The sequence below is a fragment of the Actinosynnema sp. NPDC050436 genome, from assembly GCF_040655415.1.
In the GTDB taxonomy this organism is placed as follows: domain Bacteria; phylum Actinomycetota; class Actinomycetes; order Mycobacteriales; family Pseudonocardiaceae; genus Actinosynnema.
The window spans coordinates 1-56872 of the sequence record NZ_JBFAJV010000012.1 but is presented as its reverse complement, the minus strand read 5'-3'; the positions used below and the strand labels follow the sequence as shown (position 1 = coordinate 56872).

The window sequence follows — 56872 nt, the reverse complement described above, 5'->3', positions numbered from 1 at the left end:
GGGGTTTCGGCGCGGCCTCGGCGACCACCCGGCGGATCGCGGCGGTCGACGGGATGCCGTCCGCGAGCACCGCGTCCGCGTCGGTCGCGGCGAACGCGGCGGCGCGGCGGGCCATCTCCGCCTCGTCGGTGGCGTCGGTGCGGGCGACCACGACCAGGTCGGTGCGGGCGTCCAGGACGGCGTCGAGCTTGTCGAGGTAGTCGGGCAGCGGCAGCACCTGCTTGCCCGCGACGTGCCCGCAGCGCCGGGGTCGGCGCTGGTCCTCCAGCACCACGCCGGACGCGCCGACCTGTTCCAGCGCGCGCACCACGTGCCGCGCCACCTCGACGTCGACGTACCCGTCGTCGATGTCGACCAGCAGGTGGTGTTCCGGGAACGCCAGGCGCAGCCGCTGCACGAACGACACCACGTCCGGCCACGCGATGAACCCGATGTCCGGCAGGCCGTAGTGCGACGCGGCGAAGCCGAAGCCCGACACGAACAGCGCGTCGTAGTGCCGGGCCGCGATCGAGGCGGACAGCAGGTCGAACACGCCGACCACCGGGGTGGTGCCGGGGACCGCGATCGCCGCGCGCAGGGCCTTCCCAGGTGCCATGGGCCGAACCTGCCACCGCGCCCGCACCCCGGCCAGATCTCGGAAGGCTGATCCGCCGACCCGGTCGGGTGAGCCGTGACCTCGCTGCGTGGCGCTCGGACGCCGGTTGCCGGAGCGCCACGGGGACGACGGAACCTGAGACGGTGCCGCTCACGCGCGGGGGTCGCGGTGCCCGGCCGTGGAGGGGAAGTCGGGGTCGGTGCCGGTGAGGTCGGCGCTGATCGCCCACAGTTGGGCTGCCGCGTCGAGGTCGGCGAACGGCCCGCGCACGCGCTCCCGGCGGGGTCGGCCGCGCATCCCGGCGACGCGCGGCCCCCACAGCTCGCCGCCCCGCACGTCCGGGTCGAGCACGGCCCGGACCGCGCTCCACGCGCCGGCGTGCTTGCCGTGCAGCAGGAGGCCGGCGGGCAGCACGTGGGGCGAGCGGCCCGCGTGCACGGGCGGTCGGGACGGGGTGAGGCCGTCGAGCGCGCCGCCGGGGTGCACCACGACGCTGCGCACGGCGGACCCTGCGGCGCGCAGCCGGCGGTCCAGTTCGAAGCCCGTCAGCACCTGCGCGAGCTTCGACCGCACGTAGGCGGGCTTGGGGCGGTAGTCCCGCGCGCTCATGAGGTCGGCGAAGTCGAGCCGCGCGGACTTGGCGGTGAAGCTGCCGGTGGTGACGATCCGCGCGTCGGGGGCGAGGGCGGGTGCCAGCAGGGCGGTCAGCGCGAAGTGCCCGAGGTGGTTGGTGGCGAACGTCAGCTCGTGGCCCTGCGGGGTCTCCCGGCGGCGCGGGTCGTCGAGCAGCACGCCCGCGTTCAGCACGACCGCGTCCAGCCCGGCCGGCGCGAGGGCCGCCGAGGCGGCCAGGGACGGCAGGTCGGCCAGGTCGAGCGGCAGGTGCCGCAGCCGCGCGCCGGGGACCTGGGCCCGGATGGCGGTCATCGCGGCGTGGGCCTTGGCCGCGTCCCGGCTGCCGAGCACGACCTCGGCCCCGGTCCCGGCGAGCTGTTCGGCGACGAAGTAGCCGATGCCGGCGTTGCCGCCGGTCACCAGGAAGGTCCGGCCGGTCGAGGCCGGGAGTCGGTGGACGTCCCAGGCGGGTCGGGCGGTGTCGGGTCGGCTCACCCCGGCCAGAGTAATCGGAGTCGTTCCGAGTTTGCTATCACTGTGACTTTGTAGTCATTCCTGTTACGGTGTGCCGCATGGCGAACACTCCGGTCCCGGGCCGGCGCGAGCGCAAGAAGGCGGCGACCCGGCAATCCCTGGCCGACGCGGCGCTGCGGCTGTTCCTGGAACGGGGTTTCGACCAGGTGACCGTCACCGAGATCGCCGACGCGGCGGACACGGCGGTGTCCACGCTGTTCGCGCACTTCCCGGGAGGGAAGGAAGCGCTCGTGCTGGGCGACGGTGGCGAGCGCGCGCAGGCGCTGTGCGCGGCGGTCCGCGAGCGGCCGGCGGGCGGCTCGGTCCTGAACGCGCTGCGCGACTTCCTCGCCACGCGCGGCCCGTTCGCCGCCGACGCGGACGCCGATTACCGGCGGCGCACCCGGCTCGTGGTCGAGACGCCCGCGCTGCGCGCGTACGCCCGCAGGCTGTGGACCGACAACGAGGCCGTGCTCGCCGGGGTGATCGCCGCCGAGACCGGGCGCGACCCCGATGACCTGTCGCTGCGCCTGCTGGCCCGGTACGTGCTGGAGATCCCGGACCTGGCCGGCCCCGCAGCCGACCCCCGGGCCGCCCTGGACACCGCCTTCACCCACCTGCGCCGGGGTTGGCCCGGCCTCTGAGCTTGCCGGAACGGCAAGCGGACTTGCGAGTGTCCCGACCGGACTCGCATGGTGGGTCGCGGAGGTGGTCGAGATGACCGAGTCGCTGGGAGACAGCTACGACGTGGTGGTGGTCGGCGGTGGGGCCGCCGGCCTGAACGGGGCACTGATGCTGGCCCGCTCGCGGCGCGCGGTGGTGGTGGTCGACGCCGGCGAGCCGCGCAACGCCCCGGCCGACGGCGTGCACGGGCTGCTGGGCCGGGAGGGCACCCCGCCCGCCGAGCTGCTGGCACGGGGTCGGGAGGAGGTCCGGTCCTACGGCGGCCGCGTGGTGTCCGGCCGGGTCGACGCGGTGGCGTTCGCCGAGCGCGGTTTCGCGGTGACCCTCGCGGACGGGCGGACCGTCCGGGCACGGCGGCTGCTGGTCGCCGCCGGACTGGCCGACGAGCTGCCCGACGTGCCCGGGCTGCGCGAGCGGTGGGGCCGCGACGTGCTGCACTGCCCCTACTGCCACGGCTACGAGTTCCGCGACCGGGCGGTCGGCGTCCTGGCACGCGGTCCGGTGTCGGTGCACCAGGCGCTGTTGTTCCGGCAGCTCACCGACGACGTCGTGCTCTTCGCCGACGGCGTGCCGCCCGGTGCCGAAGACTCCGAACGGCTCGCCGCGCGCGGTGTCCGCGTCGTCCCCGGGGCGGTGGCCGCCGTGGAGACCGAGGACGACCGGCTGGCCGGCGTGCGCCTGGTCGACGGCACGGTCGTCGCACGGGACGCGCTCGTCGTCGCGCCGCGCGCGGTGGCCCGCGTCGGGTTCCTGGAGGGGATCGGGCTGCGCCCGGTCGAGCACCCGGCCGGCGTCGGCGAGCACCTGCCGGCCGACCCGGCCGGCCGGACCGACGTGCCCGGCGTGTGGGTCGCGGGCAACGCCACCGACCCGGTCGCGCAGGTCGGCGCGTCGGCTGCGGCCGGTGCGGCGGCGGGTGCGCAGATCAACGCCGACCTGGTGGCCGAGGAGACCCGTGAGGCGGTGGAGTCCGGTCGGGACCCGGTCACCGCGCTGGGCGGGATGGCGTCGGTGGGCGGTCGCGGGCACGCGGGGTGAGCCGGGCGGGCGTCCAGGTGTCGGGTTGGGAGGGCCGGGAGGTGAGGTGGGCGCGCAGCGCGGCGAGTGCCGGGTGCGGGTTGTCGGCCCGCCAGAGCACCGAGTGCGGGTAGACCGGCGTCGGGCGGTGCAGGTCGGTGCGGCGCAGGTCGTACTCGGCGGGCCAGAGCAGGCGGGTCTGGTCACCCACGAACGTGACCAGGTCCGTCGAGCGCGCGAGCACGTCCAGCAGGGGTTCGGTGCCGCCGTGGGGGCCGACCGGGTCGAGGGTGAACCCGAACGCGGCGGCGAACTCCTCGTAGAACGCGCCCCACTCGGTGCCCGGCGCGACGCCGGGCATCCAGATCCGGTGCCCCGCGAGGTCCGCCGGCGTCACCGCGCCGGCGTCGGCGAACTCGTGGCGCGGGCCGGTGAGCAGCCTGATCGGCTCGTCCAGCACGCGCGCCGCCGCGATCCCCTCCGGCGGCTTGGTCACCGCGCGGAACGACGCGTCGACCGTGCCGGACAGCAGGGCGTCGACCGCCGCGTCCGCGTCGTGCAGGGTCACCGCGCGCAGCTCGACCTCGGGGTGCGCGCGGTGGAAGTCGCGCAGCAGGTCGGCCGGCGCGAGCCGGCGGCCGATCACGTCGACCCGGAGCGGTCGCCGGCCGGGCCGCACCGCCGCCACCGCCCGACGCGCCGCAGCGAGCAGTTCACGGGCGTGCGGCAGGAACGCCTCACCGTCCGCCGTCGGCCGCGCGCCGCTCGCGGTCCGGGTCAGCAGCCGCACGCCGAGCTCCCGCTCCAGCGCGGCGACGCGCTTGGACACCGCCTGCTGGGACACCGCGAGGTCCTCGGCCGCCCGCTGGAACCGGCCCGCGTCCACGACGGCCACGAAGGTGCGCACGGCATCGAGGTCCACGGCGCAGCACCCTAGCCCGCCGACCGCCCGCGTGGACGGCACGTCCCGGCCGCACAACCACCGGTTGTGGGCGGTGTCCCGGCGGTTGTTTGATCCGCAGGGCCGCCGACCGGTTGGATCCCCCGGATGGGGCGGGGGTTCGGGTGGTTGTGGGCGGCGTACGCGGTCAGCTCGTTCGGCACCTTCCTGGCGTTCGACGCCTTCACGCTCGTCGCGGTCCTCGTCCTGCACGCCGGTCCGGCCGAGGTGTCGGTGCTGGCGGCGGTCGGTCGCGCGGCGGGTGCGGTGGCGGCGGTGCCGCTGGGGCCGTGGGTGGAGTTCCGGCGCAAGCGGCCGGTGATGGTGGCCACCGACCTGGTCCGGTTCGTCGCGGTGGGCAGCGTGCCGGTGGCGTTCGCGCTCGGGTGGCTCGGGCTCGGCCAGCTCGTGGTGGTGTCCGTCGTGGTCGCGGCGGCGGACATCGCCTTCCGGGCGGCGAGCGGGGCCTACCTCAAAGGGCTGCTGCGCGACGACGAGCTGCTGCTCGCGAACGGCCGGTTCGAGTCCACGACGTGGACCACTACCGCGCTCGGCCCACCGCTGGGCGGCCTGCTGACCGGACTGCTCGGCCCGGTGGTCACGGTCGGCGCGAACGCCGTCAGCTACCTGCTGTCGGCGGCCGGCATCAAAGCCTCCGGGGCCAAGGCCGGCGGGGAGGAGTCGCGTCCGGTGCGATCGGGGGCGCGGCTGCGCGTCGGTGACGTGCTCGAAGGGTGGCGCACCATCCTGCGGCACCCGACGCTGCGCCCGCTGTTCGTGAACACCGTGCTGGTCAACGGCCTGATCATGGCGACCGCGCCGCCGGTCGCGCTGCTCATGCTCGGCCCGCTGGGGTTCACGCCCTGGGAGTACGGGCTCGCGTTCGGGCTGCCGTGCGTCGGCGGGCTGGTCGGCGCCCGGCTGGCCCGGCCGCTCGTGGCGCGCTTCGGGGCGGGGCGGGTGCTGCGGGTCGCCGGGACGCTGCGCGCGTGCTGGTCGCTGGGGCTGGTGTTCGTCGGGCCCGGCACCGGCGGCCTGGTGCTCGTCCTGGTGGTGCAGTTCGGGCTCGTCACGTGCATGGGCGCGTTCAACCCGGTCCTGGCCACCCACCGCTTGCAGCACACCGCCACGGACCGCGTCGCCCGCACCCTCGCGGCGTGGTCGGTGACGGGCAACGCGTCCATCGCCCTGCTGACGGCCTCGTGGGGCGTGCTCGCGGGGGTCTTCGGTCTCCGCGCTGCGGTCGCCGCCGCCGGCGTGCTGCTGCTCGCCACGCCCTTCCTGTTGCCGCGCAACGCTTCCACTCCGGCACCCAGCCTGGCCGGGACGCCCTGACGGCCGGGCGGCGACCGCCCGGCCGTCCGGTCGGGACGGTCAGGCGCGCTTGCCGGCGCGGGTGACCAGTGCCGCGCCCACCAGCAGGAGCAGCACGCCCGTCAGCGCGAGCCGGTCGAGGCCGGTTCCGGTCCGGGCCAGGGCGTCCGGTTCGGCACCGGGCGGCGCGGGTGCCCCGCCCGGCGGCGGACCGGTGTCCGGGTCGGCGTCGGGGTCGGGCTGGTCGGGGCCTGCCACGACGAAGACGAGCGTCGGCACCGAGCTGTTGTCGCCGCCCTTCACCACGTAGGTGGCCGGTGCCTTCCACGGCCCGACGACGCCGAAGTCGTACAGGTCGGCGGGCAGGTCGTGGAAGGTGAACACGCCCTGCGGGTCGGTCACCGCGCGGGCGACCACCTGGCCGGTGAGCTGGCTGCGCAGGTACACCTTCACCCCGACCAGCGGGGCGGTCGGCGGCCGGCACGGGCCGCACGGCGTGGCGTGCGACAGGCCCTGCACCAGCCGGCCGGCGGACCGGGTGGCGCGCGCCCCGGGCACCCTGGCCGTGTCGCCTGCCTTGATCTCGCCGTTGCCGACCGGCGGGGCACCGAGCACGCAGTCCACCCGCAGGTGCCCGGACTCCGCTGCGGCAGCGGTGATCCGGTAGCGGACCGGGTAGGACTTCGTCGTCCCGCCGGGCAGGGTGGTGCCGTCCTCCCGGCCCAGCTCGCCGAGGTCCGCCTCCGTGCCGACATCGGCGTAGCACACCGCCTTGAGCGTCCGGATCGCCGCGGTGCCGCTGTTGGTCACGGTCAGGTTCATCACGGCGAGGTCGCCCACGGCGTACGTCGGCGCGGTGAACGCCGCAGTCGCGGTGAGTCGTCCCGCCACCTGGTGCGTTCCCCGGATCAGCACGTCAGGGTCGTCCACGTCGTCCACTTCGACGGAGAGGCCCGGGAACCACCACGTGGGTCCGTCGAACTCCACGACGTACCGGCCGACCGGCAGGGTCGATGCGGAGAAGCGGCCGTTCGCGTCGGTGCGCGCGGTGTAGCGGGCCCACGGGTGGCCGCCTTGCAGCCGCACCTCCAGGCCCGGCAGGGCCTCGCCCGGGTCCATCGCGCCGTTGCCGTCGCCGTCGCCGTAGACGACACCCGAGTAGGCACCGCGCAGCACGCCCAGCGGAACCGCGGCGTCCACCGTGTTGTCGGCGGGTGCGGTGTCGGGTTCGGTGGCGGTCGCGGTGACGGTGAGCCGGACCTCGCCGTCGTTCGGGAAGCCCGCGTAGCCGCTCGCGGTGCCCTCGGCGGACCCGCCGGGGGCCAGGGTGACGCCCGGCCACCCGAAGCCGGTCCAGTGGTGGCTGTCGATGTTTCCGGTCGAGGTGACGGTGACGCCCGTCGCGGTGGCCGTCCCGACGTTGGTCACCGTCGCCCGCGCCCGGACGACCTCGTGCGCGAAGTACGCCGGTTTCTCGTAGACGACCGCGATCCGCAGGTCGACGCCGGGTGCGGCGAGCGCGGGCGCGGGGTCCGGGGGAGCGGGCGTGTTCTGGGCGGGTGGGTTCCCGGTGGGGGCTGGGGGTTCTGCGGGCGGGGTGGTGTCGGTCGGCACGGGTCTGGAGGCATCCGGCGGGTCGGTGCCGTCGGCGGCGGCCGGCCCGGTCGACACGCCCAGCGCCAGCACGGCGGTCAGCAGCAGCGCTCCGGTCGACAGCGGTAATCGGGACATGCGGTCGGCTCCTCTCACCAGGGGAGCGTTCCAGGGTTCTCCTCCCGGACCGGCCGCACAACGCAGGAAGGGCACCGGGCGTGCCGGGCGCTGCCGGAACCGGTCGGTGCGGCTAGCCTGCTCGTGTGCCCACCCCGGTCGGGCACACCGCCCGCGCACGACCCGTAGGGAGCCCGCATGACCGAGCAGCCCACCCGATCCGACGCCGGCACCGGGTCCGCCGACGGGGCCGCGACCATCGCGGTCACCGGGGCGACCGGACGGCTGGGCGGGCGCGTCGCCCGCCGGCTCGCCGACGCCGGCGTGCCGCAGCGGCTCGTGCTGCGCGACCCGGCGCGTGCCCCGCAGTTGGCGGGCGCGACGGCGGTGGCCGGCGACTACGGCGACCGCGCGGCGGTGCGGGCCGCGCTCGACGGCGTCGAGCGGGTGCTGATGGTGTCCGCGCCGGAGGCGGCCGACCGGGTCGACCTGCACCGGGCGTTCGTGGACGCGGCGGCCGAGGCCGGTGTGCGGCACCTGGTCTACATCTCGTTCTTCGGCGCGTCGCCGAACGCGACCTTCACCCTGGCGCGCGACCACTACGCGACCGAGCAGCACATCCGGGCGAGCGGGCTGGCGCACACCTTCCTGCGGGACAACATGTACGCGGACCTGATGCCGTCGATGGCCGGCCAGGACGGCGTGATCCGGGGCCCGGCCGGGGACGGCCGGGTGTCCGTGGTCGCGCTGGACGACATCGCCGACGCCGCCGTCGCCGTGCTGCGCTCCGCACCGGAGCACGCGGGCGCGGTCTACAGCCTGACCGGGCCGGAGGCGCTGACGCTGGACGAGGTGACCGCGATCCTGACCGAGGTCACCGGACGCCGCGCCGTCTACGAGCGGGAGACCGTCGAACAGGCTTACCAGTCGCGTGCGCCGTACAACGCGCCGGACTGGATGGTCGACGCGTGGGTGTCCACCTACACCGCGATCGCGAAGGGCGAGCTGTCCGACGTGACCGACGACGTCGAACGCCTCACCGGCCACCCCGCGACGCCGCTGGCCGACGTGGTGCGCGCCGCCGGGTCCTGATCCAGGCCGGGCCGGGCCTGGACGGGCTCGGCGCGAAGGTGCTCAGCGTGCCGCGCCGTCGAGGTAGGCGGGCACGTGCGCGGACACCGGTTCCGGCAGCCCGTGCCGCCGGCGACGCGCCTCGACGGCCGTGCGCAGGCCCTCGCCGCGGTGGGTCGGCGGGAGCCGCACGTCGACCACCGCCACGTCCGGCAGCCCGTCGCCCTCGACGGTCACGACGCGCACGGCAGCACCACCTCCAGCACGGTCGGACCGCCGGGCGGGCTGCTCAGCGCCATCGCGCCGGAGAACGCCTCCACCCGGCGGCGCATCCCGGTCAACCCCCGGCCGGGCCCGGCCTGCGCGCCGCCCCGGCCATCGTCGGTGACGGTGACCAGCAGGTTGCCGCCGTCGCCCGCGACCCGGACCCGCACCGACCCGGCCCCGCTGTGCTTCGACACGTTCGTCAGCGCCTCGGACACCACGTAGTACGCCGCCGCCTCCACGGCGGCCGGCGCGCGCGGCACGTCCACCAGGTCCAGCTCGCACGGCACCGCCGAGTGCGACGCCAGCGAGGTCAGCGCCCCGGCCAGGCCGCGATCGGCCAGGATCGGCGGGTAGATGCCGCGCACCACCTCGCGCAGCCCTGCCAGCGCGTCGGTCGCCGCGTCCTGCGCGCGCAGCACCAGCGGCAGCGCGCTGTCCGGGTCGCGGCGCAGTGCGTTCTCCACCATCCCCAGGTGCATGGACACCGCCACGATCCGGTTCTGCGTGTCGTCGTGCAGGGCGCCCTCGATCCGGCGCAGCTCCATGCCGTGCGCGTCGAGCGCGGCGGCCCGGCTCACCGACAGCTTCGCCACCTGCTCGACCAGCCGCGCCCGGCCGCCGCGCGCCGGCGACAGCAGCCGCCGGCCCACCCGGGCGTGCGCCCGCGCGAGCGGCGGCGCGACCAGCACCGCCACCACGAGGTACCCGAGGCCCTGGGCGAACGCCCCGAGGGCGGCCGGCCACGACGTGACGGGGTAGACCAGGGAGACCGGCGCTTCCGCCGGCATCAGGTACCACCACAGCGGCACGGTCAGCCCGACGACCGCGCCCGAGGACAGCACCAGGCCGACCATCCCGAGCGGCAGGCCGACCACCACGTTGACCAGCAGCCAGGCGACGTCGCGTCGGGTGGCCGGGTCGGTGAGCACGGTGGCCCACCGGGCCGAGGCGGGACCCTCGTGCGGCCGGTACGGCGGCGGCAGGGCGACGCCCAGGTAGCGGGCGATCCGGCGGCGGTCGAAGCCCACCAGCAGCCGCAGCGCGCCGGCCAGCCAGGGGAGGGCGAACACGCCGACCAGCAGCAGGCCCAGGCCGATCGCCAGGGTGGGCAGCAGCACCAGGGTGAGCATCGACGCCAGGGCGCAGCCGAAGCTGACGACGAGGTAGCCGCAGGAGCGGACCGCGTCCCGCAGGCGGTGCCGGACCCGGCCCTCCTGCGCGTTCTCCTCACCCAAGACCGTGCCCGCTCGTCTCCTCGAAACCCAGTTCGCCCAGGTTAACGAGGGGATCTGCGCGGTGTCCAACGTGAGGGCGCGGGTGTGGTCCGCACTACCCCGAAGGCGGCGGCGCAGCCCGTGGACGCGGCTTCGCCCTGCCGCTGCGGGATCTGCGGCACGCGTCCCACCCTTGTGGACGTTCCCCTGTGGACCTGCGGCCCGCTCCGGGCGCGGCGACCAAGAGGTGGGACGCGGGCCGGCCGTCGGTACACTTCCTGGCGAGTGTCCCGGTTCGTCGTGGAGGGCGTGCAGAACGACCGACCCGGCTCGGGATCGTTCGGCGTCGTCCGGGACGGCTGCGGCACGGGACCCGCCACGAGAGGACGACTCCGCATGACCGAGGAACGGCGCAACCGCAACGAGCAGATCGCGGCCGAGTTCCGCGCCAACAAGGGCGTCGTGGGCGGCCCCTTCGAGGGCCGGAACCTGCTGCTGCTCACCACGGTGGGCGCGAGGTCCGGTGAGGCCCGCCTCACGCCGCTGGTGTACACCCGCGACGGTGACCGGCTGGTGGTCGCGGCCTCGGCCGCCGGTGCCCCGAAGCACCCTGCCTGGTACCACAACCTGCTGGCCGACCCGAAGGTGACCGTGGAGGTGGGGGAGGAGCGGTTCGAGGCCACTGCCACCGTGATCGCGGACCGCGCCGAACGCGACCGCCTGTACGCCGGCCTGGTCGCGCACGCACCGGGCTTCGCGGACTACGAGCTGAAGACCGACCGCCTGATCCCGATCGTCGTCCTCGACCGCTGACACCGGCCCGCCGACACCGGCCCGCTGGGACCCGTCACCGACTTCGGCAGCCCGGTCCGCTCTCCGTCCTGACAGGACAGAGGGTGGGCGGGGAGCCGGAAATCCGGTCGCGGGCCGGTGGCGGGCGTGCCTAGCCTGGCGCCATGGACTGGAACCGGCGGGTCGAGCGGGTCGGGGTGCTCACGGGTGCCGGGATCTCCACCGACTCCGGCATCCCCGACTACCGGGGGCCGGACGGGGTGTGGACCAGTGACCCCGAAGCGGTCGGCGCGTTCACCCTGGACCGGTTCACGTCCTCGGCCGACGCGCGCGCCCGGCTGTGGTCCTCCTACGCCGGCCACCCCGTGTGGCGTGCCGAACCGAACGCCGCCCACCGCGCGCTGGCCCGGCTGAGCCGGTCCGGAGTCGCAACCCGGGTGCTGACCCAGAACGTGGACGGGCTGCACCAGCGGGCCGGGGTGCCGGCCGGAAAGGTGCTCGAACTGCACGGCTCCCTGCGCGGCACCACGTGCACCGGCTGCGGTGCCGCCACGCCGACCGAGGAGGTGCTCGCCCGGGGCGAGGCCGACCCGGCGTGCCCGACGTGCGGCGGCGTGCTCAAGCCGGACGTGGTCCTGTTCGGGCAGCACCTCGACCCGCACGTGCTCGGGCAGGCGCAGGTCATCGCCGGCGCGTCCGAGGTGTTCCTCGCCGTGGGCACGTCGCTGACGGTGGACCCGGCCGCGTCGCTGTGCGCGATCGCGGTCCGGGCCGGTGCCGACCTGGTGGTGGTCAACCGCGACCCGACGCCCTACGACGACCTCGCCGCCGAGGTGGTGCGGGAACCGATCGGCACCGCGCTGGACCGGATCTGCGACGCCCTCGCCGGTCACCAGGCCGCCGCGCCGGCGAAGGACGTCGCGGCCGGGCGGTAGCCCAGGCCCTCCCGCGCCGCCGTGAGGTCCAGGGTGCGCTCGTAGCCGAGGTGGCTGATCGCGTACCGGGTCAGCCGGGGCGGGTCCGCCGCCCCGGCCAGCCGCCACGCCCACTCGGCGACTCCCGCCGCGTGCCACGCGGCCCGCAGCGGGAGGTGGCGCAGCCGCACGTCCAGGCCGCGTTCCCGCAGCAGCTCGCGCAGGGCGTCCCGCAGGACGACGGGCCGGGCGTCGGCCACGTTGTACACGCCCGGTTCCCCGGTGCACGCCGCCAGCGCCGCCGCGACCAGGTTGTCGATCGACGTGAGCGACTGCGAGACCCGCCCGTCCCCGACGATCACCAGGCTGCGGCCCCGGATCGCGCCGAGCACCCGGGGCAGCAGCGTCGGGTCGCCCGGCCCGTACACCGCGTGCGGTCGCAGCACCACGGTGTCCGGGCGGCCGGCCAGGACGCGTTCGGCGTCGGCCTTGGCCGCCGCGTACGCGGTCAGGTACCGGGTCACGGGCGCTGCGGACTCCGGGGCGTGCACGGTCGGCACGAACGGGTCGTACACGCTGGCCGAGGAGATGTGCACCAGCCGCGCGCCGGGGAACGTCCGGGCGACGTGCCGCGTGCCGTCCACGGACACCCGGCGGACCCGCTCGTCGTCGCCCCAGTCGGTGACGGCCGCCGCCGCGTGCACCACCGCGTCGACCTCCGGCGGGTCGGCCAGCGGGCCGAGCGCGATGTCCCAGTCCCGCGACCCGTAGCCGTGCACCTCCCAGCCCAGCGCCCGCGCCGCTCGCGCGACCGCCCCGCCGACGAACCCGGTCGCACCGGTCACCGCCAGCCGCCGCACCACCGGCCGGGTTCCGTCCGCCGGGGTGGTGGAGGGCGTCATCGGGTGAACCGGGCGCGCAGCGCGGCGCGGTCCACCTTGCGCAGGCGCCCGGAGACCGGCAGCTCGTCCACCACGGTGACCTCGTCGGGCAGCGCGCTCGCGTCGATCAGGCCCGGCAGCGCGGCCCGCACCCGGTCGGCCAGGCCGGGCCCGGTACCGGGCAGCGCGGTCAGGACGAGCACGATCCGCTCGTCGCCGATCTCGTCGGGCACCCCGACCAGCACCGCCGACGCCACGCCCGGCAGCCCGGCGACCGCCGGTTCGTGCAGGCCCGGGTAGACGTTGGTGCTGCCCCGGATGATCATGTCCTTCTTGCGGCCGGTGAGCACCAGCCGGCCGTCCTCCAGCCGCACCAGGTCACCGGTCGCGTGCTCGGTCATCGGCGGCTCGCCGAGGTAGCCCCGGCACATGTTCGCGCCCGAGACCAGCAGCTCGCCGTCCTCCGCGACCCGCGCCGACACGCCGGGCAGCGGCCGGCCCAGCAGGTCGCCGCCGTGCCGCACCTTCTCGTCGCCGGTCGCGATCGCCACCGGCAGGATCTCGGTCATCCCGTACACCGCCAGGAACTCCACGCCCGGCAGCGCCCGCTGCGCCCGCCGCACCAGCGGCGGCAGCACCGGGGCCGACCCCAGCAGCACCTGCCGCAGCGAGCCCGGCAGCGCCACCCCGCTGTCCAGGATCACCGCCAGGTCCGCCGGCACCAGGAACGTGTGCGTCGCGCCGTCCAGGCCGGCCGCGAGCGCCGCCGGGTCGGCCGAGGGCGCGAAACCGCAGGGCGGCATCGTCCAGTGCGCGCCGGCCACCAGGGCGGGCAGGCCCAGCATCATCTGGTCGGTGTGCACGCGCGCGTCCGGGCCCAGCGCGCACCGCGTGGCCAGCACCCGCAGGGCCGCGCCGAGCGAACCCCGGGTGTGCACGACGGCCTTGGGCGCGGCGGTCGTGCCGGAGGTGAACACCACGACCGCGTCCTGGTCGGGAGCGGGTTCGGGCAGCGGCGCGTCCGGCACCGGCCGGGACAGCGCCCGGGTCGACACGGCCCGCCACGGCACGCCGGGCAGCCACGGGCCGGACCTGATGTGCCGCACCGGCAGCGCCGCGTAGTCCGGCAGCAGCACGCCGCGCCGGCGGGCGAGCGCGCGCAGCGGTCCGGGCGCGCTCGCGGCGTAGAGCAGCGACTCGGCGGCGGCCCACCCCGGCCCGGCCAGGTCGAGCCGGCGCGCGAACAGCTCCGGGCCCACGCCGGGGTCGACGAACACCACCGTGCCGCCGGCCGCCACCGCGCCCAGCGCCAGCACGATCGCGTCCGGGCCCGGTCGCACCGAGAACAGCATCCGGGTGCCGGGCGCGAACCCCCGCTCGCGCAGGCGGTGCGCGGTGGCCAGCACCTTGCCGGACAGCTCGCGGTAGGTCAGCGTCCGGCCGCCCGCCCCGGTCAGCGCCGGGGCCGGGCCGTGGTCGCGGGCGGCGTGCAGGACGTCGACCAGCAGGTCGTCAGCCACGGCGCAGCACCAGCCTCTCGTAACCGGGGATCAGCACCCGCCGCGCGGCGCGGCGGTCGACCACGACGAGCGGGGCGCTGTCGAGCACGGCGTCCAGCACGGCGCGGATCTCGGCCTCGGCCAAGGGCATCCCCAGGCAGAAGTGGGGGCCCGCGCCGAACCAGAGCTGCCGCACGGCGGGGGAGTGCGGGCGGTCCGGGTCGAACGGGCCGAAGTCCTTGGCCGCCGAGATCGTGGCGATGACCACGCGCTCACCGGCCCGCACCCGGACGCCGCCCACCGCCGTGTCGACGGCGACGCTGCGCAGCATCACCGGAGACGGGACGGTGAACCGCAGGGACTCGGCGATCGCGGCACCCACCCCGGCCCGGTCCTCGGCGAGCCGGTCGAGCCGGCCGGTGTCGTGCAGCAGCGCCACCATCCGGGGCACGTGGGACACCAGCGTCTCGGTGCCGGTGAGCACGAACGCGGCCACCGCGCCCAGCGCCTCCGGCTCGGTCAGCCCCAGCTCGCGCATCCGCCCCGGCACGGTCGCCGGGTCGCCCGCCGCGTACGCCGCCGACGCGGGCCGGGTCAGCCGCTCCAGCGCGGCCCGGCTGTGCCGCACCTGCCCGGGCGTCAACCCGGTGCGGCCCAGGCGGACCATCGCGGTGATCGCCGCGCCGGCCGCGTGCGCCCGGACCGCCTCGGCCGGGTCGAGGCCGACCAGCCCGCAGATCACCGCGCCCACCAGGTCGCGCACCACCGCGACCAGGTCCACCGCCCGCCCGGCCGCCAGGTCGTCGCGCAGCGCCCGCATGGGCTCCTGCGCCACCCGGTCGCACAGCGCGGCCACGCTGCGCGGCGTGAACAGGCCGGACAGCTTGCGCCGCAACGCGGCGTGCGCCTCGCCCTCCATGTTGAGCAGCACGGTCGGGCCGACGACGGGCGTCCACAGGTCCGCCGGCGAGCCCGGCCCGGTCTTGGTGAACCGGACCGGGTCGGTGAGCACCTCCCGGGCCGGTCCCGCGCCGCTGACCACCACGCCGACGCGCGGCACGCGCACCACCGGCCCGAGCCGGGCGATGCCGCGCACCAGCGGGTACGCCAGGGGGTGGGCGGCCAGGTGCACCCTGCGCTCCCAGTTCACCGGATGTCCACCACCGGCGGCCGGTAGCGGTGGTCGGCGTACCAGGCCAGCGTCCGGCGCAGCCCCCACGCCTGCGCGCGCCGCGACGAGCCGCGCACGACCACGTCGCGCCGCGCCCCGTACCGGTCGGTGTGCAGGCGCACGGCGTTGACCAGCGCGCGGTCCTCGTGCAGGTCCTCGATCCTGGACCGGGGGAACCCGCCGGCCAGCGCGTACAGCTCGGCGGTGATGGCCATGTTGCAGCCGGCGGTCATCACGTACGGCCCGTGGTAGCGCGGGTCGCGGTTGCCGGACCGGAACCGGCCGAACGCCGACGCCACCGCCACGGCGGCCACCAGCAGCCACCGGGTCCGGGCCGGCAGGCCCTCGTCCAGGCGCGGCAGCAGCCGCCCGGACACCAGGCGCAGGCCCGAGCCGAAGGCGGCCTTGACCCGCGCGGTCCAGTCCGGTGCGGGCAGGCAGTCGGCGTCGGTGCGCGCCAACCACACCGCGCCGCGCGCGATCGCGTGCCGCATCCCGGTGTCGGCCGCCGCCCCGGTGCCCTTCTCCGGCTCGTGCACCAGCTCCACCCGCACCTCCGGGTGGGCCGCCGCCCACGCGCGGACGACGTCGACCGTGGCGTCGGTCGAGGCGTTGTCCACCACGACGAGCGTGAAATCGGGGTCCTCCTGCGCGGCCAGCGCGTCCAAGGTCGCGCCGATGCCGCGCTCCTCGTCGTACGCGGGCACGACCACCCACAGCGCGGTCACAGCCGGATCACCACCAGGCCGAGGCTGACGCCGCCGGCCAGGCCGACCAGCGCCACCAGGTCGCCCGGCCCGCACCGGCCCAGCTCCCGCGCGGTCACCAGTTGCAGCGGCAGGCTCGCCGAGGCGACGTTGCCGTGCTGCGGGAGCGTGACGACCAGGCGGTCGGCCGGCACGCCGACCTGCCGGGCGAAGACGTCCAGGTAGGGCAGCGAGACCTGGTGCACCGCGATCACCGCGAAGTCGTCCCAGGTCAGCCCGAGCCGGTCCAGCGTGCGGTCCAGGACGCCCCGGCCCAGCCCGAGGAACGCGTCCTTGAGCCGCGCGCCGTCCAGGTCGAAGTACGTCCGGTCGGGGTCGCGGGGGTGCGCCGACCCGCCGCCGGGCAGCGTGCCGACGTCCCACTGCGTGGAGTCGGCGGTGAACCCGCAGCCCAGCACGCCGTCCGCGCCCCGGGTCAGCAGCAGCGCCGCGCCCGCGTCGGACAGCGTGTAGCCGGGGAAGGCGCGCAGGAACTCGCGCAGCCCGCCGACCTGCCACCGCACCGCCCGCGACGGCGCTTCGCCGCAGGCGACCAGCACGGTGCGGTAGCGCCCGGCGGTGATCAGCGCGTCGGCGACCTCGATCGCGTTGAGCACGCTGTTGCAGGCGTTCTTCACGTCCATCACCGGGCAGCGCAGGCCGAGCTTCGCCGCCACGATGTGCGCGGTCGCCGGTTCCACCATGTCCTGGCTGGCCGAGGCGAACAGCAGCAGGTCGACCCCGTCGGCCGCCGTGCCGGTCTCCGCGAGCAGCTTGCGCGCCGCCGCCACCGCCAGGTCGGACGCCTGCTCGTGGTCGGACATCACGTGCCGCCACTCGACCCCCGTCAACCGGTGGATCACCCCGGCGGGCGGGGTGAACGGCGCCAGCCGGCGCTCCACCTCGGCCGTGTCGACCCGCCGCTCCGGCAGGTGAACCGCCACTCCGGCAAGCTGTGTCCCCACTCGGGCCACCTCCCTCGCCGACAGGCTAGATGCGGCGGGAGCGGCGTGCCCTCAGTAGAACTACTCTGATCATGACCGGTGCTCCACTGAGGAGCGTCCGCCAAGTCGATCGTCGTGACCGGACGGTCGCCCTGCGTCAGCGAGAGCACGTGCGGTGAGCCGACGACCACGCGGAGCAGCCGGTGCGGGGCTACCGCCGGCACCACACGTCGTCGTCCGGCCCGGTCAGCCGCGCCACGTCCAGCGCGTGCAGCGGCCGGCTCCGCCTGCCCAGCCGGCTCACCACCGCGCGCTGCCGGTCCGCGAGCGCGGAGACGATCCGCGACGGGCGTGCCGAGGGGTCGCCGCCGGTGCGGTACCAGTTGCCCAGCAGCTCCAGCGCGAAGTCGACCGCCAGGGACGCCCCGACACCCAGCCCCACGTCGCCCGCCGCGCGGAACCGTCCGGAGTGGAACGCCACGTTGCGCACCGCGTACAGGGTGTCGAGGAACAGCGCGGTCCGGCGGCGCGACCCCTCCAGCCACTCCGCGCACCCCCGGGGGTCGGCGAGCCGGGCCGACCACTCGCGCACCTGGTGCGCGGCCAGCGGGGAGATGTGCCGGAGGAGTCCGTCCAGGGCCGCGCGGGCGGCGTCCAGGTCCGCCTCGTCCTCGGGGCGTCCGGGCAGCAGCACGTCCACCCAGGTGTTGAGGTCGCGGAGCCGGGCGAACGCGTCGCACCGCGCGTGCCGCCCCACCACCCGCAGCCCGTCGCCGACCTGCTCGTCCACGAGCTGTTCCCGCCGGCGGGCGTCGGCCAGTTCCTGCCCGGCCCGGTCGGCGCGCGCCACCAGTCCGGGGTGGTCGGGGTGGTCCGGCGGGCACTGCCGCAGGGCGCGGCGCAGCCCGCTGTGCCGGCGGCGGGCGTCGGCGGCCCGCATCCGCGCGTCCGCGAGCACCTCGGCCGCCGCTTGGTGCAGTTGCTGGTGGGCTTCCGCGACCTGCTGGCGCAACGCCTGCAAGGACAGCGCCGACGCGAGGTCCGCGCGGTTCTCCAGACCGCACGCCTCCAACGTCACCCACGCCAGCGCGGTCGCCGGCATCGCCGCCTCGGTGGTGCGGGCGACGTGCGCCATGCGCAGCCCGCCGCGCAGCGCGCTCGGCCACCCCGCCACCAGCGGCTCCGCCCGGTCCACGGCCCGCTCACGCGGTCGCACGACCACCGGCCCGCCGGAGTCGACAGGGGACACGAACGCCTCCGCGCCCAGCGCGAGCGTGACCAGCCGGTGCCCCGCCGCGTACTGGTCCAGCAGTTCCGACAGCGCCCGCCGCGCCGCACGGGCCGCGCTCGGCGCGTCCACCGCCCGCACCTGGCAGGCCACCAGGCACGCCGGCCCCGGCGTCGTCACCTGCCGGGCGAACGCCCGCAACCGCCCGCCCGTCCCGCCGAACCCCAGACCGCCGACGTCCTCGGGCGACGCCACCGCCGCGAGCGGGTCCAACGCCGACAAGCGCGCCAGCGTCGCCGCCCCGCGCACCGCCACCGCCACCCGGTACCGCGTCGGCACGGGCAGCAGGACACGGGTCACCGAACGGGCGTCGAGGCACCCGGCGTCGGCCGCACCCGCCAGGTCCGCCGCCAGGGCGTGCACGTCGCGGTCGGTGGCGGAGACCAGGCACGCCACCTCGTCGGCGGCCAGGTCGAGCGCCGCCGGGTCGTCGTCGGGGGCGTCCCACCCGGCGGCGAACCGCTCCTCGACCAGCCGCCGCAGCCCCGGCCCCAGCCCGTCGAGGTCGGCCGCCGCCGCGAGCGCGAGGTCCTTCCACCGCGCCGGGGTGTGCGCGGGCTGGTCGTCCAGCGCGGTGACGAGCCCGGACACCACGCGGTGCGCCTCCGACAGGACCGGCTCGGCACCCCACTGCGCGACCGCCCGCCCGACCGCTTCGCCCGCGCCCGCGCACAACGACCGCAACAGCGACGCGCGGGGCTGCCCGGTGTCCGCGAAGTTGGCCAGCACCCCCTGCAACCGGGGCAGCTCCGCCACCGCGCCGGACACCGGGGCCACGTGCCGGCTGAACAGCGTGCTGCTGCTGACCGCCCGCAGGATTCGTTGCAGCGCACAGGTCTGCGACCGGGACGCGCCGGCCCGCCGCAACGCGCCCAGCAACCGGTGGTCGAATCCGCTGAAAGCCACCCGCCCAGCAGACCACACCGGCCGGGGCCGTCCGCGCGGGCCGGCGGCCGGTCCGCGCGGACGGTGCGACAGCGGGACCCCGGCCGGGCGCGACGCCCGACCGGGGTCCCGGTGGTCTAGTTGGTGAAGACCACGTCGACCCAGAAGTTCGGGCCGTAGTTGCCGTTCGTGGCGATCGTCGGGAAGCCCGCTCCGTTGCCGTACACGGACCCGACCGCGCCCAGTTGCGGCGTGCTCACCGGGAACAGCCAACGGCTCGACAGCGACGGGTCGTGCGAGTAGTGGCCGTTGGGCGCGTAGTACGACACCACGTACGACGTGCCCGCCGTGACCGACACCGGGGTGGCGAAGGTCAACGTCTGCCAGCCGCTCGCCGACTCGCCGGTGAACGTGCCGGTGGCGAGCTGCGTCCCGGTCGTCGTCCACAGCGAACCGGTGTGCGTGCCGGTGTTGCCGACGCCCTTGTAGAACCGCACGCCGGTCACCTGGCCGTCGACCGCCGGGGTGAACCGCATCCCCAGCTCGTACGGGTTGCCGTCCGCCGTCTCGGAGACCTGCGGCGTCTCCGCGCCGCTGAACACCGAGCACGGGCAGGCCGCGTCACCCGTGGTGAACGACCAGCTCAGCTCCGCCGCCGTGTTCGCGCTCGGGTCCCACGCCTCCACCGCGACCCGGTAGTTGTTGTTGCGGGACAACGGTGCGACCGGCGTCCACACCAGCGTCTTGTCGCCGTTGGACAGCGCCAGGTTGCCGCGTAGCGGGACACCCCACCGGGTCTCGACGCGGAACTTGGTGCCCGTCAGGCTGACCGGCTCGTCGAACGTCGCGGTGACCGAGGTGTCGACACCGACACCGGTGGCCTCGTTCGACGGCGCGTAGCCGGTGTTCACCGGGGCGGTCTGGTCGGTGTACGGCGTGAAGTTCACGTCGACCCAGAAGTTCCCGCTGTAGAAGTCGGTCGGGAACGCGCCGGAGGTCGTCGAGTACCGGCCGTTCGCGTACGCGCCGGACGCCGTGTACAGCGGACCCGACACCACCGGGCTGCGCCGGTCGAAGTAGCCGGGGTCGTAGGAGTACACGCCGTCGGGCGTGGTGTACGAGGCGACGTAGATCGTGTTCGCCTTGATCACCAGCGGCGGGTCGAGGGTGAGCGTCTGCCAGCCGGTCGCGGTCTCGTTGGTGAACGTCCCGGTCGCCAACCTGGTCCCGGAGTCGTTCCAGATCGAGCCGGTGTGCGTGCCGGTGTTGCCCGCGCCCTTGTAGAACTTGATGGCGCTCACCACGCCGTTGTACGGCGAACCGAACCGCACGCCCAGCTCGCGGGCGTTGCGGACGCTACCGGACTGCACCTCGGGGACGATCGCCGTGCTGAACAGCGACGCCGGACCCGAACCCTCGGCCTGCGTGGTGAACGACCACGTCACCGGGGCGGCGATCACGTTGCCGTTGACGTCGGCCACGGTCACCGAGACGTTGTAGTGCGTGCCGGGGGTGAACGCGCCGTTCGCCGTCCACGTCACCGACTTCAGGTCGCCGGACCACACCGCCGTGCCCGCCAGGGACGCGCCGCCGTCGTCGGTGACCCGGATCTGCGCCGCCGCCGTGTCGATCGCCTCGCTGAAGCCCGCCGTCACCGACGCGCCCAGCGCCACGCCCGTGGCGTTCGGCGCGGGGGAGCGGGTGTCGAGGGTCGGGCGCACGTGGTCGCCGTTGGTGCCGTTGCGGTACACCACGTCGACCCAGTAGTTCGACGCGAGGTGCCCGGCGTTCGGGAACCCGCCGCCGTACTTGTAGAGGCCGTTGGGCGCCGACAGGCTGTCGACCGCAGCCTGGATCTGGCCGTACCCGATGGGCGTGGGGGAGCTGAAGAAGCCCTGGTCGGCCGCGTAGTGGCCGTTGGGCGCGTAGTACGACACCACGTAGTCGGTGTTGGCCTGCACGACGACCGGGGTGGCGAAGGTCAACGTCTGCCAGCCGACCGTGCTCTCCCCGGTGAACGTGCCGGTGGCGAGCTGCGTCCCGGTCGCCGACCACAACGTGCCGGTGTGCGTGCCGGTGTTGCCGACGCCCTTGTAGAACCGCACGCCGAGCACCTCGCCGCGACCGGTGAAGCGCACCCTGGTACCCAGTTCGACGGCACCGGAGTCGTTGGCGCTGGACTGGGTGGGCGTGGCGAAGTCGTCCCAGATCGTGCACGGGCAGTCCGCCGGGCGCTGCGCACCCGTGGTGAACGCCCAGGTGTAGGTCGTGGTCTGGTTGCCCGCCACGTCCTTTACCCGCACCGACGCGGTGTAGCTCGTGCCGGCCGCGAGCGCCGCGTCCGGGGTGAGCTTCGCGGTGGTGCCGTTGCCGACCACCGACGTCTGGGCGGCGACCGCGCCGCCGGGGCCGGTGAGGGTGAACTCGACGGCCGTGGGGTCGAGCACCTCGTCGTAGGCGGCGGTGATGGTCGGGCTCAGCCCGACCGAACCGGCACCCGCCAGGGGCGAGGTGGAGAGCTGGTCGGGGGCGTGGGTGTCGGGACCGGCCTCGGTCGCCCACACCACGTCGACCCAGTAGTTGGCGTCGTTGGCGCTGAGGTCCGGGTAGCCCGAGCCGCCCCGGAACACGCCGTTGAGGCCGTCCGTGCCGGACTGGAGCGCGGTCAGCGGCTCCAGGTGGCGCGACGACGAGCCGAAGTAGCCCGAGTTGAGCGCGAAGTGCCCGGTCGGGGACAGGTAGGACGCGACGTAGGTGGTGTTCGCCGACACCGCCACGGGCGAGGAGAAGATCAGCGTCTGCCAGCCGGTCGCGGTCTCGTTGGTGAACGTGCCCGTCGCCAGCCGCTGCCCGGCCGTGCTCCACAGCGAGCCGGTGTGCGTGCCGGTGTTGCCCGCGCCCTTGTAGAACTTGACGCCGCGCACGTAGCCGGCCGTGCCCGCACGCCACTTCACGCCCAGTTCGAGCGCCGAGGAGTCGGCGACGTCGGGGTTGGCGGGGACGTCGGAGGCGTTCCAGATGCTGCACGGGCAGGCGCGCGGCGCGACGGTCGGCCCGGCGGTGGTGATGCTGGTCTGGGTGTGGGTGGCGTCGACCGTGCGCGCGGACAGCTGCGCGGTGCCGGACGCCTTCGGGGTGTAGGTGGCGGTCCACGTGGTCTGGCCGACCGTCCACGTGGCGTTCTGCCAGTGGGCGCCGTTGTCCGACGACACCTCGACCCCGGCGATCCCGGCGTCGTCGGATACCGTGCCGCCGAAGGAGTACGGCGTGCCCACCGTGGCTCCGGCCGGCGTGTCGGTGATGGCGATCGACGGTGCGGCGTGCGCCGCGGGCGTGATGGTCACGACCGGCACGACAGCGGCGAACACCGCCGCCGCCAGCAGCCGCGCCCAGCCGGGTCTGTGTCGGTTTCCGGGCAATGACATGTGTTTCTCCCCTCGGGGGCCTGACGGCCCAGGTTCCACGTCGGGTGTCGGCCCGGCCGGAGCGCCCGTTACCGGGTGACCGGGTGCACCTTCGGTATTCGGGTGAATGGTGGAACGGCCACCCCGACAACGTCCCCCGAAGCGGTGATCAAGACTGCGTGCGAATGCGCGTGACCCGCTCAACCGGCCGGTCCCTCCGTTCGGTTCGGCGGCTGTCTGTGCAGGTGGAGTCAATACGGAGCACGGGTGATCTTGGCGCGGAAAAAGTGCGCGCAAGCGGGCATGTGCCGGATTCCGGTGCTCTGTTCGCGTCTGTGCGAATGGCTCCGCCGGAACCCTCGAATGGTCTGCGAAGTCGACATCACCGGCCGAAACGGTCGGTTCGCCGGCGGTTCACCGCAGATTCCGGTGAACGATTCGTCCGAATGGCTTTCCCGGTCGCGCGGTGCAGACCCGATCTTTGCGGTGGCCGCAGCGCTCGCGCCGGCGGCCCGCCGTCAGAACGCGTAGCGGACGCGCAGGTACGGCGCGTGGCGGGCGATCAGGTCGAGCAGCTCGTCCAGCAGGCCGCGCTTGAGGCCCCGCCGGTAGCGGACGTTCACGCCGCCGCCCTCGCTGCGCTTGGTCTCCTGGAGGTCGGGCCGCCACAGGACGTCCTCGGCGCGCGGGTGCCAGCGCAGGTTCACCTCGTGCAGCGCCTGGTTGTGGGTGAGCATGATGACCTCGCCCGCCAGTTGTGCGCGGGTCTGCGGCGAGGCCGCGTCGCCCAGCGCCTCCAGCAGCTCGCGCCAGTCCTCCAGCCAGCCGTCGTGCACGACGACCGGGCTGAGGTTGACGTGCACCTCGTAGCCGGCGGCGCGGAAGTCGTCCAGGGCGGCGAGGCGCTCGGCGACCGGGCTGGTGCGGATGTCCAGCAGCTTGGCGGTGCGCTCGGGCATCAGCGAGAACCGGACCCGGGTGCGGCCCTGCGGGTCCCAGTCGAGCAGGTCCCGGTTGACGTGCTTGGTGGCGAAGGACGCCTTGGCGGTGGGCAGCTCGCGGAACAGCCGCACCAGGTCGCGCACGTTGTCGCTGACCAGGGCGTCCACCGAGCAGTCCGAGTTCTCGCCGATGTCGTAGACCCACGCGCGGTCGTCGACCTGGCCGGGCTCGGTCATCGGCCCCTGCCGCTTGACGTGCCGGGCCAGGTAGCCGGTGATCTGCTCGATGTTGGCGAACACCGTGACCGGGTTGGAGTAGCCCTTGCGCCGGGGCACGTAGCAGTACGCGCAGGCCATCGCGCACCCGTTGGCCGTGGACGGGGCGATGAAGTGCGCCGAGCGGCCGTTGGGCCGGGCGGCGAGCGACTTCTTCGTGCCGAGGACCAGCGCCTCCTGCTTGATCCGCACCCACCGCCGGGCGTTGGCCTCGTCGCCGTGCAGCTCGGGGATGCGCCAGTGGCTCTCGACCTCGACCCGGTCCGCGTCGGGGAACCGGTCGAGCACCTCCCGCCCGCGCGGCAGCTCGGCGGCGGCGGGCTCGAAGTAGATGCGGGTGGGCGAGATCAGCGGCTGGGCACTCACCCCTCCAGTGTCCGAACGGCACCGACAGAACCGGGCCCCGGGCGGCTCCCTGTGGCTCGATTCACCCGTTCGTGGAGGTGCCGGGCCTGTCCGCAGGGGGTCGGGGTGAAGCCCGTCGCGCACGACCTCGGCCAGCGCGGGGAACCGGCCGGTGGCGAAGACGCGCTCCAGGTAGGGGCCGGAGGCGGCCTGCCGAGCAACCTCGGCGAGGGAGCGCAGCACCTCCCGCCACCCGGTGCCGGTCGGCCGGATCCCGGCGTGGACCGCGTCGGCCATCAGGTCGAGCAGCTCCTCCTTGGTGCCGAGGTAGCCGTACAGCCGCATCGGCCCCACGTCCAGCGCGGCGGGGACCTTGCGCAGCGGCACCGCCGCCCGCCCGGCGCACACCGGCCGGAGCGCCGTCGAACTCGGCCTCCCCGACGTCGACCGCACCCACTCGGACCTGGCGGCGGTGGTCGGGCGCGGCGATTACTGGGTCCTCGGCACCGGGCAGTACCTGTCGGCGCAGCGCCACGGCGACGGCCGGGTGGGCGTCCGCCTCGGCTTCCACGGCACCACCGAGGACTGGTTCACCACCGCCGGGATCCCGTTCGCCGACCCGGCCGCCGCCAAAGCGCGGCTGACCGACCTGTTCGCCGGTTGGCACCCGGGGTGCGCCGCGCTGGTCGCCGCGTGCGACGACGCGGTCGTGCCGCGCTCGATCACGGCCCTCCCGGTCGGTCTGACCTGGCCCCCGAAACCCGGCGTCACGCTGCCCGGCACTGCCGCCCGGCTGTCCGCGCGGGTTCAGGGGGTGCCGGCGGCACCGCCCGCCGGGTGCTCGCGTTCTTCAAGCGGTCCTGAACCGTCACGCCTGGTCGAGGCGGGGGTAGAGGACCTCTTCGGCGAGCAGCAGCAGCGCCGCCGCGACCGGGATGGCGACCAGTGCGCCGACCACGCCGAGCAGTGCGCCGCCCAGCAGCACCGCGACCACAGTGACCAGCGCGGGGACCTTCACCGCGATCCCGATGATCCTCGGCACCAGCACGTAGTCCTCGACCACCTGGTAGACGACGAAGAACGCCACCGTGGCGATGCCCACCGGCAGCGAGACGGTGAACGCGACCAGGCTCACCAGCAGGCCGGCGATCACCGACCCGATCACCGGCACCAGGTCCAGCACCGCGACGGTGATGGCCAGCAGGGCGGCGTAGGGGATGCCGGTCGCCAGCAGCCAGACCAGCGCGAGCACGCCGGCGATCACCGAGACGGCGAGGTTGCCCAGCACGTAGCCGCCGACCTTGGCGAAGATGTCGTCGCCGATCAGGATGGCCCGGGGCCGCCGGGAGTGCGGGACCAGCCGGTACATCGCGGAGCGGATCCTCGGCAGGTCGGCCACGAAGTAGATGGTCAGCACGATCAGCACCAGGCCGTCGGTCACCACGTCGAGCACCGCCTTGCCGGCGACCAGCACGCCGTCGGTGAGCCCGCCGCCCGGCCCGAACGACGCCTCCACCGACTCCCGCAGGTGGAACCGCTCGTCGAGCCGGCCGAGGAACGTGCTGTGGTCCTGCGCCTGGCGCGCGTAGTCCGGCAGGGCGGCGAGCAGCGCGGCGGCCTGCTCGACCACGACGGGGATGGCGGCGGCCAGGAACCCGCCGAGCGCGGTGAGCGCGACCGCGAACACGGCGGTGACCGCGAGCCAGCGCGGGAAGCGGCGGTTGACCAGCCAGGACACCACCGGTTCGAGGCCGATGGCGAGGAACAGGGCCAGCCCGACCACGATCAGCACCTCGCGGGCGCCGGCCAGCAGCCCGATCACGCCGTAGGTGACGGCGATGCCGGCCGCGCCGGTCATGCCGATGAAGAAGGGGGACCGGCGGTTGAGCCGCTTGCCCAGCCGGCCGAGCGGGCGCTCGGGCGAGCTGATCTCGGCGGCCTTCGCCTCCGCCTCGGCGACGGTGCCCTCGCCCTCGTCCTCGCGGTGCGGCTGGCCCACGAGCGGGTGGTGGCCCTCGGCGGCGGGATCGGGGGTGGACGTCATCGCGGCACCGTTTCGCGGTTTCCGGGGAGGGGGAGGGGGTGCCCGCGACCCGGGACCGGTGTCGGTCCCGGGTCGCGGGGTCGCTCGTCCGGTGCTGGGCCGCTCAGCGGGCGCGGCCGTCACCCGGCGCGGGGTTCGCCGGCGGCCGGGGCACCGCAGTGGCCCCGGGCTGCCCTGCGGCGGACGTGCCCTGCCCGGTGTGCGTCGGCCCGGTGTGCGTCTCCCCGGCCTGGGTCTCTCCGGCCTGGGGTGCGCGGGGGACCTCGCCGCGCCACGCGCCGGTCTCGCCGCCCCGGTTCTCGATGAACTCCTTGAACCGCTCCAGGTCGCCCTTGATCCGCCCGTCCACGATCCCGAGCGCGGTGCCCGCCTTCTCGGTCAGCGTCTCGGGGTCGTAGTCCATCTGGAGGTGCACCCGGGTGGTCTCGGCGTCGACCCGGTGGAAGGTCACCACGCCGGACTGGTTGGGCCCGTCGACCGAGCGCCAGGCGATCCGCTCGTCCGGGAGCTGCTCGGTGATCTCCGCGTCGAACTCGCGCACCACCCCGCCGATCTTGGTCCGCCAGTGGGTGCGCGTGGCGTCGAGCTGGTCGATCTTCTCCACGCCCTCCATGAACCCCGGGAAGGACTCGAACTGGGTCCACTGGTTGTAGGCGGTCGTGACCGGGACCCGGACGTCGACGGACTTCTCGATCGTCGTCACGAAGGACTCCTCTCCTCGCACGGCAGTCGGGCACGGGCCCCCGGTGCCCGATCGCCCGACCCGGGTGCCCGCTGCACCTCTCATACCCACTGCGCGGCGGGACGAACGCGGCAAGCCCGCACCACCTGGCCGAGGGCCCGATTTCACGCGATCGGCTCCCTCGGCACCAGGTCGACGGCGACGGTGTTCCCGCTGCCGGCGACCAGCCCGTTCACCACGTCCGTGAGCGGGCCGCAGCCGGACAGGGGCGGCAGGGTGAACGTGCCGGTCAGCGCGCCGCCGGCCGCCGGGTCGAACCCCGGGCCGGACGCGAGGGGGATCTCGGCGGGCGCGGTCCGGCAGGACGCGGGCAGCGGCACCTCGCGGCCGGGCAGCACGACGTGGGTGACCGCCACCGCCACCCGGGCCGTCGAGGTGAGCACGCCGTCCGCGAACGTGCCGGCCAGGTCGCCCTCCGGCCGGAACTCCAGGCGGGCCGACAGCGGCGGCCGGTGGCTCAGCACCACGTCGGCCGGCCGAAGGTCCAGCACCGACGTGTGGGTGCGCGACCCGAGGGTCGTGTCGAGCGTGCCGGCCAGCGGCACCGGCCTGCCCTGCACCGTCGCCGTCCCGGTCAGCGAGTAGTGGTAGGTCGTGGCGCGCGGCTGGGTGCGGATCTTCACTGGGTAGGTTGCCCGCGCGTACAGGCCGATCTTGTCGACCGCGCGGACCCGCACGTAGTACTCGGTGTCCGGTTCGAGGCCGGTAACTGTGGTGGAGTGCTCGGTCGCCGGGACGAGTGCCGCGCGCCGCTCGTCCGCCAGCACCTCGAAGCCGACGACGGTCCAGAACGAGCCGCCGGTGTGGCCCCACTCCAGGGTCGCACTGTCCGAGGTCACCCCGGTGACCCGCATCGGCTCGGGTGCCCGGAGCACCTCCGCGATGCCGTTGATCCCGCGCACCACGTGCCACGGGACCGCTGGGGCGTCGCCGCGCGGGCAGGCGGTGGTGACGGTGGGCAGCGCGGTGCCGTCCGCGCGCCGGGGCACCAGGGTCAGGGCGTCGATGCCGTCCACGTCCACCGTCACCGCGGCGAAGGTCCGCAGGTCGGCGAACGAGGAGGTGTAGCCGATCACCGGGACCTGCACGTCCTGGCCGGGCACGACGTCGGTGGGGCGCAGGTCGACGGTGACGGTCGACCACGGGCCGACCGCCGGGCTGCCCGACAGCAGGACCCGGATGCGCGCGGTGCCCTCGACCCGCGTCGCGCCGAGCGCGGCCAGGCCCGCGCCGGGCAGGGTGACGCTGCCGGTGAGCGCCCTGGTGTCCGGTCCGGGCTGGGCGAACACCGTGGTCTCCAGGTTCGCGGAGATCGACGCGGTGACCGGCCGGTCCAGCACCGGGTCGAGGCACTGCCGGGTGATCGCGAACCCGGTCGGTTCGGCCGTCGCGGCTCCGGGCGCGAGCACGCCGGCGGTGACCACGCCGGCCAGCACGAGCAGCGCGGAGCCGAGCGAGCCGGCTCTGGGTGGTCCACTCCTGGTCATGAGCGTTCCTTTTCGGCAGGGGAGCGGTCGTCGCCCGATGGTGCTCCCGCCGGTCGCCCCGGTCGACCGCCGTTCCCGCACCTTCGGTGGACTTTCGCCGGAGAATCGCTGGTCGCGGCACTTCGACGGTTACGGTCGGCGAAAACGGGTATACGTCGGCCCGTGGACGATGACACACCACCGGGAGCGATCATGGGCGACAGCGTCGACGAGCCGGGCGCCGACTCGAAGACGGCCGCGTCGGGCACCGCGAGCGCGGCCCGCGCGTGGACGCGGGTCGACGTGGTCGGCGACGGCAAGGCGGTCCGGGTGGCGGTGGGCGGCGAGGTCGACCAGGCCAGCGCCCGGGTGCTGGTCGACGGGTTGGACGAGGGCGTGCAGCGCGCGGCGGAGGCGGGGGTCCGCCTGGTGGTCGTGGACCTCGACGCGACCGGGTTCCTGGCCTCGGTCGGCCTGTCCGCCCTGATCCACGCCTTCCAGCGCCTCCAGGAGGCAGGCCGGGAACTGGTCGTGCTGCTGTCGGCCAACCACCGGCTGGTCCGCCTGCTGTGGACGACCGCGCTGCACCAGGTGGTCCCGGTGGTGTCGTCGCTGGACGACGCGCTGGCCCGGCTCTCGGAGGCGCCCGCCGCGCAACCGGCCGAGGAGCCGCAGCCGAAGTGACCCCCTGACCCGCCCGTCGCCCCTCGCCGCCGAAGACCTCACCCCGGCCTCTCGACAGCAGTGCCAGGCTGACCGGTGTCGGCGTGCAGCGGGAGGGGTGGGTCGTGGCGGTCGGTCGGGTCGTGGTGGTCGGTGCGGGTGTGTACGGGGCGGCGGTGGTGGCGGAGCTGGTGCGGCGCGGCGCGCAGGTCACCGTCGTGGACGCGGGTGCGCCCGCCGGCGGCACGTCGGCCGCCTCCTTCGCGTGGACCAACTCGTGCGGCAAGCAACCCCGCGCCTACCACGACCTCAACGTCGCCGGCATGGAGGCGCACCGGAGGTTCGCGGCCGAGGGCGACTGGCACCACGGGGGCGGCAACCTGGAGTGGGCGGACGACGCCGCCCGGCAGGAGGCGCTGACCGGGAAGGTCGCCGCCGTCCAGGAGCGCGGGTACGAGGTGCGCTGGCTCGACCGGGCCGGGGCGCTCGCCCTGGAACCGGACCTCGACCCGGCGGCCCTGCCCGCCGACGGGATCGCGCACTTCCCGCGCGAGGGCTGGCTCGACCCGGTCGCGCTGGTCGGCCACCTGCTGGCCCGGGCCACCGCCGGCGGGGCGGAGCTGGTCCGCCACGACGCCGTCACCGGCCTGGACGTGCACCACGGGTCGGTCCGCGCGGTGCGGCTCGCGTCGGGCCGGCGGATCGCCGTGGACGCAGTGGTCGACTGCGCGGGCCCGGCGGCCGGCCGCGTCGCCGAACTGGCCGGGCTCACCCTGCCCCTGCGCAACACGCTCGGCGCGCTCGTCCGCACCTCGCCGGTGGGTGCCGCCGTGGGGCGGGTCGTGCACGCGCCGGGCGTCCACCTCCGCCCGGACGGCGGCGGGCGGCTGGTGCTGCGCACCCGGGACGTCGACGGCGCGACGCACGTGGCGGACGACGGCCGGATGTGGGTGGACGACGCGGCGGTCGACGCCGTGATGGAGGCCGGGCGCGCGCTGTACCCGGCGCTGCGGGCGGCGTCGGTGCAGGAGGTGCGGGTGGGGGAGCGGCCGATCCCCGGCGACAAGCTGCCGGTGCTGGGCCGGGTGGTCGAGCTGCCGAACTTCCACTTCGCCGTCTCGCACAGCGCCACCACGCTGTGCCTGCACGTGGGCGACCTGGTCGCCGCCGAGGTGCTGGGCGAGGACCGGGGCGACGCGCTGGCCCCGTTCCGGTTCGAGCGGTTCGCCGCGTCCCCGCCGGGTGGTGCGTGAGCCGAACCGCCGCCGGCGACTCAGAGCAGTCTCGGCGTCTCGTCCACGCCCAGGGTGAACACGTCCGGCCGCGCGTAGTGGCCCACCGGGTCGAAGTCGAACCGGGCGCGGGCCAGGTCGCCGAGGTCCAGGTCGGCGGTGAGCACGCCCTCGCCACCGCGCAGCGGGCCGGCCAGGACCTCGCCCAGCGGGGAGACGATCACGCTGCCGCCCGAGATGAGCACGGTGGCCGGGTCGTCCCCCTGCACCGGGTGCACGTCGGCCGGCACGTCCGCCCGCGTGAGGTGCTGGTTGGCGCTGAGCACGAAGCACCTGCCCTCGCGCGCCACGTGCCGCATGGTCACGCCCCACTCCTCGCGGTCGTCCACCGTGGGCGCGCACCACAGGTCGACGCCCTTCGCGTACATCGCGGTGCGCAGCAACGGCATGTAGTTCTCCCAGCAGATCGCCGCACCCAGCCGCGCCCGGCCGGTGTCGAACACCGGCAGCGTCGAACCGTCGCCCTGCCCCCAGATCACCCGCTCGGCGGCCGTGGGCACGAGCTTGCGGTGCAGGCCGAGGTAGCCGTCCGGGCCGAAGAACAGCGCGGTGCAGTAGAGCGTGCCGCGCCGGCGCTCGATCGCGCCGACCACGACGTGGCACCCCAGCTCGCGGGTGAGCGCGGCGAGCCGCCGGGTCTCGGGACCCGGCACGGTGATCGCCGAGTCGTGGTAGCGGCGGAACAGGTCGCGGCCCTCGGGCGTGCGGCTGCCGACCACCACGCCGAAGTCCAGCCCCTTGGGGTAGCCGCCGAGGAACGCCTCGGGTAGCACGACCACCTCGGCCCCCTCGGCCGCCGCCCGCCGGGTGGACTCCTCGGCCTTCGCCAGGTTGTCGGCGGTGTCGAAGAGCCGGGCCCCGGCCTGGACGACGGCCGCGCGCAGGGTGCTGGTCATGCCCGCGACGCTACGCGGCACCACCCCGGGGCGACAGGCTCACGCCCCGGGGCCGAAGTCGACCTCGCCGGTCTTCACGGCGGCGGCGGTCCGGCCGGGCGCGGACTGGAACGACCAGTACAGGTTGGTGTGCGCGATGACCTGGTCCGGCGGCGGCGCACCCCACGCCGTCAGGTCCTCGGTGGTGTGCGCGTCGGTGACCAGGGTGGTGTCGTAGCCGCGCACGAAAGCACCGTGCACAGTGGACCGGACGCACGCGTCGGTCTGTGCGCCGACCACGACCAGCCGGCCCACGGCCAGGTCCGCGAGCACGTCCTCCAGCGCAGTGGCCTCGAACGAGTCGCCGTACTCCTTGGCCACCACCGGTTCGGCGGCGTCGGGCACCAGCTCCGGCACGATCCGCCACTGGTCGCTGCCCACCGGCAGCTCCTCGGAGGAGTGCTGCACCCACACGACCGGAACGTCCTCCTGCCGCGCCTTGGCGACCAGGCTCCCGATGTTGCCCACCACCGCATCGCGCTCGTGCGCGACCGCCATGACGCCGTTCTGCACGTCGATGACGATCAGCGCGGTGTTGGGCCGCTCGTCCAAGGTGGTCATCGTCCGCCCTTTCCCCCACAACGTCGGTGTCCCGACGACCTTAGTCGTGGGGGAGCCGGCACGACGGACTTCGGCGAGAAGCGGGCGACCGCTCCCGCGCCTCGCGTGGTTGGTGCCAGTCCCGGCAGGACGGTCGTGCTCAGGGTCGGCAGGACGCCTGGTACAGCTCCGGGTCGAGGACGGTGCGCTGGGGCGTCTCCCGGTGTTCCCGCATCCGTTCCAGCACGTGCACGACGCACTCGGCGAGGCGGTGGGCGTCCTGCACGACGGTTGCCGTCAACGGGCTCGTGCGGCTGTCGATCAGGTCGCGGGCTTCGAGGGTGCCGTCCACGCCCACGACGATGGTGTCGGGGGAGCAGGCGGTGCGCAGCGCGTCGACGGCGCCGAGCGCCATCTCGTCGTTGGTGCAGAACACCGCGTCCAGCGCGGTCCCGTCGCGGAGGTGGACGCGCACGGCTTCGTAGGCGCGCGAGCGGCGGAACGCGCAGTCGTCGACGACCGTGATCACCACGCCGGGCACTTCCTCGCGCAGGATGCGCGCGCAGCGGTTCTGCCGGTCCGGGTGCTCGCGGCTGGCCACGATGAGCACACGCGGCCGGGTCCGGTGCGCGAGGTGCGCGACCAGCCGGCGGGCCGCCAGCGCGCCGATGTCGCCGTCGAGGTAGCCGACGAAGGCCGCGTTCGGCGGGTAGGCGTGTGCCGGTCCGAACGGGTCGACGTCGGCGAAGACCACCGGCAGCCCCAGGTCGTGGCAGAACTCGGTCAGGTCCGGCCGGAGCCGGTCGACCTCGGTGGCCGTGACGATCCCGCCGACGTAGTCGTGACCGGACGCCAGGACCCGGCGCAGCAGGTGCGCCTGGGCGGCGGCGTCGTAGTCCCGGTCGGGCAGCTTCAGCACCAGGTCGACGCCCGCGCGGTCGAGCGTGCGGTGCACCCGCTGCACCAGCTCGGCCAGCCAGTACTTCTGCTCGAACGCGGAGGTCACCAGGAACGCCTGCCGCGCCCGTCCGCCGTCGCCCCACCGCTGCGCCGCCGCGAGCCGCGTCGGCCGGCCCGGCGGGTGGACGTGCTGGTGCACGGACACCAGGACGTCCCGCCCGGCCTGCACGACCGTGCCGGACCCGGCCGCGTGCTGCCCGCCGGGCACCGGCGGCCCCCCGTCCGGGGGATCGGCTGAGGACACCCGGTGATCGTGCCGCACGCGTGGTCGCGGACGCGTGCTCCCGGCCCGGATTCCCCGACTTGGCGCAGCGGGCCCTGCCTGGGCGTCGCGTCGGGACGCCCAGGCAGAGCCGGCCCCGGCCGTGGCCGCCGGGCACGGGCACGCCGTCACCCTCCACCGGCAGGTCCGCGCCCGCCTGGGGTCACCGGGTCGTCGGGGGTCACCGGTCGCCGGGGGGTCACCGGTCGCCGGGGGTCACAGGGCGTCGGGGGTCACAGGGCGTCGGCCACGGCCACGCCGATCGCGGTGAGCCCGCCCTCCGACAGCGGCAGCGTCTCCCGGCCCGCGCCGGTCCGGACGAACGCCCGGTTGTCGGCCTGCGGGCGGAAGTCGTCGGTGCCGAAGTTCCGCAGCGAGATCGAGTACACCTCGCCCGACGGCGCGTAGACCCGCAGCTCCTGCTGCAACGACTGGAACGGCTCGGCCGCCCGGACCGGGTAGAGCTGGAGCACCGACCCGTTCGGCCGGACCATCCGGCGCGGCGGAGGGCAGTTGCCCTCCGCCCACAGCTCGGCGTCCGCCGCCTGCTCCGGCGGCACGGTCGCCCGCCCGCGCTCCAGCGTCACGCTGCCGGTGCCGAGGGCGTCGGTGACGTCCACCCACCGGGTGTGCGTGTCCCGGGAGTCCGGGCGCTTGGCCGGGTTGGCCGGGAACAGGTGCGCGTGCACCGGGCCCACCTGACCCGGCGCGGCGGCCTCGGCGACCGCCGTCGACCACGTGCCCTGCACGCGCGCGTCCGGCTCGGTGAGCAGCCACTGCACCTCGCGCTCGGGTCGGACGAGGTCGCACTGCGGCACCGGCCGGACCTGCCGGTCGGGTGGCGGCGGCGCGCTGAACGCCGGGCTGAACGTGCCGTACGGCCGGCGCGCGGCGTGGGCCAGGGTCGTCCACGGCGGGGGCGGGGCGGTCGTGACCGCGTCCGGCCCGGAGCCCGGACCGGTCGGCGGCGCGGCCAGGCCGCTCAGCGCGACCGTGCCGACCCCCACCACCCCGACCAGCGCCAGCACGCCGGCCACCGCACCCGCGCGGCGGACCAGCACGGTGCGCCGGCCGCGCCGCAGCACGTCGGCCAGGTCGGTGCGCGGTGCGGGTGCGGGGCCGTCGGCCTCCGCCCGCAGTGCCGCGCGCAGCCGCTCCTCGTCCTCCCACATCACGCACCCCCTGGGGCGGTGGCCCCGTGATAGGCGTCGCGCAGCGTCGCCAGCCCGCGCGCCGCCTGGCTCTTCACCGTGCCCGGCGAGCAGTCCATCGCCTCCGCGACCTGCTCGACAGACAGGTCGTGCACGTACCGCAGCACCAGCACGGCCCGCTGCCGCGCGGGCACCTGCTGCAACGCCGCCAGCAGCGGCGGGCGGTCCTCGGCGGACGCGGTGTCGGGCGGCACGGCCGACTCCGGCGGTGCCGCCACCACCCGCTCCCGACCCCGGCCCCGCCGCCGGGCGTCCAGGAAGACCCTGGTCAGCACGGTCCGCAGGTAGGCGTCGGCACCTTCGGCCCGGATCCTCGGCCAGTGCGCGTACACCCGCACGAAGGCGTTCTGCGCGATCTCCTCGGCCTCGACCCAGTCGCCGCACAGGGCGTTGGCCGTGCGGCGGGCCTGGTCGAACCGGTTCGCGTAGAACCGGGCGAACTCGTCGTCCCTTCGCATTCCCCTCGTCCCCTCAGTCCACTCCGACCTCCTACGCCGATCCGGCCCGCGCGGTTGCACCGGTGACCGGGTGAATGCCGGCGTTGTGCGTCACGTGACCTACTGGCGGGGGCCGCGTGGCGGGACCGTCGTGATCATGGCGAACTCGGGTCGGCTCGCGCACCTGGTGGCGTGGGCGTGCGACATCTGGCTGCGGCGGCGGTGGGAGCTGTGCGCGGCGGTGTGCTGGCAACTGCTGCTCGCGCAGTTCGGGCTGCTGTGCCTGGTGGTCCGCGCCGTGGTGGTGGCGCTGGGACCGGCGTGGTGCGGCGGGCCCTGGTGGCGGCGGTTGGCCGTGGTCGACGCGGTGGAACTGCTGCTGGACGCGCTGGGGCTGCCCGGCGTGCTGCTCGCGCGGTGGGGGGCGCTGGTGGTGTGGTTGCACCGGAGGGCGGCGCTGCGCCGTGCCGGGGGGTGACGCGCAGCGGGCCCGGCCGTCCCGTCCGGACGACCGGGCCCGCCCCGGACAGGGGTCAGGCGGGTCCGGTGGGCAGGTCGCCGACCCGGCAGCCGGCCACGCCCGTGGTGTCGCGGGTGAGCGCCTCGACGTTCTCCTGGGCCTTGGTGGCGTCGGTGACCCAGGTCTTGTAGAAGTCGAACGGGCAGTCCGCCACGCCCTTGGCGCCCTCGCCCGCCGCGTGCACCCCGGTGTAGCCCCGGTGCAGCAGCTTGAACATGTGGTTCTGCGACTGGTCGTGGGTGCGGGCGTCGCGGATCGCCGACACCGACAGCTGCGCGTACTGGATGCCGTACTCCTCCTCGCCGGTCTCGCCGAGGGTGCGGCCGTCGAAGCCGATGATCGCCGAGTGGCCGAAGTAGGAGTACACGCCGTCGAACCCGGCCGCGTTGGCGACCGCGACGTAGCAGTTGTTGGCCCACGCCATGGCCTTGGCCATCAGCACCTGCTGCTCCTTGGCCGGGTACATGTAGCCCTGGCAGCGCACGACGAGCTCCGCGCCCTTCATGGTGCAGTCGCGCCAGATCTCGGGGTAGTTGCCGTCGTCGCAGATGATCAGCGAGACCTTGAGGCCCTTCGGCCCGTCCGCGACGTAGGTGGTGTCGCCGGGGTACCAGCCCTCGATCGGGCACCAGGGCAGGATCTTGCGGTACTTCTGCACGATCTCGCCGGCGCTGTTGATGAGCACCAGCGTGTTGTACGGCGGCTTGTGCGGGTGCTCCTCGTGGCGCTCGCCGGTGATGGAGAAGACGCCCCAGGTGTCGGCCCGGCGGCAGGCTTCGGCGAAGATGTCGGTCTCCTCGCCGGGCACCGGGGCGGCGGTCTCGAACATCTCGCCCGGGTCGTACATGATGCCCTGGGTCGAGTACTCGGGGAACACCACGAGGTCCATGCCGGGCAGGCCGGTCTTCATGCCCACGACCATGTCCGCGATCTTGCGCGCGTTGTCCAGCACCTCGGCCCTGGTGTGCAGCCGGGGCATCTTGTAGTTCACCACCGCGACGCCGACGGTGTCGGGGCTGGAGGAGATGTCACCGTGTCGCATCAGCTCTCCCTTGGCTGGAACGGGGTGGGGGACGCACGAGGTGCGGAGCAGCCGTAGTCGCCCGGCACGCCTCCCTATTGGCACCACTTGTAATATTTTCAAATGAAGGTAAATGGGTGTGCGGGGCCCGTCAAGGGGCCGGGGGTGCCGTGCCGGCGTCAGCGACCGGGGTGCAGGCGGGTGATCACGTCGAAGTCGTAGCCGTCCGCGACGGCCAGGTGCACGTGCTGCTCGGCCTGCGGGCCCCGGAACTCCACCGTCCCGCGCGGACCGTGGTAGGCGACGCCGTCGATGGCGGCGTTCAGCTCCGGCAGGCCCGCCGTGCCCGCCCGGCGCACCAGGCTCGCCAGCGTCCGCAGCCCCTCGTAGCAGGACTCCGCCGCGTTGTTCAGCGCCGGCGCGGACGGGCCGTGCAGCCCGACGTAGCGGCCGAGCAGGTCCATCGCGTCGGCGTTGACCATCGAGCGGAAGTACGCCGCCGACACGAACAGGTTGCGCGTCGCGTCGCACCCGCTGGCCAGGAGCATGTTCTCCTCCATCAGCGGGCTGAACCGGACCAGCCGCTCGTCCAGGCCGCGCGCCGCGAACCGCCGGTTGAACTCCACCGCGTCCTGGCCCACCAGCAGCATCAGCACCCCGTCCGACGCCGACCGCTCGACCTGCTCGACCAGCCGGCCCGCGTCGCCCGTGCCCAGCCGCACGAACGCCTCGCCGGAGATCGTCAGGTCCAGCTCGTGCGCGTACCGGCGGACGGCGGCGGCGGAGGTGTGCGGCCACACGTAGTCGTCGCCGACCACGAACCAGTCCCGCACACCCGCGTTGTCCCGCAGCCACCGCAGCGCGGGGGCGAGCTGGAGCCGGGGCGTCTCGCCGCAGCAGAAGATCCCGGGACGGCGCTCGCCGCCTTCGTAAAGCGAGGTGTAGACGTAGGGCAGTCGCCCCGCGACGACCGGCGCGATCGCGTTGCGCACGGAGGAGATGTGCCACCCGCTGACCGCGTCCACCCGGCCGGCCGCCACCAGCTCCCGCAGCCGTGCCGCCACCCGCTCGGGCACGTCACCGCCGTCGACCACCTCGAAGGAGACCTCGCGGCCCAGGATGCCGCCCTCGGCGTTCAGCTCGCGCGCGGCCAGGTCGGCGATCGCCTCGCAGGAGGGCCCGAACAGCCCGGCCGGACCCTGGAGCGGCACCACCAGGGCGACGCGCCAGTCGGCGCGGGCACGCGAGGCGGTTCCTGCCATCCGGACAACTTCCGACCCTCGGCTGGTTGCTTCCACCGGGAAATCTACACCAGCACGGCCTTCCCCTGCCTCCTGACGCGGGCCGATCCGCTGTCCGCACAACCGGTCGTCGGCTCCGGGAACCTCGCGGGAGCCTGCTCGGCGGTGCCTCGCCGCGACGGAGGTAAGCGTCGTCGTCCCGGGTTCCGATGCCGGCAACAGGAAACCCGTTCCGGTGGCGGCGTCCGCACGTGAGTCTGAGCCCGTGCGAACCTCACCTCACCTTCCCCCACCTGCACCCACGTGCGCGTTCTGCGAGATCGCCGCCGGCCGGGCCGGTGCCGTGATCGTGCGCGAATGGCCGGACGCGATCGCCATCCGGCCGCGCTCCGGCGGCGTCCACCCCGGGCACCTGCTGGTCCTCCCGCGCGTGCACGTGGACGACGTCGGTGCCGACCCGGCGGTCACCGCGACGGTGATGCACCGCGCCGCCGAACTCGTCGCGGAACTGCCCGACGCCAACGTCATCACCAGCAAGGGCAGGGCCGCGACCCAGAGCGTGTGGCACCTGCACGTCCACGTCGTCCCCCGCGAGGCCGGCGACGACCTCCCGCTCCCTTGGACGCCGCAGCACGCCGCACGCGCGACGAGTACGGCGGTCGAGGCCGTCGACTGACCTCTCAGCGCCGGCCGTACCGGGGCCGGGCGACGGCGAACCGGCCACGGGCGATGCTTTCAGGTGGAAGTCTTACAATCGGTGGCAAGTTCCGCGAGAGGGAGGGGTCCGTGGGCGAGCCGCTGACCAGAGCGCTCACCAGGGCGGTCCGCACGGTGACCGGTCACGTCGAGCAGGTGTTGCGCCCCGAGGGCCTCACCCTCGACCAGTGGCTGGTGCTCGCGTCCCTGGCTGAGGAGCACAACCTGACCATGACCGAGCTGACCGCCCGCACCCCGGCCAGCGGCCCCACCGTGACCAGGGTGGTGGACAAGCTGGTCAGCACGGCGGCTGTGTACCGCGAGGTCGACCCCGAGGACCGGCGGCGGGTGCGGGTCTACCTCAGCCCGCGCGGTCGTGCGCTGCACAAGCGGTTGGCGGTCAAGGTGGCCGAGGTCGAGCGCGACCTGCTCGGCAGCGCCGACGCCACCGTGCTGGAGCTGCTGCACCGCCTCGCCGAGAGCTGAGCACGCGGTCGACCGGTCTCGGCGCGCTACGCGAGGTTCTCGAAGCGGGCCGAGGCGGTGGACAGGGCGTCGACGCACGCGCGGATCGCGCCGCGCTCGTCGTCCTCGGCCCGGTTCACCACGTGGATGGTGCGGTTGAGCGGGGGACGGGTGGTGACCACGCGGACGCCGTCCGGCACGGTGTCGCGGCCCAGGCGGGGCACCACCGCCGCGCCCACGTTGCCCGCCACCAGGGCCAGTTGGGTCGGGTAGCTGCCGACCGTGCAGCTGATCCGGCCCGGGTTGCCGTGCTGCCGCAGCACCTGCGCGAGCCAGTCGTGGCAGCCCGACCCGGCGCACCACGCGATCCACGGGATGTCGTCCACCTCCGCCAGGTCCACCGCCTTGCGGTGCGCCAGGCGGTGGCCGGCGGGCAGGACCAGGTCCGCCACGTCGTGCAGCAGGGTCGTCCGCGACAGGGTGGCCGGCACGGCGACCGGCCGGTGCTCCCAGCTCTCCACGACGGCCACGTCCAGCCGGCCGTCGACCACCTGCGGGAGGGTCTCCTCGGCCTCGCCCTCGTGCAGGGTCACCTCCAGGCCGGGGTGCTGGGCGCGCAGCACCGCGAGCACGGGCGGCAGCAGGGCGTGCACGCTGGTCGGGATGGCGCCGATGCGCAGCGGGCCGGTGACGTCGTCGCGGAGCTGTTCCAGGTCGGCGCGCGCCTTCTCGACCTGGGCCAGGATGCCCGCCGCGTGCCCGGCCAGCACGTGGCCGGCGGTGGTCAGGCGGACGGTGCGGCCGTGCGGCTCCAGCAGGCGCTGCCCGGCCTCGCGCTCCAGCTTGGCCAACTGCTGGGACACCCCGGACGGGGTGACGTGCAGCGCGGTCGCCGCCGCCGCCACCGTCCCGTGCGTCGCCACGGCGTGCAGCGCGCGCATCCTCTCCAGCCCGAACACGGTAGGGATGCTACCGGGATCCGCTGACGAACATTCGCTTGTGCTTGATGGTCACGGCCGCGCACGCTGGTCCGGTGACCACGACCGAAGCCCGTCCCGCCGCCGTCGCGCCCGCCCGGCCGAGGGTGGACCCGGTGCTGCTCGCGCTGGCGGGCAGCTTCTGCGTGGCGCTCTCGTCGGTGTTCATCAAGGTGTCCGGGACGACGGGCGCGACCAGCGCGTTCTGGCGGTGCGTGTTCTCGCTGCCGGTCCTGGCCGCCCTGGTGGTGTGGGAGCGGCGGCGCGGCACGGCCACCCGGCTGGTCCTGCTGCCGCTGCTCGCGGGCCTCGGGCTGGGCGTGGACTTCGTGCTGTGGGGCGACGCGATCTCGCTGGTCGGCGCGGGCATCGCCACCGTGCTGCTGTCGGTCCAGGTGGTGATCGTGCCGCTGGTGGCCTTCCTGGTGTTCCGGGAACGCCCGTCGCTCCGGTTCGTGTGCGCGGTCCCGGTGCTGCTGGGCGGGATCGTGCTCGCGGGCGGCCTGGCGGGCACGCCGGCGTTCGGCGCGGACCCGGTGCTGGGCGCGGTGCTGGCGATCGGCGCGGGCGTGGGGTTCGCCGCCTACCTGGTGCTCATGCGGCACAGCTCGGGTCCGGGCAGCCGCGAGCACACGCTGTTCCTGGCCACCGTCTCGGCGGGAGTCGTGGCCGTGGCGCTGGGCGTGCCGACCGGGAAGCTGGACCTGGCGCCGGGGTGGCCCGCGCTCGGGTGGCTGCTCGCGCTGGCGCTGGTCGGGCAGATCGTGGGCTGGCTGCTGATCTCGTCCGCGCTGCCCCGGATGTCCAGCGCGACCGGCGCGACGCTCATGCTGCTGCAACCCGTCGCGGCGATCCTGCTCGGGGTGGGGCTGCTGGGGGAGCGGCCGAGCGCGGTGCAGTTCGCCGGCTGCCTCGTGGTGCTGGCCGCCGTGGGTTTCGTGAGCACCGCGCCGCGCCGGCGCGGGACCGGGCCGGTCAGTCCCGGGGCACGCGGAGGACGTCGCCGGGCCGGATCACGTCGGGGTCGGTGACGGTCTGCGGGTTGGCCGCGACCAGGCGGTGGTGGAGGTTGCCGTCGCCGTAGTGGTGGGCGGCGATGCTCCAGAGCGTCTCGCCGGGCTGCACGGTGTGCTCCAGGTAGACCCGGTAGCCGGGCACGATCCCGGGGCCCCACACCACCGGCACGACCACCTTGTCCAGCTCCGCGCCGTCCTTGGGCGAGATCCAGAAGACCTCGACGAACAGCCGGTCGAGCGTGACGGCCGCGCCGGAGACGTCGACCAGGACCTGGAACTGGCCGTGCCCGCCGCCGCCGTCACCGGCCGTGAACCCGCCGGTGACCTCGTCGTGGCCCTCGTGCACGCGGTAGCTGAAGCCGGCCTCGAACGCGCCGCCGGCGACACCGGCGATCAGGACCGCGTTGCCGACCAGGTCGTGGGCACGGGGCTGCTGGACGTCGATGGACATGGCTGCGCCTCCCGTCGCTGAGCCCGCGAGGCTATCCCGCCCACCCCCGCAGACCGGGGAGGACGCCAAGCGGTTCACCCGTTCGGCACCACCGGGACCCGGGACGTCCCCCGGCGTGGGCCGGAGGACGTCCCGGAGGCTCACACCGCCGCGAACTGCGCCGAGTACAGCCGCTGGTACGCGCCCTCGCGCGCGATCAGCTCGTCGTGCGTGCCCTGCTCGACGATCCGGCCCGACTCCATCACCAGGATGAGGTCGGCGTCGCGGATCGTGGACAGCCGGTGGGCGATGACGAAGCTGGTCCGCGACGAGCGCAGCGCCGCCATCGCGTGCTGCACCAACGACTCGGTGCGGGTGTCCACCGAGCTGGTCGCCTCGTCCAGGATCAGCAGCGACGGGTCGGCCAGGAACGCGCGGGCGATCGTGATGAGCTGCTTCTCGCCCGCGCTGACGTTCGAGCCCTCCTCGTCGATGACCGTGTCGTAGCCGTCCGGCAGGGTGCGGACGAACCGGTCCACGTAGGTCGCCCGCGCGGCGGCCAGCACCTGCTCCTCGGTGGCGGACGGGTTGCCGTAGGCGATGTTGTCCCGGATCGTGCCGCCGAACAGCCACGTGTCCTGGAGCACCATGCCGGTCTGCGCCCGCAGGTCCTCGCGCCGCATCGCGGTGATGTCCACGCCGTCGAGCGTGATCCGGCCCGCGTCCAGCTCGTAGAACCGCATCACCAGGTTGACCAGCGTGGTCTTGCCCGCGCCGGTCGGGCCGACGATGGCGATGGTGTGGCCGGGTTCGGCCACCAGCGACAGGTCCCGGATCAGCGGCCGGTCCGGCTGGTAGGAGAACGCCACGTCGTGGAACTCGACGCGGCCCCGCCGCCGCGCGGGCAGCACGGCCTCGGCCGGGTCGGGTTCCTCCTCCTCGGCGTCGAGCAGCTCGAACACCCGCTCGGCGGAGGCCACCCCGGACTGCATCAGGTTGGCCATGGACGCGACCTGGGTCAGCGGCTGCGCGAACTGGCGCGAGTACTGGATGAACGCCTGCACCTCGCCCAGCGTCATCGCGCCGGAGGTGATGCGCAGCCCGCCCACGACGGCCACCGCCACGTAGCCGATGTTGGACAGGAACATCATCACCGGCATGATCAGGCCGGAGATGAACTGCGCGCCCAGCGACGACGCCACGAGGTCGTCGTTGCGGCGGCGGAACTCCTCCTCGGACTCGCGCTGCCGGCCGAAGACCTTCACCAGCTGGTGGCCGGTGAACGCCTCCTCGATGTGGGCGTTGAGCTGACCGGTGTGCTTCCACTGCGCGATGAACAGCTTCTGCGACCGCTTGCGGATCCGGCCGGTGGCCAGCACCGACAGCGGGATGAGGGCCAGCGCGATCAGCGCGAGCAGCGGCGAGATGGTCACCATCATCACCAGCACGCCGACCACCGTGAGCAGCGCGGTCAGCAACTGGCTCAGCGTCTGCTGGAGCGAGGTCGCCACGTTGTCGATGTCGTTGGTGACGCGGGAGAGCAGCTCGCCGCGCGGCTGCCCGTCGAAGTAGCGCAGCGGCAGCCGGTGCAGCTTCTCCTCGACGTCGGCGCGCAGCCGGTAGACGAACCGCTGCACCACGCCGTTGAGGATGCGCCCCTGCACCCAGCCGAACACCGACGACGCCAGGTACAGGCCCGACACCCAGACCAGCACCTCGCCCAGCGCGCCGAAGTCGATGCCGGGCTCGCCCCGGCCGCGCCGCAGCACGCCGTCGAACAGGATGTCGGTGGCGTGCCCGAGGATCTTCGGGCCCGCCACGGCCAGCGCGACGCTGACCACGCCGAGGACGAGCACGGCGGACAGCGCGGTGCGCTCCCCGCGCATCCGGCCGACCAGCCGCTTCGCCGACGGCCCGAAGTTCTCCGCCTTGCCCATCGGGATGCCGCCGCCCGGGAAGCCGCCGCCCATCCGGGCGGGCGTGGGGCGGTTCGTGGTGGGTGCGCTCATGCGGCCTGCTCCGAGGTGAGCTGGGACCGGACGATCTCCCCGTAGGTGGGGCAGGTGTCCAGCAGTTCGCGGTGGGTGCCGACGCCGACGACGGATCCGTTGTCCAGGACCACGATCCGCTCCGCGTCGATGATGGTGGACACGCGCTGCGCGACGACGACGACCACCGAGTCGGCGGTGTGGGGCCGCAGCGCGGCGCGCAGCCGGGCGTCGGTGGCGAGGTCGAGCGCCGAGAACGCGTCGTCGAACAGGTACACGGCCGGTCGCCGCACGAGCGCCCGCGCGATGGACAGCCGCTGCCGCTGGCCGCCCGAGACGTTGGTGCCGCCCTGCGCGACGGCCGACTCCAGGCCGCCCATCCGCTCCACGAAGTCCCGTGCCTGCGCGATCTCCAGCGCCTCCCACAGCGCCTCGTCGGTGGCGTCGGGCTTGCCGTAGCGCAGGTTGCTCGCCACCGTGCCGGTGAACAGGTACGGCCGCTGCGGCACCAGGCCGAGCCGGTCGCACAGCACGTCGGGGTCGAGGTCGCGCACGTCCGTGCCGTTGACCAGCACCTCGCCGGCGGTGGTGTCGATCAGCCGGGGGATCAGCGACAGCAGCGTGGTCTTGCCCGCGCCCGTGCTGCCGATGACCGCCGTGGTGCGGCCGGCCTCGGCCCGGAACGAGATGTCGCGCAGCACCGGGTCGGCTGCGCCGGGGTAGCGGAACTCGGCGTGCCGGAACTCGACCGAGGCCGCGCGGGGCAGGTCGAGCACCGGGGCGGTCGGCGGCGTGACGGACGAGTCGGTGTCCAGCACCTCGTTGATCCGCTCCGCGCAGACCGAGGCGCGCGGGACCATCATCGAGATGAAGGTCGCCATCATCACCGCCATCAGGATCTGCATGAGGTAGCTGAGGAAGGCGGTCAACGCGCCGATCTGCATCGCGCCGGTCTCCAGCCGCTGGGCCCCGAACCACATCACGGCGACGCTGGAGCCGTTGAACATCAGCATGACGACCGGGAAGATCAGCGCCTGGAGCCGGCCCACCCGCAGCGCGGTGTCGGTGAGCGCGCCGTTGGCGTCGGCGAACCGCGCGGTCTCGGCGGGTTCGCGGACGAACGCCCGCACCACGCGGATGCCGGACAGCTGCTCGCGCAGCACCCGGTTCACCGCGTCGATGCGCTCCTGCATGAGCCGGAACTGCGGCACCATGCGCACCACGATCAGGCCGATGCCGATGATCATGGCCGGCACGCACACCGCGAGCAGCCACGACAGCCCGACGTCCTCGCGCAGCGCCATGAAGATGCCCGCCGTGCACATGATCGGCGCGGTGACCAGGATCGTGCACACCATCACCACGAGGAGCTGCACCTGCTGCACGTCGTTGGTGGTGCGGGTGATCAGCGAGGACGGGCCGAACGCGTTGACCTCGCGCGCGGAGAACTCGCCGACCCGGTGGAACACCGCCGCGCGCACGTCGCGGCCGAAGGCCATGGCCGTGCGGGCGCTGTAGTAGACCGCGCCGGCCGAGCACAGGATCTGGACCAGGGTGACGGCGAGCATCCACCCCCCGGTGGACAGGATGTAGCCGTTGTCGCCCCGGGCGATGCCGTAGTCGATGATGTCCGCGTTGAGGCTGGGCAGGTAGAGCGAGGCGACCGTGCCGACGAGTTGGAGCACCAGCACGATGCCCAGCTCACGCCGGTACGGACGTAGATATGTCCGGAGTAGGCGGTTTAGCAACATTTCCCCCATAAGAAACGGCTAGTGTCTTGCGGTGCGCACGGTAGACCGGTTGGATAAGATACGCAACGTATCTTAGGGGTAGGAGCAGGGTGTCGGAGCCGAAATCACGCCGTCGGGGGGCGGAACTCGAACAGGCCATCCTGGACGCGGCCTGGGCCGAGCTGACCGAGGTCGGCTACGCCAGGTTCACCGTCGAGGGCGTCGCGGCCCGCGCCGGCACCAGCAAGCCCGTCCTGTACCGCCGTTGGAAGAACCGCGCGGAACTCGCCCTGGCCGCGTGGAACCACCGCGTCCCGGTCACCGGGATCGCCCCGGACACCGGCGACCTGCGCTCCGACCTGCTCGCCCTGTTCGCCAAGATCTCCCGGCGGACCGGGAGCCTGATGAGCGAGATGATCGCCGGCGTGATGTCGGAGACGTTCCGGCACCCCGAGGTCGCCGAGCTGCTCCGCTCGCGGCTGACCCAGCCGTCCCCGCTGACCGAGGCCGTGCGGCTGGTGGTCGACCGCGCCGTCGAGCGGGGTGAGCTGCCGCCGCTGGAGGTGCCGCACCGCGCGTTGCGCGCCCCGCTGGACCTGGTGCGCAACGAGTACATCACCTGCGGGCAGTCGCTGGGCGACGAGACCATCGCCGAACTGGTGGACGACGTGTACCTGCCGCTGCTGCGCGGCCTGGGCGTGGTCGACCCGGGCACGGGCGGCCTCGGCGCGGGCGGTCCGGACACGGCGTGACGTGCCGGTTGCGCGCCATTCAAGAATTTCTCAAGCGGGGTGTCGCAGAGTGTGCGTCCGGGCCGCGCGCGGCCCGGGACACCGGCGGCCGGGGGAGGGCCGTCCAGTCCGCGGCGGGGCCGGTGGAGCCCGGTGCACCCCAGGCGCCACGCTCCCGGCCCCGCCGCCCCGCGGCTCGTGAGCACTGCTCGGACCTGACGCCCGGTCCGTCCGAAGAGGTCGGGCGCACCGGGACCCCGGGCGGTCCTGCGGACACCCCTGCGGGTTGTGCGGTCCGGCCGGAACGATCTTGACCTACGCTGGCCCGGACGGATTCCACCGGACTCCGCAGTGCAGGGGAGAGCGAGCGATGGGCCACTCGGCGCGGGAACTGCTCGACCGGATCCGGGAGCAGGTCGCGGGCGACCACGGCGTGAACCGGTTCGTGCCGCTGGTCGCGGCGGGGCGGGTGCCGGTCCCGGTGCTCGGCGCGCTGGCCGCCGAGGAGAGCCGGATCGTGCCGGGGGACTGGCGCAGCTTCCTCACGCTCGCCGCCCGCGCGGACGGCCCCGCCGGGCGCGGCTTCTTCACCAGCCTGTCCGAGGGGGAGGCCCTGGCCCTCCCGCTGCTGGCACCGCTCGCGGCGGCGGCCGGGCTGGACGAGGAGGCGGTGCGCGACTACCGGCCGCAACCGGGCTGCCAGGCGTACGCGGCCTACGTGGCGTGGCTGGCGCTCAACGCCGACCCCGCCGTCGCGGCGGTGGCCGTGCTGACGAACTTCGCCGCGTTCGGCGAGTACTGCGCCACGATCGCCGCCGCGCTGCGCGACCACTACGGCTTCGACGAGGACGCCCGCGCGTTCTTCGACTTCTTCGGCACGCCCGCGCCCGAGCTGGAGCAGCAGGGCCTGGCGGCGGTGCAGGCGGGGATCGACGCGGGGGTGTCGTTCGACAAGGCGGTGGAGCACGTGCGCCTGTTGCAGGGCTACGAACTGATGTTCTGGAACACGCTGGCGGACTTGGCCGAGGTCTAACCGACCACGCGGCCGGCGGTGGGCGAGTCGATGCGGCCCGCCGCGTGCAGGTCCAGGAACAGGTCGACCACGTCCGGGTCGTAGCGCGAGCCACGGCCGGAGCGCAGCTCGTCGCGGGCGGCGTCCACGGACAGGGCCCGGCGGTGGGGGCGGTCGGTCAGCATGGCCGCCCACACGTCGCACACCGCGACCAGGCGGGCCTCCCAGCGGATCGCGTTGCCCGCCAGGCCCTGCGGGTAGCCGGTGCCGTCGTAGCGCTCGTGGTGCTGCCGGATCGCCTGCGCCACCGGGAAGAACCCCGGCACGGTGTCGGCCAGCCGGAAGCCGTGGTCGGCGTGCGCGCGCACCAGCGCCCACTCCTCCCGGTCCAGCGCGGACGGTTTGGTCAGCACCGCCTCCGGCACGACGATCTTGCCGATGTCGTGCAGCCGGCCCGCCAGGCCCGCGACCTTCACCGCGTGCTCGTCGTGCCCCAGCTCGGCCGCGAGCAGCCGGGTCCACCGGCCCACCGCGCGGCTGTTGTGCGGCGCGGACAGCGTGGCGTCGACCTGGTCGGCGACCCGGCACAGGTGGTCGAGCGCGGCCGGGTCGCAGTCGGGGCGCACCGCGCCGACCACCGCCCGGTCCCGGCCGGACACCTTGGCCGCGTACAGGGAGCGGTCGGCGGCGGCGATCACCTCGGCCGGGTCGCCGGCGTGCTCGGGGTAGCAGGCCGCGCCGACCGACACCGTCGCGGCGAGCCACACCGAGTCGCTCACCTCGATCGGGGCGCCCGCCACGCTGTCGCGCAGCCGCTGGGCGATGGCGGCCAGCTCGGTCGGGCCCGCGCCGGGCACCAGCAGCGCGAACTCCTCGCCGCCGTAGCGCGCCACCACGTCGCCGGCCCGCGCCGCGCGGCGCAGCCGGTCCGCGATCTCCACCAGCACCTGGTCGCCGGCCGGGTGGCCGTGACCGTCGTTGATGGACTTGAACCGGTCGACGTCGGCGATGAACACCGCCACCGAACCGCCCGCGCGGCGGGCCCGCTCCACCTCGATCGGCAGTTGCGCCACGAAGAACCGCCGGGTGTGCAGGCCGGTCAGCGCGTCGGTGATGGCCAGCCGCCGCTGGTCCGCGACCAGCACCGCCAGGCGGGCGATCACCAGCACGAACAGCATCGCGCACGCGGCGGCGACCACCGGGATGTCGTGGAAGTTCCCGGTCGCGTGCTGCACGACCAGCATCGCGGGCGCGGTGAGCGCGGCGACGCACAGCGCGGCGATCCGACCGGGCCCCAGCACGTTCTCCCGCACCGCCGTCGGCTCGGCCACGGCGGACCGGGTCGGGTGCAGCGCCGCCGCGCCCAGCGCGAGGTTGCCGGCCAGCCAGATCGCGTCGAGGAAGTTGCCGGCGTGGAACGTGCCGTTGAGCTGCTGCAGGACGTAGAGCGTGTCGGCGGTGAGGATGGCCAGCAGGTTCGCCGCGAGCAGCGCGAACGAGCCGGAGCGCTTGCCGGTGCCGAGGAAGAGCCGGATCGCCACGGCGAGCATCGCGAGGTCCATCACCGGGTAGGCCACCGAGGCAACGGTGACCAGCGCCGGCTGGTCGAGGCGGGCGCGCGGGCCGATCAGGTACAGCCAGGACAGCATCGCGGCGACGACCGCCAGCACGGACGCGTCCAGCGCGCTCTGCACGTCGCGGCCGGGCGTGCGGCGGCCGATCAGCAGCAGCAGGGCGGCCACGGTGAGCGGGTAGTGGCCCAGGTAGAAGACGTCGGCGAGGGACGGGTAGCCGGTCAGGCCCAGCAGGTAGTGGTTGACGTAGAAGGTGCAGTCCGCCACCGAGTACACGACCTGGCCGAACCCGAGCAGCAGCCACGGCAGCCGCGCGCCCGTGCGCAGCCGCAGCGCACACACCAGCACCACGACCGCCGCCGACGTGCTGGTCAGGCAGTACATGACCACGCGGGCGGCGATCCCGACCCCCTCCCGGGGGATGGCGTAGTAGCAGGCGATCGCCACCAGTCCGGCGCTGAGGTAGCCGAGCCAGGCCCTGCCCGGGGCCGGGCGGGGGCCGTTCGCACTCATCGATGAACTCCGAGGTGTCGCCTGGGTGGTGGTGGTCGAAATGGCACGCCGGGACGGCGGCGGCGCCCACCGTCGTTGGATCATGCCGTACCCGCTGGACGTGGGGAAAGCGAGGGCGGCTGGTCCATTCGTGTTAATCGGAGCCGGGCCGAATGCCTTTCACGTCACGGTTCCCGCTGGTCAGGTGGTCTGGGACCGCGACCTCATCGATCTTTCCTCATGTTTGCGCGGCCATTCCCGGTGACCGGGAAATCAGCTGATCTACGACTGGAATATTCCACTCTATAACTTCAGTGTGGAATGAATCAAACCGTCCGGGGGAACCGTGGGCGAGCAGGGAGAACTGTCCGAATCGCCCGGATCGGCGGCGGGCACCCTCCGGGCGGCGCGGACCGGGCGGGCGGCGCGGGACGGACCGGAGCAGGACAGTAGGCTGCACGGCCGTGGCGGACACCCAGTACGAGGACCTGTTGCGGCTGGTGCTGACCTCCGGGACGGCCAAGGCCGACCGGACGGGCACCGGTACCCGGAGCGTCTTCGGGCACCAGTTGCGCTACGACCTCTCGCGCGGGTTCCCGCTGGTCACGACCAAGAAGGTGCACCTGAAGTCCGTCGTGCACGAGCTGCTGTGGTTCCTGCGCGGCGACTCCAACGTCGGCTGGCTGCGCGAGCACGGCGTCACCATCTGGGACGAGTGGGCCGACGCGGACGGCGACCTCGGCCCGGTCTACGGCGTCCAGTGGCGCTCCTGGCCCACCCCGGACGGCAGGCACGTCGACCAGATCTCGGCCGTGCTCGACACCCTGCGCCGCGACCCCGACTCGCGCCGGATGGTCGTGTCCGCCTGGAACGTCGCCGACCTGGACCGGATGGCGCTCGCGCCGTGCCACGCCCTGTTCCAGTTCCACGTCGCGGGCGGCAGGCTGAGCTGCCAGCTCTACCAGCGCAGCGCGGACCTGTTCCTGGGCGTGCCGTTCAACGTGGCGAGCTACGCCCTGCTCACGCACATGGTCGCGCAGCAGGTCGGCCTGGAGCCCGGTGACTTCATCTGGACCGGCGGCGACTGCCACGTCTACGACAACCACGTCGAGCAGGTGACCGAGCAGCTCGCGCGCACCCCGTACGAGTTCCCCCGGCTGAGCCTGCGCCGCGCCGACTCGCTGTTCGGCTACGCGTACTCCGACGTCGAGGTGCTCGACTACCGGCACCACCCGGCGATCAAGGCCCCGGTGGCGGTGTGAGCGTCGGGCTGATCTGGGCGCAGACCCCGGACGGCGTGATCGGCGCGGGCAACGCCATCCCGTGGCGGCTGCCGGAGGACGTGGCGCACTTCAAGGCGACGACGCTGGGCCACCCGGTGGTGATGGGGCGCAGGACGTGGGACTCGCTGCCGCCCCGGTTCCGCCCGTTGCCGGACCGGCGCAACATCGTGGTGACGCGCGACCCGGACTGGTCGGCGGGAGGCGCGGAGCGCGCCGGGTCCGTGGTCGGCGCGCTGGACCTGGCGGCCGGCCCGGAGGGGTCGGGCGAGGTGTGGGTGATCGGCGGCGGCGAGATCTACCGCGCGGCGCTGGAGCACGCCTCCGTGCTGTCGGTGACCGAGGTGGACGTGCGGGTGGACGGGGACGCGTTCGCCCCCGTGCCGGGTCCGGAGTGGGCGGTCGCCGAGGACGGTGGCTGGCAGTTCTCGAAGACCGGCCTGCGCTACCGCATCCTCGAGTACACCCGGTGACCGCGTGCCCGGCGGGAGGACGGGTGCCCGAGCACGTGCGGTGATCTCGCCGGGGGAGCGTCAGGCGTCCGCGTCCTGGACGGGGCGCAGGATGACCCTGCCGATCACCTCCACGAGCAGTGCCGCGCCCGCGCCGACGGCCGCGCCGACGGCGAGGCGCTGGGGTGTCACGTCGAGCAGGAAGATGCCGGTGCCGAGCGCGGGGACGGCGAGGATGAGCGCGAACGCGCCGGCCAGCACCGCGACGAGCGCGACCTTCCAGGCGGTGAACGGCCGGGCGAGCAGGGACAGCGTCCAGAGCGAGGCGATCGCCACGGTGATGGTGGCGACGGTCTGCGCGGCAGCCGGGCCGGCGTCGGGTTCCAGGCCCCGGATGGTGAGGTAGCCGGCGAACGCGGCCACGCCGATGACCGAACCGGTCGGCACGGCGAGGCGGAGCACACGGCGCAGGAAGCCGGGGACGTAGCGGCGGCGGTTGGGCGCGAGGGCGAGCACGAAGCCCGGGATGCCGATGGTCGTGGCGGAGATCAGGGTGAGCTGGATCGGGGCGAGCGGGTAGGCCAGCGAGGTGGCGACCACGATCAGCGCGAGGACCAGCGAGTAGACGTTCTTGACCAGGAACAGGTTCGCGGCGCGCTCGATGTTGGCGATCACCCGGCGGCCCTCGGCGACCACGTCGGGCAGGTGCGCGAACCGGCTGTCGAGCAGGACGAGCTGGGCGACGGCGCGGGTGGCGGCGGCTCCGTTGCCCATGGCGACGCCGATGTCGGCGTCCTTGAGCGCCATGGCGTCGTTCACGCCGTCGCCGGTCATGGCCACGACGTGGCCCCGGCGTTGCAGCGCGCCGACGATGGCGCGCTTCTGCTGGGGCGTGACGCGGCCGAAGACGGTCTTGTGCTCCAGGACGTCGGCCAGCTCGTCGGGGTCCTCGGGGAGGGTGCGGGCGTCGACGGCCTCGGTGGCGTGCTCGATGCCGGGCAGCCCGACCTGGACGGCGACCGCGCCGACGGTGCGCGGGTTGTCGCCGGAGATGACCTTGAGCGCGACGCCCTGGTCGGTGAAGTAGCGCAGGGTGTCGGCGGCGTCGTCGCGGATGTTCTCGGCGAGCACGACGAGCGCGCGGGCGGTGAGGTCGGCGGGCAGGTCGGTGTCGCGCACCGGGGACGGGGTCTGCGCGAGGACGAGCACGCGGCGGCCCTCGCCGGCGATGTCGGCGGCGGTGGACAGCAGCGGGTCGTCGCCCGGGTCGGGGAAGACCATCTCCGGTGCGCCAAGGACCCAGGTGCCGTGCCCCTCGGCGACGACGGCGGACCACTTGCGGGCGGAGGAGAACGGGACGCCGCCGGCGTTGGTCCAGGTGGGGTCGGTGAACTCGGCGGCGAGCGCGGTGGAGGTGGCGTTGGCGTCGGGCGCGGCGGCGCACAGCGCGAGGGCCTCGCGGACGTCGGGGTCGTCGTCGCGGGCGGTGACCAGCCGGTCGAACACGATGTCGCCGTGGGTCAGGGTGCCGGTCTTGTCCAGGCAGACGGTGTCGACGCGGGCGAGCACCTCGACCGCCGGCAGCTCCTGGACGAGGGTCTGCTTGCGGGCCAGCGACACGGCGGCGATCATGAACGCGAGGCTGGTCAGCAGCACCAGCCCCTCGGGGACCATGCCGACGAGGGCGGCGACCGCGCCGGTCGCGGCGTCCTGCCAGCCGTGGGTGTCCGGGACGCGGAACTGGCTCCACAGCAGCAGCGGCGCGACCACCAGCATCATCAGCGAGATCCAGCGCAGCAGCTTGTTGGTGCCGGCGACCAGCTCGGAGCGCACCACGGTGAACTGGCGGGCTTCGGCGGTGAGCCGGGTGGCGTAGGCGTCCGCGCCGACGTGGGTGGCGCGGTAGCGGCCGGTGCCGGCGACGACGATCGAGCCGGAGCGGACCTCGTCGCCGACCGCCTTGTGGATCGGGTCGGACTCGCCGGTGAGCAGCGACTCGTCGATCTCCAGGCCGGTCGAGGCGGTGACCTCGCCGTCGGCGACGACCTGGTCGCCGGTACGCAGCTCGACCAGGTCGTCGGCGACCACCTCGGCGACCTCGACCTCGGAGGTGGTGCCGTCGCGCACGACGCGGGCGTGCGGGGCGTTGAGGACGGCGAGCCGGTCGAGGGTGCGCTTGGCGCGCAGCTCCTGGAACACGCCGATGGCCGTGTTGGCGACGATGACCAGGCCGAACAGCCCGTTCTGCCAGCGGCCGGTGGTGAGGATGACGATGAACAGGGCGAGCAGCAGCCCGTTGAACGGGGTGACGACGTTGGCCCGGATGATCTGGGCCGTGCTGCGGCTGGTCTGCGCGCCGACCGCGTTGGTCCGCCCGTCCGCGACCCGCTCGGCGACCTGGTCGGCGGTCAGGCCCCCGTCCCTGTCTTCCGGTGCGACCAGCGCGGAACTCTCGGACATCCCCACCTCCACCGACCTGTGCTGCGGGCCATCCTGCCCCCGACGGGGTGATCGCGCCCGGTCGGGTCGACGTGTCGGTCCGCGGTCCCGGGGCTTCGGGGAGGGGCCGGTGCCGGGTCGCGGGCGGCGGCCCGGTCCGGGCGCGATCGGCGGGTGGTCCGGGGGCGTCAGCGCAGGTCGGCGGGTGGTGCCGGGCGGGTCAGTGCAGGTCGGCGACTGCGGCGGCGGCGTTGTCCGTGCCGCCGGCGTCCAGGGCGGCGGCCACCAGCAGCCGGGCCGCCTCGGCGGGGTCGGCGGCGGCCCCGGCGGTGCGGGCGATCGCCCCGGCGTCGAGCAGGTGGTGCACGCCGTTGGTGACCAGCACGAGCCGGCCCGGTCCCGGCGGGCCGGCCGCCCAGCCCGGGACGCCCTTGCGGGCGGTGGTGGTGACCACCCGGTCCAGCCTCGGCGCGGCCCGCACGCCCCGCTCGCGCAGGTACTGCCCGATCGTGTGATCTGCGGTGAGCGGGAGCGCGGTGGCGCCGGGGGTCTGCGGCATGAAGTAGGCGCGGCAGTCGCCGACCCACACCACGCACCACCCGTCGCGGTCGCCCGCCGCCACCGCGTACGTCGTGTCGCCCGCGCCGGCGTCGGGGGGTGCGACGGCCGCCGTCGCCTGGTGGGGGAGCCTGCTGACCGGCACGGTCGGCGCGGTGTCGGCCAGCGCGTGGCGCACGGCGGGCGGGGCGCCGGCCGCGTCGGCTCCCCACGCCTCGTCGGCGGCGACGGCCACGGCGAGCCGCGCGGCCTGCGCGGCTGCGGGCGTGTCGCCGACGCCGTCCGCGACGGCGACGGCGAACCGGCCGGTGGCCGTGCGGGCGGTGGCGGCGTCGGCCGACACCCGCCGCCGGCCCTGAGCGGTGGCCCAGCCGGTGGTCGGGACGTCGGGCCGGACCAGGTGGTCGAGAGCGGTCATGCGGCGGCCCTCCGGTGCGCGGAGACGGTGCTCTGCCACCGATGGTCCATCCGGATGCTGAGGGCAGCCTGTGAGTTCCCTGTTGGCAGTCCTTGGGTTCCCGCCCGCCTCACCCACTGCGGGTGACCATCTCGTCGCCCACAGTGTTCACGCCCGCGCCGCCGACCCTCCACCGTTGACACTCCACTGCCGACACCCGCCGCCCTGGTCGCGCCGACCTCCCGCCGGTGGACGGTCAGAGCAGGCCGCGTTGTCGGGCCACCACCACGGCGTCCCGGCGCTGGCTGACGCCCAGCTTGCGGTAGATGCCGCGCAGGTGCGTCTTCACGGTGTTCACCGACACGTACATCGAGTCGGCGATCTCCTCGGTGGTGCGCATCGACGGCAGTTCCACCAGCAGGTCCAGCTCGCGGTTGGTCAGCGGGTCGACGTGCCCGGACGCCTGCGCGGGCAGCGCCGGCATCACGGAACCGGCGAACCGGTCCAGCCGGCCGAACCGCCCCACGCCGACGCCCAGCAGGTCCCGGACCGGGGTGCCCGCGTCGACGAAGGGCCGCACCACGCCGAGCGGTTCGGCCAGCGCCAGCGCCTTGGCCAGCGCCTCGTGCGCCCGGTGCCGGTCACCGGCCCGGTCCACCAGGACGGCTTCCAGCAGCCACGCGTCGACCCGCGTGGTCGCCGCGACGGCCCGCACCTCGCCGCGCAGCAGAGGTTCCAGCAGCCGGCGGGCCTGGCCGGAGCGCGCCCGGTGCGCCTGGACCACCGCCTGGAGCAGGGCCGTCTCGCCGCCCGCGCCCAGCGCGGCGGACGCCCGTTCGGCGAGTTCCACGGCCCACCCCAGCTCGCCGACGCGCAACGCCATCCGCTGCGCGGTCGGCGCGACGTAGGCGAGCAGGGGAGCGGCGACCGACCGGTCGTCGGCCGCGCCCCACCGCCGGCGAAGCTCCGCGACCACGGCGTGCGGGTCGTCGGCGTCGTCGAAGGTCACCACCGCGTGCAGGCTGCGTGCGGCCAGCCCGGTGGTGGTGTCCGCGCCCTCGGACAGGTGGTCGGTGGCCAGCCGGGCGAACCGGGCGGCGCGCTCCCGGTCGTGGCGCAGGTGGCTGCGCAGCCCGAGCAGCACGTACGCCATGATCACGGCGGGCCGGGCCGCCCAGCGGCGTTCGGCGGCGAACTCGACCGCGTGCCGCGCGCGCTCCTCGACCAGCGGCAGCTCGCCCCGGGCCGCCGCGAGCACCGCCAGTTGCACCTGGCAGTGCAGCGCCGCGTAGTCCAGGCCGCCGCGCAGGGCCAGGTCCAGCGCCCGGCGCAGGCCCTCCTCCGCGCGCGTGCGCGCGCCGCGCCGCAGGGCCGCGATGCCGTGGCTGAGCAGCACCAGCACGTCGAGGTCGCCGTCGCCGCTGCGGCCCACCGGGGGTCTGCCGAGCCCGTCCGACGGTGCCGGCGGCGGGTCCGGGAACCGGTGGCGCTGGGCCAGGACCCCGGCGTGGAACGCCCGCAGCGCGTCCGACCGGAGCAGCCGGGGCGACTCGTCCATCCGCTCCAGCGCCCGGTCGGCGGCGGTGACGTCGCACGCCTCCAGCGCGGCGGTCGCGGCGACCAGCGCCACGCCCGGCCGGGCCGTCAGGTGGCCGGGCAGCCTGCCGAGCAGCTCGTGCAGCCGGTCGCCGTCACCGCGCAGCACCACGCCCAGCCCGGTCCGCTCGACCAGGTCGCCCGCCAGGTCGCGGTGGTCGGCCGAGAGGGCGTGCTCCAGCGCCGTCAGCGGGCGGCCGTGGTCGCGGTGCCACTCGGCGGCCACCCGGTGCAGCCGCCGCCGCGCCGGCGGCCGGGTGCGGGCCAGCTCGCCGTCCAGGAACGCCCGCAGCACGGGGTGCACCCGGTACCACTGGCCGGGCTGGTCGACCCGGCTGACCAGGGCGTTGGTCCGGTCCAGCCGGTCGAGGATCTCGCCGGAGTCGCACCGGTCGGACAGCGCGGCGGCCAGGTCCGGGGTGACCGCGTCGCACACGCTGGTGGACAGCAGGAACCGGCGCACGTGCTCCGGGTGGTGGTCGAGCACCTCCTCGTTCAGGTAGTCCGCGACCGTCCGGTCGTCCGCCGGGAACGCGGGCCTGCCCCGGGTGGTCAGCGACATCGCGGCCAGCCGCAGCCCGACCGCCCACCCCTCGGTGCGCCGCAGCAGCACGTCCAGCTCGTCCGGCGCGGGTTCGATGCCGTGGTTGCCCAGCAGCACGGCCGCCTCCGCCGCCGTGAACGCGAGCTCCACCGCGCGCACCTCGCGCAACCTGCCCTCGACCCGCAGCCGCGACAGGTGCAGCGGCGGCGGCGTGCGCGACGCGATGACCAGGCGCAACCGGTCCGGGGTGTGCCGGGCCAGCAGCGCCAGGCCGCGCACGGCGTCGGGCGCGGTCAGCTCGTGCACGTCGTCGAGCACCAGGCACACCGGGGTGGTGATGGTGTCGGACGCGGCGATCAGCGCCTCCGGGAAGCCGGCGCCGGCGGGCGGCAGCGCGGCGCAGCCTGCCCCGGCCAGCGCCTCGCGCACGGCGGACCACAGGTGGCGCGGGTCGTTGTCGTGCTGGTCCAGCGTCACCCAGGCGGGGCACGGCGCGAGCGGGTCGACGGCCCGCCGCTCGGCGAGCCTGCGAACCCACAGCGCCAGCAGCGTCGTCTTGCCCGCACCCGCCGGGGCGCACACCGCGGTGAGCGGCGGCGGGCGGTGCGCCCCCGAGGTGTGCTCGTCCAGCGCGTCGAGCAGCCGGTCGCGGGGGACGGGAACGGGTGCGGTGGCGGGCGCACGCAGCTTCGGCGGCGAGACCGGCGGCGAGACCGGTTCCGCGTCGGGTGCTGCGGTGAGCTCGTGTTCCGGCATGGTCTGTCGTCTCCTGGTTCAAGCGCACTGCCGCCCGGCGGCCACGGCCCGAGCACACCCGGGGCGGGGGTGCGCCGCGCGGGCCGGCAGTGCCGGGGGAAGAGGGGACCGGGGGCCACGGTCGTGGTCCCGGGTGGGGCGGGAGGGTGTCGCGTCCCGGGTGGACCCCTCCCGCCCGGCGTTGTCGATCGTGGTCGTCCGCCGGCGGCTGATCTTCAACCGAACCGGGTGGCCGGTCGCGCCGGCATCACCCCGCGCAGGTGAGGCGCGGCACCCCGGCGACTGGTGGACTCGACCGCGCACCGACCCGGCGGCCGGGGCGCACACCCCCGGCCCCCCGCCCCGGCGGGCCCGCCGCGCCGGCGCGCGACACGACCGG

Annotated in this window: 48 protein-coding genes and 3 pseudogenes (1 of these 51 cut by a window edge); 18 read left to right on the top strand and 33 right to left on the bottom strand. The window is 74.7% G+C overall.

Features of this window, described 5'->3' with window-relative positions; translation table 11 throughout:
• Together AB0I60_RS26530 and AB0I60_RS26525 are read right to left on the bottom strand one after the other, a co-directional pair.
• Nucleotides 1-595, bottom strand: the 5' portion of a protein-coding gene (locus AB0I60_RS26530; protein ID WP_360734005.1) for an isocitrate lyase/PEP mutase family protein. 290 nt of this gene lie to the left of the window's left edge; the window shows 595 of its 885 coding nt (coding positions 1-595); the start codon lies at nucleotides 593-595; its stop codon lies beyond the left edge, outside the window.
• Between the two features lie 150 nt (nucleotides 596-745).
• A complete protein-coding gene (locus tag AB0I60_RS26525) occupies nucleotides 746-1705 on the bottom strand; it encodes an SDR family NAD(P)-dependent oxidoreductase (RefSeq protein ID WP_360734003.1) in 960 nt (319 codons plus the stop codon).
• A gap of 77 nt (nucleotides 1706-1782) precedes the next feature.
• On the opposite strand from AB0I60_RS26525, the gene AB0I60_RS26520 reads away from it, so the two are divergent.
• Together AB0I60_RS26520 and AB0I60_RS26515 are read left to right on the top strand one after the other, a co-directional pair.
• Nucleotides 1783-2367: a TetR family transcriptional regulator gene (locus AB0I60_RS26520; RefSeq protein WP_360734001.1), complete on the top strand. Its 585-nt coding sequence runs from the start codon at nucleotides 1783-1785 to the stop codon at nucleotides 2365-2367.
• 73 nt (nucleotides 2368-2440) lie between these two features.
• On the top strand, nucleotides 2441-3445 hold the full coding sequence (locus tag AB0I60_RS26515) for an NAD(P)/FAD-dependent oxidoreductase (protein ID WP_360733999.1): 1005 nt from the start codon (nucleotides 2441-2443) through the stop codon (nucleotides 3443-3445).
• On the opposite strand, the gene AB0I60_RS26510 is transcribed toward AB0I60_RS26515, so the two are convergent.
• Nucleotides 3393-4346 carry a LysR family transcriptional regulator gene (locus AB0I60_RS26510; RefSeq protein WP_360733996.1) on the bottom strand — a complete coding sequence of 318 codons (954 nt, stop codon included), beginning with the start codon at nucleotides 4344-4346 and terminating at the stop codon, nucleotides 3393-3395. The genes AB0I60_RS26515 and AB0I60_RS26510 overlap by 53 nt on opposite strands.
• Before the next feature lie 117 nt (nucleotides 4347-4463).
• Between AB0I60_RS26510 and AB0I60_RS26505 the strand changes: the two genes are divergently transcribed.
• Nucleotides 4464-5699 carry an MFS transporter gene (locus AB0I60_RS26505; RefSeq protein ID WP_360734531.1) on the top strand — a complete coding sequence of 412 codons (1236 nt, stop codon included), beginning with the start codon at nucleotides 4464-4466 and terminating at the stop codon, nucleotides 5697-5699.
• Between the two features lie 39 nt (nucleotides 5700-5738).
• On the opposite strand, the gene AB0I60_RS26500 is transcribed toward AB0I60_RS26505, so the two are convergent.
• On the bottom strand, nucleotides 5739-7409 hold the full coding sequence (locus tag AB0I60_RS26500; RefSeq protein WP_360733994.1) for a carboxypeptidase-like regulatory domain-containing protein: 1671 nt from the start codon (nucleotides 7407-7409) through the stop codon (nucleotides 5739-5741).
• Nucleotides 7410-7586: 177 nt separating this feature from the next.
• Here AB0I60_RS26500 and AB0I60_RS26495 point away from each other — a divergent pair, with 177 nt between their 5' ends.
• Complete coding sequence (locus AB0I60_RS26495; protein ID WP_360733991.1) at nucleotides 7587-8480, top strand: SDR family oxidoreductase; 894 nt, start codon at nucleotides 7587-7589, stop codon at nucleotides 8478-8480.
• 93 nt (nucleotides 8481-8573) lie between these two features.
• On the opposite strand, the pseudogene AB0I60_RS26490 reads toward AB0I60_RS26495, so the two are convergent.
• Together AB0I60_RS26490 and AB0I60_RS26485 are read right to left on the bottom strand one after the other, a co-directional pair.
• Nucleotides 8574-8705, bottom strand: a pseudogene (locus AB0I60_RS26490) (DNA-binding response regulator); the annotation flags it as partial.
• Nucleotides 8693-9961 (bottom strand): sensor domain-containing protein, encoded by a 1269-nt coding sequence (locus AB0I60_RS26485; protein ID WP_360733988.1) that lies wholly within the window; start codon nucleotides 9959-9961, stop codon nucleotides 8693-8695. The gene AB0I60_RS26485 and the pseudogene AB0I60_RS26490, both read right to left, overlap by 13 nt.
• Before the next feature lie 375 nt (nucleotides 9962-10336).
• Here AB0I60_RS26485 and AB0I60_RS26480 point away from each other — a divergent pair, with 375 nt between their 5' ends.
• Both AB0I60_RS26480 and AB0I60_RS26475 read left to right on the top strand, forming a co-directional pair.
• Nucleotides 10337-10753, top strand: a complete 417-nt coding sequence (locus tag AB0I60_RS26480; protein WP_360733985.1) for a nitroreductase family deazaflavin-dependent oxidoreductase — start codon at nucleotides 10337-10339, stop codon at nucleotides 10751-10753.
• A gap of 143 nt (nucleotides 10754-10896) precedes the next feature.
• A complete protein-coding gene (locus AB0I60_RS26475) occupies nucleotides 10897-11667 on the top strand; it encodes a Sir2 family NAD-dependent protein deacetylase (protein ID WP_360733983.1) in 771 nt (256 codons plus the stop codon).
• Here AB0I60_RS26475 and AB0I60_RS26470 read toward each other — a convergent pair.
• The 7 genes from AB0I60_RS26470 to AB0I60_RS26440 form a co-directional block, all read right to left on the bottom strand.
• Nucleotides 11622-12548 carry an NAD-dependent epimerase/dehydratase family protein gene (locus AB0I60_RS26470; protein ID WP_360733980.1) on the bottom strand — a complete coding sequence of 309 codons (927 nt, stop codon included), beginning with the start codon at nucleotides 12546-12548 and terminating at the stop codon, nucleotides 11622-11624. The genes AB0I60_RS26475 and AB0I60_RS26470 overlap by 46 nt on opposite strands.
• Entirely contained in the window at nucleotides 12545-14047 is a 1503-nt protein-coding gene (locus AB0I60_RS26465; RefSeq protein WP_360733977.1) for a class I adenylate-forming enzyme family protein, read from the bottom strand. Before AB0I60_RS26465 ends, AB0I60_RS26470 begins: the two co-directional genes overlap by 4 nt.
• Complete coding sequence (locus AB0I60_RS26460; RefSeq protein ID WP_360733974.1) at nucleotides 14040-15176, bottom strand: cytochrome P450; 1137 nt, start codon at nucleotides 15174-15176, stop codon at nucleotides 14040-14042. The genes AB0I60_RS26465 and AB0I60_RS26460 overlap by 8 nt, the downstream gene beginning before the upstream one ends.
• A complete protein-coding gene (locus AB0I60_RS26455; protein WP_360733972.1) occupies nucleotides 15173-15925 on the bottom strand; it encodes a glycosyltransferase in 753 nt (250 codons plus the stop codon). The genes AB0I60_RS26460 and AB0I60_RS26455 overlap by 4 nt, the downstream gene beginning before the upstream one ends.
• Complete coding sequence (locus tag AB0I60_RS26450) at nucleotides 15922-16887, bottom strand: ketoacyl-ACP synthase III (RefSeq protein ID WP_360733969.1); 966 nt, start codon at nucleotides 16885-16887, stop codon at nucleotides 15922-15924. The genes AB0I60_RS26455 and AB0I60_RS26450 overlap by 4 nt, the downstream gene beginning before the upstream one ends.
• Before the next feature lie 211 nt (nucleotides 16888-17098).
• Nucleotides 17099-19081, bottom strand: a complete 1983-nt coding sequence (locus AB0I60_RS26445) for a hypothetical protein (RefSeq protein ID WP_360733966.1) — start codon at nucleotides 19079-19081, stop codon at nucleotides 17099-17101.
• A 116-nt stretch (nucleotides 19082-19197) separates the two neighbouring features.
• Nucleotides 19198-22485, bottom strand: coding sequence for a DUF4082 domain-containing protein (locus AB0I60_RS26440; protein ID WP_360733964.1), 3288 nt, complete (start codon nucleotides 22483-22485; stop codon nucleotides 19198-19200).
• Between the two features lie 246 nt (nucleotides 22486-22731).
• On the opposite strand from AB0I60_RS26440, the gene AB0I60_RS26435 reads away from it, so the two are divergent.
• Nucleotides 22732-22995 (top strand): hypothetical protein, encoded by a 264-nt coding sequence (locus AB0I60_RS26435; RefSeq protein ID WP_360733961.1) that lies wholly within the window; start codon nucleotides 22732-22734, stop codon nucleotides 22993-22995.
• Here the strand turns inward: AB0I60_RS26435 and AB0I60_RS26430 are convergent.
• From AB0I60_RS26430 to AB0I60_RS26410, 5 genes and pseudogenes are all read right to left on the bottom strand, one after another.
• On the bottom strand, nucleotides 22983-24047 hold the full coding sequence (locus AB0I60_RS26430) for a spore photoproduct lyase family protein (RefSeq protein ID WP_360734528.1): 1065 nt from the start codon (nucleotides 24045-24047) through the stop codon (nucleotides 22983-22985). The genes AB0I60_RS26435 and AB0I60_RS26430 overlap by 13 nt on opposite strands.
• A 99-nt stretch (nucleotides 24048-24146) precedes the next feature.
• Nucleotides 24147-24434: pseudogene (locus AB0I60_RS26425) on the bottom strand (hypothetical protein); the annotation flags it as partial.
• 460 nt (nucleotides 24435-24894) lie between these two features.
• Complete coding sequence (locus AB0I60_RS26420; protein ID WP_360733958.1) at nucleotides 24895-26070, bottom strand: AI-2E family transporter; 1176 nt, start codon at nucleotides 26068-26070, stop codon at nucleotides 24895-24897.
• Between the two features lie 253 nt (nucleotides 26071-26323).
• Nucleotides 26324-26773, bottom strand: a pseudogene (locus tag AB0I60_RS26415) (SRPBCC family protein); the annotation flags it as partial.
• A gap of 143 nt (nucleotides 26774-26916) precedes the next feature.
• Nucleotides 26917-28299 (bottom strand): fibronectin type III domain-containing protein, encoded by a 1383-nt coding sequence (locus AB0I60_RS26410; RefSeq protein ID WP_360733956.1) that lies wholly within the window; start codon nucleotides 28297-28299, stop codon nucleotides 26917-26919.
• 192 nt (nucleotides 28300-28491) lie between these two features.
• Between AB0I60_RS26410 and AB0I60_RS26405 the strand changes: the two genes are divergently transcribed.
• Together AB0I60_RS26405 and AB0I60_RS26400 are read left to right on the top strand one after the other, a co-directional pair.
• Nucleotides 28492-28962: an STAS domain-containing protein gene (locus tag AB0I60_RS26405; RefSeq protein WP_360733954.1), complete on the top strand. Its 471-nt coding sequence runs from the start codon at nucleotides 28492-28494 to the stop codon at nucleotides 28960-28962.
• Nucleotides 28963-29066: 104 nt separating this feature from the next.
• Entirely contained in the window at nucleotides 29067-30194 is a 1128-nt protein-coding gene (locus AB0I60_RS26400) for an FAD-dependent oxidoreductase (protein WP_360733951.1), read from the top strand.
• Nucleotides 30195-30214: 20 nt separating this feature from the next.
• Here the strand turns inward: AB0I60_RS26400 and AB0I60_RS26395 are convergent, their stop codons facing one another.
• From AB0I60_RS26395 to AB0I60_RS26375, 5 genes are all read right to left on the bottom strand, one after another.
• Nucleotides 30215-31129: a nitrilase-related carbon-nitrogen hydrolase gene (locus tag AB0I60_RS26395; RefSeq protein ID WP_360733948.1), complete on the bottom strand. Its 915-nt coding sequence runs from the start codon at nucleotides 31127-31129 to the stop codon at nucleotides 30215-30217.
• A 39-nt stretch (nucleotides 31130-31168) separates the two neighbouring features.
• Nucleotides 31169-31729, bottom strand: a complete 561-nt coding sequence (locus AB0I60_RS26390) for an isochorismatase family protein (RefSeq protein WP_360733945.1) — start codon at nucleotides 31727-31729, stop codon at nucleotides 31169-31171.
• Nucleotides 31730-31868: 139 nt separating this feature from the next.
• Nucleotides 31869-32912, bottom strand: coding sequence for a substrate-binding domain-containing protein (locus AB0I60_RS26385; RefSeq protein ID WP_360733943.1), 1044 nt, complete (start codon nucleotides 32910-32912; stop codon nucleotides 31869-31871).
• Nucleotides 32913-33163: 251 nt separating this feature from the next.
• Nucleotides 33164-34102 carry a hypothetical protein gene (locus AB0I60_RS26380; protein WP_360733941.1) on the bottom strand — a complete coding sequence of 313 codons (939 nt, stop codon included), beginning with the start codon at nucleotides 34100-34102 and terminating at the stop codon, nucleotides 33164-33166.
• Entirely contained in the window at nucleotides 34102-34599 is a 498-nt protein-coding gene (locus AB0I60_RS26375) for a SigE family RNA polymerase sigma factor (protein WP_360733939.1), read from the bottom strand. Before AB0I60_RS26375 ends, AB0I60_RS26380 begins: the two co-directional genes overlap by 1 nt.
• 136 nt (nucleotides 34600-34735) lie before the next feature.
• Between AB0I60_RS26375 and AB0I60_RS26370 the strand changes: the two genes are divergently transcribed.
• Nucleotides 34736-35056: a hypothetical protein gene (locus AB0I60_RS26370; RefSeq protein WP_360733937.1), complete on the top strand. Its 321-nt coding sequence runs from the start codon at nucleotides 34736-34738 to the stop codon at nucleotides 35054-35056.
• 55 nt (nucleotides 35057-35111) lie between these two features.
• Here AB0I60_RS26370 and AB0I60_RS26365 read toward each other — a convergent pair whose 3' ends face one another.
• Both AB0I60_RS26365 and AB0I60_RS26360 read right to left on the bottom strand, forming a co-directional pair.
• The gene (locus AB0I60_RS26365; protein WP_360733934.1) at nucleotides 35112-36140 is read right to left on the bottom strand and encodes an aliphatic amidase; all 1029 of its coding nucleotides are present in this window, start codon (nucleotides 36138-36140) and stop codon (nucleotides 35112-35114) included.
• Nucleotides 36141-36298: 158 nt separating this feature from the next.
• The gene (locus AB0I60_RS26360) at nucleotides 36299-37381 is read right to left on the bottom strand and encodes a substrate-binding domain-containing protein (protein ID WP_360733931.1); all 1083 of its coding nucleotides are present in this window, start codon (nucleotides 37379-37381) and stop codon (nucleotides 36299-36301) included.
• A 244-nt stretch (nucleotides 37382-37625) separates the two neighbouring features.
• Here AB0I60_RS26360 and AB0I60_RS26355 point away from each other — a divergent pair, with 244 nt between their 5' ends.
• Both AB0I60_RS26355 and AB0I60_RS26350 read left to right on the top strand, forming a co-directional pair.
• Entirely contained in the window at nucleotides 37626-38036 is a 411-nt protein-coding gene (locus AB0I60_RS26355; RefSeq protein ID WP_360733928.1) for an HIT family protein, read from the top strand.
• Nucleotides 38037-38146: 110 nt separating this feature from the next.
• On the top strand, nucleotides 38147-38542 hold the full coding sequence (locus tag AB0I60_RS26350) for a MarR family transcriptional regulator (RefSeq protein ID WP_360733926.1): 396 nt from the start codon (nucleotides 38147-38149) through the stop codon (nucleotides 38540-38542).
• 26 nt (nucleotides 38543-38568) lie between these two features.
• Here AB0I60_RS26350 and AB0I60_RS26345 read toward each other — a convergent pair whose 3' ends face one another.
• Nucleotides 38569-39480 (bottom strand): LysR family transcriptional regulator, encoded by a 912-nt coding sequence (locus tag AB0I60_RS26345; RefSeq protein WP_360733924.1) that lies wholly within the window; start codon nucleotides 39478-39480, stop codon nucleotides 38569-38571.
• A gap of 74 nt (nucleotides 39481-39554) precedes the next feature.
• Between AB0I60_RS26345 and AB0I60_RS26340 the strand changes: the two genes are divergently transcribed.
• On the top strand, nucleotides 39555-40529 hold the full coding sequence (locus AB0I60_RS26340) for a DMT family transporter (RefSeq protein ID WP_360733921.1): 975 nt from the start codon (nucleotides 39555-39557) through the stop codon (nucleotides 40527-40529).
• Here the strand turns inward: AB0I60_RS26340 and AB0I60_RS26335 are convergent.
• The 3 genes from AB0I60_RS26335 to AB0I60_RS26325 form a co-directional block, all read right to left on the bottom strand.
• Nucleotides 40474-40965 (bottom strand): Gmad2 immunoglobulin-like domain-containing protein, encoded by a 492-nt coding sequence (locus tag AB0I60_RS26335; protein WP_360733919.1) that lies wholly within the window; start codon nucleotides 40963-40965, stop codon nucleotides 40474-40476. The genes AB0I60_RS26340 and AB0I60_RS26335 overlap by 56 nt on opposite strands.
• A gap of 140 nt (nucleotides 40966-41105) precedes the next feature.
• The gene (locus AB0I60_RS26330) at nucleotides 41106-42953 is read right to left on the bottom strand and encodes an ABC transporter ATP-binding protein (protein WP_360733916.1); all 1848 of its coding nucleotides are present in this window, start codon (nucleotides 42951-42953) and stop codon (nucleotides 41106-41108) included.
• The gene (locus AB0I60_RS26325) at nucleotides 42950-44680 is read right to left on the bottom strand and encodes an ABC transporter ATP-binding protein (RefSeq protein WP_360734525.1); all 1731 of its coding nucleotides are present in this window, start codon (nucleotides 44678-44680) and stop codon (nucleotides 42950-42952) included. The genes AB0I60_RS26330 and AB0I60_RS26325 overlap by 4 nt, the downstream gene beginning before the upstream one ends.
• A 92-nt stretch (nucleotides 44681-44772) precedes the next feature.
• Here AB0I60_RS26325 and AB0I60_RS26320 point away from each other — a divergent pair, with 92 nt between their 5' ends.
• Together AB0I60_RS26320 and AB0I60_RS26315 are read left to right on the top strand one after the other, a co-directional pair.
• Nucleotides 44773-45414 carry a TetR/AcrR family transcriptional regulator gene (locus AB0I60_RS26320; protein ID WP_360733913.1) on the top strand — a complete coding sequence of 214 codons (642 nt, stop codon included), beginning with the start codon at nucleotides 44773-44775 and terminating at the stop codon, nucleotides 45412-45414.
• 349 nt (nucleotides 45415-45763) lie between these two features.
• Nucleotides 45764-46426, top strand: a complete 663-nt coding sequence (locus AB0I60_RS26315; RefSeq protein ID WP_360733910.1) for a transcriptional regulator — start codon at nucleotides 45764-45766, stop codon at nucleotides 46424-46426.
• Here the strand turns inward: AB0I60_RS26315 and AB0I60_RS26310 are convergent.
• Complete coding sequence (locus AB0I60_RS26310) at nucleotides 46423-48492, bottom strand: diguanylate cyclase (protein WP_360733908.1); 2070 nt, start codon at nucleotides 48490-48492, stop codon at nucleotides 46423-46425. The two genes, AB0I60_RS26315 and AB0I60_RS26310, sit on opposite strands and share 4 nt — an antisense overlap.
• A 443-nt stretch (nucleotides 48493-48935) precedes the next feature.
• Between AB0I60_RS26310 and AB0I60_RS26305 the strand changes: the two genes are divergently transcribed.
• Nucleotides 48936-49733, top strand: a complete 798-nt coding sequence (locus AB0I60_RS26305) for a thymidylate synthase (RefSeq protein ID WP_360733906.1) — start codon at nucleotides 48936-48938, stop codon at nucleotides 49731-49733.
• On the top strand, nucleotides 49730-50224 hold the full coding sequence (locus AB0I60_RS26300; protein WP_360733903.1) for a dihydrofolate reductase: 495 nt from the start codon (nucleotides 49730-49732) through the stop codon (nucleotides 50222-50224). Before AB0I60_RS26305 ends, AB0I60_RS26300 begins: the two co-directional genes overlap by 4 nt.
• Before the next feature lie 60 nt (nucleotides 50225-50284).
• Here the strand turns inward: AB0I60_RS26300 and AB0I60_RS26295 are convergent, their stop codons facing one another.
• From AB0I60_RS26295 to AB0I60_RS26285, 3 genes are all read right to left on the bottom strand, one after another.
• A complete protein-coding gene (locus tag AB0I60_RS26295; RefSeq protein ID WP_360733901.1) occupies nucleotides 50285-52663 on the bottom strand; it encodes an HAD-IC family P-type ATPase in 2379 nt (792 codons plus the stop codon).
• Between the two features lie 199 nt (nucleotides 52664-52862).
• Nucleotides 52863-53618, bottom strand: coding sequence for a protein phosphatase 2C domain-containing protein (locus AB0I60_RS26290; protein ID WP_360733898.1), 756 nt, complete (start codon nucleotides 53616-53618; stop codon nucleotides 52863-52865).
• Nucleotides 53619-53853: 235 nt separating this feature from the next.
• Entirely contained in the window at nucleotides 53854-56493 is a 2640-nt protein-coding gene (locus AB0I60_RS26285; protein WP_360733895.1) for a LuxR C-terminal-related transcriptional regulator, read from the bottom strand.
• Between the two features lie 160 nt (nucleotides 56494-56653).
• Between AB0I60_RS26285 and AB0I60_RS26280 the strand changes: the two genes are divergently transcribed.
• The coding region (locus AB0I60_RS26280; RefSeq protein ID WP_360733892.1) for a hypothetical protein at nucleotides 56654-56872 on the top strand (219 nt) is incomplete at its 3' end.

Excerpts from the sequence above, each read along its gene's own strand:
- AB0I60_RS26520 (WP_360734001.1), top strand. The coding sequence starts at position 1,783 with ATGGCGAACACTCCGGTCCCGGGCCGGCGCGAGCGCAAGAAGGCGGCG.
- AB0I60_RS26515 (WP_360733999.1), top strand. The coding sequence starts at position 2,441 with ATGACCGAGTCGCTGGGAGACAGCTACGACGTGGTGGTGGTCGGCGGT.
- AB0I60_RS26500 (WP_360733994.1), bottom strand. The coding sequence starts at position 7,409 with ATGTCCCGATTACCGCTGTCGACCGGAGCGCTGCTGCTGACCGCCGTG.
- AB0I60_RS26495 (WP_360733991.1), top strand. The coding sequence starts at position 7,587 with ATGACCGAGCAGCCCACCCGATCCGACGCCGGCACCGGGTCCGCCGAC.
- AB0I60_RS26480 (WP_360733985.1), top strand. The coding sequence starts at position 10,337 with ATGACCGAGGAACGGCGCAACCGCAACGAGCAGATCGCGGCCGAGTTC.
- AB0I60_RS26475 (WP_360733983.1), top strand. The coding sequence starts at position 10,897 with ATGGACTGGAACCGGCGGGTCGAGCGGGTCGGGGTGCTCACGGGTGCC.
- AB0I60_RS26470 (WP_360733980.1), bottom strand. The coding sequence starts at position 12,548 with ATGACGCCCTCCACCACCCCGGCGGACGGAACCCGGCCGGTGGTGCGG.
- AB0I60_RS26440 (WP_360733964.1), bottom strand. The coding sequence starts at position 22,485 with ATGTCATTGCCCGGAAACCGACACAGACCCGGCTGGGCGCGGCTGCTG.
- AB0I60_RS26420 (WP_360733958.1), bottom strand. The coding sequence starts at position 26,070 with ATGACGTCCACCCCCGATCCCGCCGCCGAGGGCCACCACCCGCTCGTG.
- AB0I60_RS26410 (WP_360733956.1), bottom strand. The coding sequence starts at position 28,299 with ATGACCAGGAGTGGACCACCCAGAGCCGGCTCGCTCGGCTCCGCGCTG.
- AB0I60_RS26405 (WP_360733954.1), top strand. The coding sequence starts at position 28,492 with ATGGGCGACAGCGTCGACGAGCCGGGCGCCGACTCGAAGACGGCCGCG.
- AB0I60_RS26395 (WP_360733948.1), bottom strand. The coding sequence starts at position 31,129 with ATGACCAGCACCCTGCGCGCGGCCGTCGTCCAGGCCGGGGCCCGGCTC.
- AB0I60_RS26390 (WP_360733945.1), bottom strand. The coding sequence starts at position 31,729 with ATGACCACCTTGGACGAGCGGCCCAACACCGCGCTGATCGTCATCGAC.
- AB0I60_RS26380 (WP_360733941.1), bottom strand. The coding sequence starts at position 34,102 with ATGTGGGAGGACGAGGAGCGGCTGCGCGCGGCACTGCGGGCGGAGGCC.
- AB0I60_RS26375 (WP_360733939.1), bottom strand. The coding sequence starts at position 34,599 with ATGCGAAGGGACGACGAGTTCGCCCGGTTCTACGCGAACCGGTTCGAC.
- AB0I60_RS26370 (WP_360733937.1), top strand. The coding sequence starts at position 34,736 with ATGGCGAACTCGGGTCGGCTCGCGCACCTGGTGGCGTGGGCGTGCGAC.
- AB0I60_RS26365 (WP_360733934.1), bottom strand. The coding sequence starts at position 36,140 with ATGCGACACGGTGACATCTCCTCCAGCCCCGACACCGTCGGCGTCGCG.
- AB0I60_RS26360 (WP_360733931.1), bottom strand. The coding sequence starts at position 37,381 with ATGGCAGGAACCGCCTCGCGTGCCCGCGCCGACTGGCGCGTCGCCCTG.
- AB0I60_RS26335 (WP_360733919.1), bottom strand. The coding sequence starts at position 40,965 with ATGTCCATCGACGTCCAGCAGCCCCGTGCCCACGACCTGGTCGGCAAC.
- AB0I60_RS26330 (WP_360733916.1), bottom strand. The coding sequence starts at position 42,953 with ATGAGCGCACCCACCACGAACCGCCCCACGCCCGCCCGGATGGGCGGC.
- AB0I60_RS26315 (WP_360733910.1), top strand. The coding sequence starts at position 45,764 with ATGGGCCACTCGGCGCGGGAACTGCTCGACCGGATCCGGGAGCAGGTC.
- AB0I60_RS26310 (WP_360733908.1), bottom strand. The coding sequence starts at position 48,492 with ATGAGTGCGAACGGCCCCCGCCCGGCCCCGGGCAGGGCCTGGCTCGGC.
- AB0I60_RS26295 (WP_360733901.1), bottom strand. The coding sequence starts at position 52,663 with ATGTCCGAGAGTTCCGCGCTGGTCGCACCGGAAGACAGGGACGGGGGC.
- AB0I60_RS26290 (WP_360733898.1), bottom strand. The coding sequence starts at position 53,618 with ATGACCGCTCTCGACCACCTGGTCCGGCCCGACGTCCCGACCACCGGC.
- AB0I60_RS26285 (WP_360733895.1), bottom strand. The coding sequence starts at position 56,493 with ATGCCGGAACACGAGCTCACCGCAGCACCCGACGCGGAACCGGTCTCG.